Genomic DNA, 57671 nt, shown 5'->3' with positions numbered 1-57671 from the left:
TGCGGTTCCTTGTCGTCTGACGGTTGCGGTTCAGTGTTCCTACGGGGTTTGTCGATGTTTGTCGACTCGCGTTGGATTCGGGGAATGGATGCCGTATTTTTAGGAGTTGTCGGATTTTTCGTTTGTTGCAGTCCTTATAGGGTGCTTGGGCTAGATCCAAGTACAACCAATAGGGACGACGATGATAAGAAACAGAATTAAAGAGAGTCCGGGCGGAGTGGCCGGCCGCCTGTTGGCCGCGCGCTTACACCGGGGGAGTGCCTGGCAAAGTCGTGTCCCTAAGCAACCTCAAATCGCCCGCGCCCGCCCCGGAAACGTCTCATCATAATCCCCGCTATCTTCCGCCTCCGCCGCGGTGCCGCGCTGCTCGCGATACATCATCGGCGGCAAACCGAATTGCTTGCGGAATTCACGGCCCAAATGCGAAGCATCCGAAAACCCGCAGCTCGACGCAATGTCGGCCACCGTCTTATCCGAACTCGTAAGCAACCACGCGGCGGTGCGCAAACGCACCTGCTTCGCGTAAGCCTGCGGCGCCTTCCCCGTCTGCGCTTTGAAAAGCCGCTCCAACTGACGCGGCGAAAGATCCAGCTTGCGCGCGAGTTCATCGAGCGATAAAGAACGACCCACGTGCTGTTCCATCAGCAGAATCGCGCGCTTCACCTTCGGATGCGCGGCCGGCGCGAGTCCCGGTGGATGCGGCTGCGGCGCATTGCCTTTCTGCATGTCGTCGACAAGCAGAATACGCAACGCCTTCTGCACCGTGGCGGTTTCGAAATGGCGCAACAATATCGCAGCAGCCACATCGATCGACGCGCGTCCGCCTGAACACGTAATACGCCGGCGGTCGATCACGAACAGCCTGTCGGCGACCAGCGCCTCCTCGTTGACCGACGGAAAGCGTTCGATGAAATCCCAGTAGTGAAACCAGCTCACGCAGATACGGTGGCCGTCCAGCACGCCCGCGCGCATCAGCGAGAACACCCCCGTGCACATGCCGACGAGCGTCGCATCGGCAGCGGCGGCGCGGCGGATGAAGGCAAGCGTCGCGTCATTCGCGGCGGGCCCGGAATGCAGCAGGCCGCCTACCACCACCACGTAATCGAACGGTTCGGCGGTGTCGAACGTTTCCCACGGCGTGATCTGAATGCCGCAGCTCGCTCGCACCGGAGCGAGGGTTTCCCCTATCACGCTCCACGAACAGCGCACCGGCTTGCTGAAGTCGCCTTCGTCCGCGGACAGGCGCAGCAGGTCGACGAAACCCGAGAACGCCGTCAGCGTGAAATTCGGCAACAGGATGATGCCGAAGCGGATGCGCTGCTTCGAAGTGCCGTCTATCGATTGAAGGGGAAGCGGTTCAGCGGAATTCATGCACGCAGCCAGCAAGGGAAAGGGTTGGATCAAGCATAGCACCGGGAATGACGGGCGCCGCGCGCGTGCCGGGCGGCGCCGTGCCGCCAGCATCGCCAGCCGCAAGCCCGGCGCCTGTCGCAAATGCGTCAGAAGTCTTCGTAAATGCGCCGCGGCGCTTTGCCGGCGGCCCGCTTGACGCCACTATCCCACGGTCATGCCGTTTTTATTCTATCGATTCAAATTGACGTGCGGTGCAATAGGGGCAAATCCACCCACGGCATCGCAACGCACAAGGCACGCCATGAACGTCAGCGTCTTCGATCTGTTCAAGATCGGCATCGGTCCTTCCAGCTCGCACACGGTCGGGCCGATGATCGCTGCATGCCGCTTCGCCTCGCATATCGAAGACGCCAATCTGCTCGGCTTCGTGCGCAGCGTGAAGGTCGATCTGTTCGGCTCGCTCGGCGCAACCGGCAAAGGGCACGGCACGGACAAGGCGGTGCTGCTGGGACTCGAAGGCAATCTGCCCGATTCTATCGACCCGGACCTGATCGAGCCACGCCTGCAGACCATCCGCGCGACCAGACAACTGGTTCTGCTCGGCAAGCATGCCGTGAAATTCGACGAACGCGAGCATCTCGGCTTCTTCCGCAAGCTGATGCCGGGCGCGCCGGGTTCGGCCATCGTGCATCCGAACGGCATGCGCTTTCAGGCCTTCGACGAAAACGGTCAACTGCTGGTGGAGAAGGAGTATTACTCGATCGGCGGCGGCTTCGTGGTGAATCGCGAAGGCGATCGCGTGAACGGCGTGCGCGCCGGCGCCCAGGTGCCGTATCCGTTCCGTACCGGCGACGATCTGATGCGCGTCTGCCGCGAAACGGGCCTGTCGATCGCGCAGATCACGCTGCGCAACGAGTGCGCGGCGCGTCCCGAGCAGGAAGTACGCGAAGGGCTGCTGGCCATCTGGCGCGCCATGTCCGCTTGCGTCGAACGCGGCTGCAAGGTGCGCGGCGAATTGCCCGGCCCGATGCACGTGAAGCGCCGGGCCGCCGATCTGTGCGCGCAACTGCGCTCGCGGTCGGAAGAGTCGTTGCGCGATCCGCTCTCCATGCTCGACTGGGTCAACCTGTACGCAATGGCCGTCAACGAAGAAAACGCGGCGGGCGGGCGCGTCGTCACGGCGCCGACCAACGGCGCGGCCGGCGTGATTCCCGCCGTGCTGCACTACTACGTGAAGTTCATGCACGCGTCGAACGACGAAGGCATCGTCAACTTCCTGCTGACGGCCGCGGCGATCGGCATCATCTACAAGGAAACGGCGTCGATCTCCGGCGCCGAAGTGGGCTGCCAGGGCGAAGTGGGCGTGGCGTGCTCGATGGCCGCCGCGGCGCTCGCCGCCGTGATGGGCGGCACGCCGACGCAAGTGGAAAACGCTGCCGAAATCGGCATGGAACACAACCTCGGCATGACCTGTGACCCGGTCGGCGGGCTCGTGCAGATTCCGTGCATCGAACGCAACGCAATGGGCGCGATCAAGGCGCTGAACGCCGCGCGCATGGCGATGAAGGGCGACGGCCAGCATTACGTATCGCTCGACAATGTGATCAAGACGATGCGCGAAACCGGCGCCGACATGAAGACGAAATACAAGGAGACGTCGCGCGGCGGGTTGGCCGTGAACGTCATCGAGTGTTGAACAGTAACGAAGCATTAAGCACGAGTATCCACAAGGACCGACGATGAGCCGCTATTCGATATTCAGCCTGTTGCGCAACGGGATGTCGTATCACGAGAACTGGGAGCGACAGTGGAAGAGCCCCGAGCCCAAACGTGAATACGACGTCGTGATCGTCGGCGGCGGCGGGCATGGTCTCGCCACCGCGTATTACCTGGCGAAAGAGCACGGCGTGCGCAATGTCGCCGTGCTGGAGAAGGGCTGGATCGGCGGCGGCAATACGGCGCGCAATACGACCATCGTGCGCTCGAATTACCTGTGGGACGAGTCGGCCGCGCTTTACGAGAAAGCCATGCAGTTGTGGGAAGGGTTGTCGCAAGACTTGAACTACAACGTCATGTTCAGCCAGCGCGGCGTGATGAATCTCGCGCATACGTTGCAGGACGTGCGCGACACCGAGCGCCGCGTGAATGCGAACCGGCTGAACGGCGTGGACGCCGAATTCCTCACGCCCGCGCAGATCAAGGAAATCGAGCCGACCATCAATCTGAACAGCCGCTACCCGGTGCTCGGCGCGTCGATCCAGCGCCGCGGCGGCGTGGCGCGTCACGATGCGGTGGCCTGGGGTTTCGCGCGCGGCGCGGATCAGGCCGGTGTCGATATCGTGCAGAACTGCCAGGTCACGGGTATTCGCCGCAACGGCAGCCAGGTGGTCGGCGTGGACACCACGAAGGGTTTCATCAAGGCGAAGAAAGTCGCGGTGGTGGCGGCGGGCAATACGTCGACACTCGCCGACATGGCCGGCGTGCGGCTGCCGCTGGAGAGCCACCCGTTGCAGGCGCTGGTGTCGGAGCCGATCAAGCCGGTGGTCAATACGGTGGTGATGTCGAATGCGGTGCATGCGTATATCAGCCAGTCCGACAAGGGCGATCTGGTGATCGGCGCGGGCGTGGACCAGTACACGGGTTTTGGTCAGCGCGGCAGTTTCCAGATTATCGAAGGCACGCTCGAAGCGATCGTCGAAATGTTCCCGGTGTTCTCGCGGGTGCGGATGAACCGGCAGTGGGGCGGCATTGTGGATGTGTCGCCGGACGCCTGCCCGATCATCAGCAAGACCGATGTGAAGGGCCTGTATTTCAATTGCGGCTGGGGCACGGGCGGCTTCAAGGCAACGCCGGGTTCGGGATGGGCCTACGCACACACCATCGCGAAGGACGAGCCGCATCCGCTGAACGCGCCGTTCTCGCTGGACCGTTTCTATACCGGCCACCTGATCGACGAGCACGGCGCCGCCGCCGTCGCCCATTAACGCCACGCACTGGAGAACCCAATGCTGTTGATCGAATGCCCCTGGTGCGGGCCACGCGCCGAAACCGAATTTTCCTGCGGCGGCGAAGCGGACATTGCCCGTCCGCTCGACACCGACAAACTCAGCGACAAGGAATGGGGTGACTACCTGTTCATGCGCAAAAACCCGCGCGGCGTGCATCGCGAGCAATGGCTGCACACGCAAGGCTGCCGCCGCTGGTTCAAAGCGCAGCGCGACACCGTGAGCTACGAGATCCAGGGCTACGAGACGTTCGAGCGACCGCTGCTCGCGATGGACAGCAACGAGCCTAACGAACAAAACAAGGCACAAAACAAGGCACCGAACCAGGCACCGAACCAGGCACCGAACCAGGCACAAGAGGGCAAGGCACCATGAGCCAGAAAGACCGACTCCCCAACGGCGGGCGCATCAATCGCGCGATGCCACTGACCTTCACGTTCAACGGCCGCCAGTACCAGGGTTATCAGGGCGACACGCTGGCCTCCGCGCTGCTCGCGAACGGCGAGCATTTCGTGGCGCGTAGCTGGAAGTATCACCGGCCGCGCGGCATCGTCACGGCGGGTGTGGAAGAGCCGAATGCCGTGGTGCAACTCGAAACCGGCGCATACACGGTGCCGAATGCGCGCGCCACCGAAGTCGAGCTGTACCAGGGACTCGTCGCCACCAGTGTGAACGCGAAGCCGAGCATCGAGAAAGACCGCATGGCGGTCAACCAGAAGATCGCGCGCTTCATTCCGGCGGGCTTCTATTACAAGACCTTCATGTGGCCGCGCAAATTCTGGCCGAAGTACGAAGAAGTGATCCGCGACGCGGCCGGTCTCGGCAAGGCGCCGGAACACACCGACGCGGACCGCTACGACAAGTGCTTTGCGCATTGCGACGTACTGGTGGTGGGCGGCGGCCCGACCGGCCTCGCGGCCGCGCACGCAGCCGCGTTGTCCGGCGCGCGCGTGACGCTGGTCGACGATCAGCCGGAACTCGGCGGCTCGCTGCTGTCGTGCCGCGCGGAGATCGACGGCAAGCCCGCGCTGAACTGGGTGCACAAGATCGAAGACGAACTGCGGCAAATGCCCGACGTGAAAATCCTGTGCCGCAGCACGGCGTTCGGCTATCAGGACCACAACCTCGTGACGGTCACGCAGCGGCTCACCGAGCATCTGCCGGTATCGCAGCGCAAGGGCACGCGCGAACTGATGTGGAAGATCCGCGCGAAACGGGTGATTCTCGCGACCGGCGCGCATGAACGGCCCATCGTGTTCGGCAACAACGATCTGCCGGGCGTGATGCTGGCGTCGGCCGTGTCGACCTATCTGCATCGCTATGCGGTGCTGCCGGGCCGCAACGCGGTGGTCTTCACGAACAACGACGACGGCTACCAGTGCGCGCTCGATCTGAAAGCGGCCGGCGCCCAGGTGACGGTGGTCGATCCGCGCGCGGGCGAATCGAAGGGCACGCTGCCGGCGCTCGCAAGGCGCTATGGCGTCAAGGTGATGAGCGGCACGGTGATCACTGCGGCACACGGCAAACTGCGCGTGGCTTCGGTCGAACTGGCGTCGTATCCGAACGGACAGGTCGGTGCGAAGCAAGGCGAGTTGTCGTGCGACCTGCTCGCCATGTCCGGCGGCTGGAGCCCGGTGCTGCATCTGTTCGCGCAATCGGGCGGCAAGGCGCACTGGCATGACGGGAAGGCCTGCTTCGTGCCGGGCAAGGCGATGCAGGCGGAAACGAGCATCGGTGCCTGTGCCGGCGACTTCACGCTCGGCCAGGGCATCCGCTTCGCGGTGGATGCGGGCGTCGAGGCGGCGCGCGCGGCGGGCTTCATCGTTGCACGCCCGAATCCGGTGCAGGTGGCCGAGATCACGGAAGCGAAGATGCAGCCGCTGTGGCTGGTCGGCGGACGCGAACTGGCTACGCGTGGGCCGAAGCAGTTCATCGACTTCCAGAACGACGTCTCCGCTGCGGATATTTTCCTTGCGGCGCGTGAAGGCTTCGAATCGGTCGAACACGTCAAACGCTATACGGCGATGGGTTTCGGCACCGACCAGGGCAAGCTCGGCAATATCAACGGCATGGCGATTCTCGCGCAGGCGCTCGGCAAGACGATTCCCGAGACCGGCACGACCACGTTCCGGCCGAACTACACGCCGGTCACCTTCGGCACGTTTGCCGGCCGCGAGCTGGGCGAGTTTCTCGATCCGGTGCGCAAGACGGCGGTGCACGAGTGGCACGTGGAAAACGGCGCTGCCTTCGAGGACGTGGGCAACTGGAAGCGTCCGTGGTACTACCCGAAAGCCGGCGAGGATCTGCCCGCGGCAGTGGCGCGCGAGTCGCTCGCGGTACGCACGAGCGTTGGCATTCTCGACGCCTCGACGCTCGGCAAGATCGACATTCAGGGCCCCGATTCGGCGAAGCTGCTGAACTGGGTCTATACGAATCCGTGGAGCAAGCTGGAAGTCGGCAAGTGCCGCTATGGCCTGATGCTCGACGAAAACGGCATGGTCTTCGACGACGGCGTGACCGTGCGCCTCGCCGACCAGCACTACATGATGACGACCACCACCGGCGGCGCGGCACGCGTGCTCACGTGGCTCGAACGCTGGCTGCAGACGGAGTGGCCGGACATGCGCGTGCGGCTCGCGTCGGTCACGGACCATTGGGCCACCTTCGCCGTGGTCGGTCCGAACAGCCGCAAGGTGCTGCAGAAGGTCTGCCAGGACATCGACTTCGCCAACGCGGCGTTCCCGTTCATGAGCTATCGCGAAGGCACCGTGGCGGGCGCCGCGTCGCGCGTGATGCGCATCAGCTTCTCGGGCGAACTCGCTTATGAAGTGAACGTGCCGGCCAACGTCGGACGCGCGGTATGGGAAGCGCTGATGGCCGCGGGCGCGGAATTCGACATCACGCCGTATGGCACCGAAACGATGCACGTGCTGCGTGCGGAGAAGGGCTACATCATCGTCGGCCAGGATACGGACGGTTCGATGACGCCGTACGACCTCGGCATGGGCGGGCTCGTCGCCAAGTCGAAGGACTTTCTCGGCAAGCGTTCGCTGACCCGTTCGGACACGGCGAAGGCCGGGCGCAAGCAACTGGTCGGCTTGCTTTCGGACGACCCGTCGTTCGTGATACCCGAAGGGTCGCAGATCGTCGCCGGACCGTTCCAGGGCGACACGGCGCCGATGCTCGGCCACGTCACGTCGAGCTACTACAGTCCGATCCTGAAGCGCTCGATCGCGATGGCGGTCGTGAAGGGCGGTCTCGACAAGATCGGCGAGACGGTCACGATTCCGCTTGCGAGCGGCAAACAGATTGCAGCGAAGGTTACCAGTTCGGTGTTCTACGACAGCGAAGGAGCACGTCAACATGTGGAATGAAACAAGAGGGACGGCGTCGGTCGTGGATCGCGCGGTCGGCAAACAGACTGGCGTGTGGCAGGAGTCGCCGCTGGTGGGCGCGGACGCGCTGCTGAAAAAACATCAGGCGACGGCATCCGCGGCGTTCAGGCTGGGCGAGCGGCCGTTTCTGGAACTGGTGAACGTGCGCGGCGATACACGTGATGCCGCATTCGTGCGCGCAGTAGAGAGCGTGATCGGCTGCCGTCCGCCTGAGAAGGCGAACACGGTGGCGCGCGGCAACGGCTACGACGTGCTGTGGCTCGGCCCGGACGAGTGGCTGGCGCGCTCGGCCGTCGCACACGACGCGACGCGTACCGCTCCGTTGCAGGCGAAACTCGGCGCCGCGTTCGCGGGTGTGTTCGCGTCGGCGGTGGATATCGGCAGCGGCTATACGGTGCTCGAAATCAGCGGCACGCGCACGCGCGAAGTGCTGTCGCGCGGTTGCCCGCTCGATCTGCATCCCAAACTGTTCGGCGAAGGGCTGTGTGCGCAGAGCCACTATTTCAAGGCATCGATCACGTTGCTGCCAACCGGCGCGAACAGTTTCGACATTGTCGTGCGCCGCAGCTTTGCGGACTACTTCGTAAAGATCATGCTCGACGCGGCCGAGCCGCTGATGTCGTAAGGCGCGGCGAGCGGCGGTTGCCAAACCGGACCGCTCGCGCCTTTCGCGCTGAATGACCGACATGACGTCGACACGTCTAGCCACCGCGCGTCTCACCGAGCGCGCGTGCCACGAGGGCGATGCCCATGCCGCGCTGGCGTTGCTCGACCAGAGCATCGTGCTGCGGCACCGGCGCATCGCGCTGATCCGTTATCTGCTCGCGCAACAACTCGGTGCGCCGCTGCAGGCGCGTCACCATGAATACGTCGAAAAAATCGCCGCACGGCTGAGTGCGGATACGCTCGCGCGCATTGCCGGCGCCGCGCGCGCACGTCTGCGAACGTAACTCACGAAACGCGCGTGTGCGGAACGACGCCCCCGTTCCATCCCGATGACGTATTTCTTCTATGTGGCCGATTTATGTCGGCGTCTACTGAAAACTCGCCGGAGTACCCACGCGGCAGCCGCCGCACCAACCAGGGGATGACATGTCTACTGCTTATCAGCCTCGCGCGAGCGCAGCCGCCCGACTCGAACGACTGCCGTTCTCCGGTTACCACCGGACCATTTTCATCATCATCGCGATCGCGTTCTTTTTCGATTCCGTCGATCTCGGCACGATGACCTTCGTGCTCGGCTCGATCAGGACGGAATTCGGCTTATCCACCGCGACGGCGGGTCTGGTGGCCAGCGCGAGCTTCTTCGGCATGGTGATCGGCGCGGCGATTGCTGGATTGCTGGCGGATCGCTTCGGACGCCGGCCGGTGTTTCAGTGGAGCATGGTGTTGTGGGGGCTCGCGTCGTATTTGTGTTCGACGGCGCAGAGCGTCGAAGCGTTGATCTTTTATCGCGTGCTGCTCGGTTTCGGCATGGGCATGGAATTTCCGATTGCGCAGACATTGCTGTCGGAGTTCGTGCCGGCAGCGTCGCGCGGCCGTCTGATTGCGCTGATGGACGGATTCTGGCCGCTCGGTTTCATTGCTTCGGGCGTGGTGTCGTACTTCGTGCTGCCGACGTTCGGCTGGCGCACGGAGTTCGCGCTGCTCGCGATTCCCGCGGTGTTCGTGCTGATCGTGCGCCGCGTGGTGCCGGAGTCCCCACGTTGGCTCGAACATCGCGGACGTTTCGGCGAAGCCGACAAGATTCTCGCGGAAGTTGAAGTGAAAGTGATGAAAGCGGCCGGGCTGAGTCAGTTGCGCGCGCCAGCGATGCTCGCCGAGCCGCCGGCCGCTCAGGGCACGGGCGCGTTCCGCGAGATCTGGAGCATAGCGTACCGGCGTCGGACGATCATGGTGTGGACCCTGTGGTTCTTCGCGCTGCTCGGTTTCTATGGGCTCACGTCGTGGCTCGGCGCGTTGATGCAGCAGGCCGGCTTCGCCGTGACGAAGTCGGTGCTGTACACGGTGCTGATTTCGCTCGGCGGTATTCCGGGGTTTATCTGTGCGGCCTGGCTGGTCGAACGCTGGGGACGTAAGCCGACTTGCATTGCGTCGCTTGCGGGCAGTGCGGTGATGGCTTACGTGTATGGACAAACCGCGCTGCACGCGCAGACGCCGACCTTGCTGATCTGCGCCGGGCTCGCGATGCAGTTCTTCCTGTTTGCGATGTGGGCGGTGTTGTACACCTACACGCCGGAGTTGTACGGGACTGGCGCGCGGGCGACGGGTTCGGGTTTCGCGTCGGCGATTGGCCGCGTGGGTTCGTTGATCGGACCTTATGTGGTGGGCGTGGTGCTACCGGTGTTCGGTCAGGGCGGTGTGTTCTCGCTCGGCGCGATGTGTTTTGTGATCGCTGCGGCGGCGGTGTGGATTCTTGGTATCGAGACGCGTGGGTTGGCGCTGGAGACGCTGGTGTCGGAGGCGGTTGAGACCGATGCGCGTGGGGTGTTGAGTCCGGTGCGGGATTGAAGGTTCACGGCTTGTGGATAGCGCGCACCATCACGCCGTTCCACGCGAACGCGACGCGGTTGTCGGCCATGCGGAAAACGGCCGTACAGTTCGCGCTGTCGAGCAACGTGGTGCGGGCGGGCAAGCCGACATCCGGTGGATAGACGTTGTAAAGCTCTTTCAGCTTGATGGCGCTGTCCACCTCGCTGACCACGAAGCCGTCATGCGGCGTGCAGGCCTGGTGATTGAATTCGATACGTGTCGGTGAGATGGCCAGAACCTTGCCGAGGATCTGTTTTGCCCCAGGAATGCCCGTTGAGATGGGGGCGTACGACACGACATCAGTCACCACCCATTTGCCGGCGAATCCAGCCGCCGATGGTACTGGCGCGGAGGCAGCCTGCTGCGCGTTAGCGAGTCCGGTCGCGAAGATGAATGCAACGGTCGCGCTCAACCGACGGATGCTCATTGGTCGGGTTGCCGGAAAGGAGCGGACTCGCGCATGCGGCGATTTACAGTCCTCGGCCGCGCTGCGCGGGTCCGGCTGGACTGCGACTCGATCTGAGCGGGGTGATCAATACGTTATTCATCGTCCGGGAAACGAGGGTCTTCATGAGTTGTACGCGAACGGCACATCTGAACTGCGGGCTCATGCCCCATCCTATTCAACGCGCGGCGTCGGCAAGCGCCGTCAGAATCTTATAAGCCACGCTCACCCGATCATCATTCGGAAAGTTCTTGTTGGCGAGCATGACGATGCCCAATTGCTTCTCCGGGACGAACGCCACATACGCGCCGAACCCATTGGTCGAACCGGTCTTGTTGATCCAGACATCCTGCCGAGGCGCGAGCGGTGGCTTGATCTCGACTGCGGGCGTTGCCTTTAAAGCCATCGTGGACGAATTGCCCGCCAGCAACGTCTTCAACGCTACCGGATACGCGTATTGCTCCCAGATCAGATCCTGGGTCAACACGCCTGCCTTGAAGTAACCGGTGTGCGTCTGCGTGATCGCGCGCTGCAACTTCGCGTCGAGCGGGAGCAGATTCATGTTGGCCTGCATGAAGCGCGTCATATCTGCGGCGGTGGACTTGACGCCGTAGGCTTCGTCGGATAGCACGCCGGGCGCCATTCGGATCGGCGCGCCATCCTTTTTATAGCCTTGCGCGTAATCCGGCATCCGCGCTTCTGGGACGTCGATGTAGCTGTTCTTTAATCCCAGCGCGGGAAACATGCGCTGTTCCATCAGCGGCGTGAAATCCTGGCCCATGCTTTTCGCCGTGATCAGACCGAGCGTGCCGATGCCGGGATTGGCATAAGTCCGGCACGTGCCCGGCGCGCAACTGGGCCGCCATGCCTTGAAATACTGCATGAGTTCGTCGTTGTCGTGGATCTCGTCGGGCACTTGTAACGGAAGCCCGCCCGGCGTGTGCGTGCCCAGATTGATCAGCTTCACGTTGCCGAACTGGCTGCCCTGAAGCACAGGCAGATACTTGCCTGTCGTATCCGACAGCGAGAGATTGCCGCTGACTTGCGCATACGAAGCCAGCGTTGCCGTGAAAGTCTTGCTGATCGAGCCGAGCTCGAAAAGCGTGTCGCCGGTCACGGGCTTGCCGGTTTCCGTCGACGCCACGCCGTAGTTGTACACATAAGCCTTGCCCCCCGCGACGATGCCGACCGCCATGCCGTGAATACCGTCTTTCGCCATGAGCGGGCGGATCGCCGCATCGACCGTGCGTTGGATGCTGTCTTGCGTGACGTCGGCTGCGCGGCTCATCGAAGCGGTGGCGCACAATGCAAAGACGACGGTCGCCGTAAGGCTGAGGGCTTTGAACTTCATTGCTCGCGGTTCCTTGATTGTGTGTCTACGAATGAGCCCGCACTATCCGGCTTTTGCGCAGCGCTGACAATCGAGGATAAGTTGCGCGAGGGTAAAGAAAATCTTGTGCACAAGGACCAGCGTCACACCGTCGCGCTCTCCCGTTTGCGCGATGCCATGCCATTCGCCACGAAATAGGGCGTATCCACCCGCGCCAGCGCCTCGCGTCCGCGAATGCGGTCGGCTATCTTCTCCGCCAGCATGATGGTCGGCGCGTTCAGATTGCCGGTGGTGATGCGCGGCATGATCGAAGCATCCACCACACGCAGTCCTTGCATGCCGTGCACGCGGCCTTCGTTGTCGACCACGGCCATGTCGTCGTAGCCCATCTTGCAGGAACAGGACGGATGAAACGCTGTCTCCGCCCGCATGCGCACGAAGCTGTCGAGTTGTTCGTCGGTAGTCAGATCGGCGCCGGGATTCAGTTCGCGGCCGCGATAACGGTCGAGCGCCGGTTGCCGCATGATTTCGCGCGTGATGCGAATGCCGTCGCGGAACTCGCGCCAGTCGAGCGGATCAGCCATATAGTTGAACAGGATGCCCGGATGCGCGTTCGGATCGCGTGAGGTGAGCTTCACGCGGCCACGGCTCGGCGAGCGCATCGAACCGACGTGCGCCTGGAAGCCGTGCATCCTGATCGCGTTCGAACCGTTGTAATTGATCGCGACCGGCAGGAAGTGATACTGGATGTTCGGCCACAGATCCTCGTCGCGCGTGCGGATAAAGCCGCCTGCTTCAAACTGGTTGCTCGCGCCGATGCCGGTTCCGTTCAGCATCCATTCGAGTCCAATGGCCGGCTGATTCCACCACTGTAAAGCCGGATAAAGCGAAACCGGCTCCTTGCACTCGTACTGGATATACATCTCCAGATGGTCTTGCAGGTTCTCGCCCACACCCGGCAGATCGTGAACGAGCGGAACGTCCAGTTCGCGCAGCCACGTGGAACGGCCCACGCCCGAGCGCTGCAGCAATTGCGGCGAAGCAATCGCGCCGCTGCACACCATCACCTCGCGGCGTGCCTGCGCATTCAGCGCATTGCCATGATGCAGATACGCAACGCCGACCGCGCGCTTGCCGGAGAACAGCACGCGATCCGTCACGGCATGCGTGACGATGGTCAGATTGGGCCGCGCCTTCGCGCGATCCAGATAGCCGCGCGCCGTGCTGGCGCGCCGGCCGTTCGCCGTGACCGTGCGATCCATCGGGCCGAAGCCTTCCTGCTGATAGCCGTTCAGATCGTCGGTGCGCGGAAAGCCCGCCTGCGCACCGGCTTCGACCATCGCGGCAAAGAGCGGGTTGTTGCCGGGCTTGCTCGTGGTGACGTGCACCGGACCGTCGCCGCCGTGGTACGCGTTCGCGCCCACGTCGCGCGTCTCGGCCTTGCGGAAATACGGCAGGCAATCCAGATAGGTCCAGTTTTCCAGGCCCGCGTGCGCGGCCCAGCCGTCGTAATCGAGCGCATTGCCGCGGATATAGCACATGCCGTTGATCAGCGACGAGCCACCGAGCCCCTTGCCGCGCCCGCACTCCATGCGCCGGTTGTTCATATGCGGCTCGGGGTCCGTTTCGTACGCCCAGTTGTAGCGGCGTCCTTGCAGCGGATAGGCGAGCGCGGCCGGCATCTGCGTGCGGAAGTCGAAACGGTAGTCGGGGCCGCCCGCTTCGAGCAGCAGCACGGTCACGTCCGCGTCTTCGGTGAGGCGCGAGGCGAGCACATTGCCCGCCGAACCTGCGCCCACGATGATGTAGTCGTATTCGTTCGCAGCCATCGCCCTGCCTCCTTAGAACACCGGTTGATACGGGCCGAGTTCGACCTGCACGGACTTGATGCGGGTGTAATGCTCGAGCGTGGTGAGGCCGTTTTCACGGCCCACGCCCGATTGCTTGTAGCCGCCCACCGGCATTTCCGCGGGCGACTCGCCCCACGTGTTGATCCAGCAGATGCCCGCTTCCAGACGATGAATCACACGATGCGCGCGCGCCAGGTTCTCGGTCACGACGCCCGCGGCGAGCCCATAAGCGGTGCGGTTCGCGCGCGCGATGGTTTCGTCTTCGTCGTCGAACACGAGAATGCTCATGAGCGGGCCGAAGATCTCCTCGCGCACGATGCGCATGTCGTCATGGCAGCCGGTGAATACGGTCGGCTCGACGTACTGGCCGTTGCCGAAGTGACCTTCGGTGAGGCGCTTGCCGCCCGCTATGAGTCGCGCGCCTTCCTGCTTGCCGCTTTCGATGTATCCCAGCACTTTCTGCAATTGCGCGGCACTCACCAGTGGACCGAAGTTGGTATCGGCATGGGTAGGCGCGCCCACGCGAATGCGCTTGACGCGTTCCAGCACCAGCGTCTCGAAGCGTTCCAGCACGCTACGTTGCACGAACACGCGCGTGCCGTTGGTGCAAACCTGGCCGGAACTGAAGAAGTTGGCGCTCATCGCAATGTCGGCGGCGCGTTCGAGGTTGGCGTCGTCGAATACGAGGAGGGGGGACTTGCCGCCGAGCTCCATCGTCACTTCTTTCAGCGACGAGGCGCCCGCCAGCGACATCACCTTCTTGCCCGTTTCCACGCCGCCGGTAAACGAAATTTTCTCGATGTCCGGATGCGCGGCCAGCATCGCGCCGACACGTCCGTCGCCTTGCACGACATTGAACACGCCTGCGGGAACGCCGGCTTCGGTATAGATTTCGGCGAGCTTCAACGCCGACAACGGTGTGATTTCGCTCGGCTTGAAGATCATCGCGTTGCCGGCCGCGAGCGCGGGAGCCGACTTCCAGCAGGCGATCTGGATCGGATAGTTCCATGCGCCGATGCCCGCGCACACGCCAAGCGGCTCACGCCGCGTATAAACGAACGACGTGGGCCGCAATGGAATCTGTTGCCCTTCAATGGCAGTGGCGAGTCCCGCGTAATACTCGATCACGTCCGCGCCGGTGACGATATCCACCGCGAGCGTTTCCGCAATCGGCTTGCCGGTGTCGCGAGTTTCGAGCGCGGCGAGTTCGTCGTTGCGCTCGCGCAGAATCTCGACCGCGCGGCGCAGAACGCGCGAACGCTGCATGGCCGTGAGCGCGGCCCATTCGTATTGGCCTTCCCGCGCAGATTGCACTGCGCGATCGACGTCCGCCGCCGAAGCCTGCTGCACGCTCCCGAGCGTCTCGCCGGTGGCGGGGTCGAGCGTATCGAAGGTTTCGCCGCTGGTTGCGTCGACGTACGCGCCGCCGATGTAGAGGCGTTGTGTTGCGAATACCGCCATGATCTGCTCCTTTCTGAAGATGCCGGCGTTCTGCCTGTGTCGTGCCTGATCGTGCCTGGGGCCTTACTCGCGCGATGCGAGGACCAGATCGATATAGTCGTTGGCCGTGCGCAGCGCCGCTTTGGCGTTGAACGGTTCGCCCGACAGCGCACCGCGCAACCACAGTCCGTCGATCAGCGCCGCGAGGCCGCTTGCCGCGCGGCGCGCTGCCGCACGCGGCATGGCTTTGGAAAAATCCGCGCACAGGTTCGAATACAGCCGGCGCGTGTTGACATGTTGCAGCCGCCGCAATTGCGGCTTGTGCATGCTCTCGGACCAGAACGCGAGCCAGGTTTTCATGGCCGGGCCGCTGATCTGCCCGGCGTCGAAATTCGCGGCGACCACCGCGCGCAATTTCGAACGCGGGTCCGCTCTGGCCGCCCGGCGCCGGCGCGAGGTGGCCTGCCACAGATCGCGCAGCATGTGACGCATGGTGGCTTCGAGCAAACCGTCCTTGTCGCCGAAATAGTGGCTGACGATGCCGGTGGAAATGCTCGCGCGCTGCGCGACCGAAGCCAGCGTGGTCCCCGCGAGACCGGTCTGGTCGATCGTGAGAAGCGTGGCGTCGATCAGTTGCGCGCGGCGGATTTCGCGCATTCCGAGTTTTGGCATGGTGCTGGCGCGGTTGCTGGCATGAGAGTCGGGCGGCCTGCGCAAGACGAAAACAATCCGCCCGGGTGGATTCGAGTGGCCATAGTAGGTTTTTTATATTGAACGGTCAATCAATAAAAACCGGATTGCCGCGCCTCGAACACACGTTGCACCTCACGTGTCGGTTCCGGCCAAACTCATGTCGCGTTCGGACCATGCGCTTCATTCAGCGGGCGCTACGCTCGTTGAACGGCGTGCTGCAGGCAACTCGGCGAGTTGGGCGCGCCGCTCACAAGACATGGAGACAGACAAATGAGCAGCAATCGCGGCGTCGTGTATCTAGGGCAGGGCAAGGTGGAAGTGCAGTCGATCGACTATCCGAAGATGGTCGATCCGCGTGGCCGTTCGATCGGTCATGGCGTGATCCTGAAAGTGGTGAGCACCAATATTTGCGGCTCCGATCAGCACATGGTGCGTGGCCGCACGACCGCCGAGGTCGGGCTCGTGCTCGGCCATGAAATTACCGGCGAGGTGATCGAGATAGGTCGCGACGTCGAAACGCTGAAGATCGGCGATCTCGTCTCGGTGCCGTTCAACGTGGCCTGCGGGCGCTGCCCGACCTGCAAGGCGCAGCATACCGGCGTGTGCCTGAACGTGAATCCGTCGCGTGCCGGCGGCGCTTATGGCTACGTGGACATGGGCGGCTGGATCGGCGGTCAGGCTGAGTACGTGATGGTGCCGTACGCCGACTTCAATCTGCTGAAGTTCCCCGACCGCGCGCAGGCGCTGTCGAAAATCCGCGATCTCACGTGCCTCTCGGACATTCTGCCGACCGGCTATCACGGCGCGGTAATGGCCGGCGTGAAGCCGGGCGCGACCGTATATATCGCGGGCGCGGGGCCAGTGGGCATGGCGGCCGCCGCGTCGGCGCGCCTGCTGGGCGCGGCTTGCACGATCGTCGGCGATATGAACGAGGAGCGTCTCGCGCACGCGCGCAAGATGGGTTTCCAGACCGTGGATCTGTCGAAGGACGCTACGCTCGGCGAGCAGATCGAACAGATTCTCGGCAAGCCGGAAGTGGATTGCGCGGTGGACTGTGTCGGCTTCGAAGCACATGGCCACGGCAGCAGCGGTTCGCACGAGGAGGCGCCGGCCACCGTGCTCAATTCGCTGATGGAGATCACGCGTGCCGCGGGCGCGATCGGCATTCCGGGCCTTTACGTGACGGACGACCCCGGCGCCGCCGATGCCGCCGCGCGCAAAGGCAGCCTGAGCATCCGTTTCGGTCTGGGTTGGGCCAAGTCGCACTCGTTCCATACCGGACAGACGCCGGTGATGAAGTACAACCAGAACCTGATGCAGGCAATCTTGTGGGACCGCTTGCCGATCGCGGATATCGTCAACGTGACGGTGGTGTCGCTCGATCAGGCGCCTGATGGTTACCGCCAGTTCGATGGCGGTGCGCCGAAGAAGTTCGTGATCGACCCGCACGGGCTGCTGAAAGCGGCTTGATGGCGATATGAGACGTACGCGGGACTGCATGCGCGGTCTCGCACCGCGCTGTCATGCGGAATATGGATAGCCGGAAACGGTAAGGTGTGGTCCGGCAAAAAGCGTTGAGCAGGTTGCGTTCAGTGCGTTTCTGCAACTGGACAGCAAAGGCGAGCGGGGATGTCGGTCAACCGGCAATCAAGCCGCCAGCACCGGCACCGCAGCCAGCGACGGCGCCTGCTTGCGTCGTTCGCGCGTCGGCGCCGTGCCGAATGCGTCGCGATAGCTCTTGGAGAAGTGGCAGGCCGACTGGAAGCCGCACGCCATCGTGATGTGCATGATCGACATGTCGGTTTGCAACAGCAGTTCGCGCGCGCGCCGCAACCGCAGCGTCAGATAGTAATGCGTGGGCGTCATACCCAGATGTTCGCGGAACAGGCGCTGCAATTGCCGTTGCGACATGCCGGCGAGCCGCGCGAGTTCTTCGCGTGAGAGCGGCTCCTCGATGTTGTTCTCCATCAGCGCGATCACTTCGAAGAGCGACTTGTTGGCCGAGCCGAGCCGCGCCACGAGCGGCATTTTCTGTTGCGCGCTGGTGTCGCGCACATGTTCGACGATGAACTGCTCGGCAATCTGCGTGACGCGTGCGGTGCCGACGCGCGGTGTGATCAGGTTCAGCATCATGTCGAGCGGCGCCACGCCGCCGGTGCACGTAACACGATCGCGATCGATCACGAACAGTTCTTTCAGAAAGCGCGTGTCGGGAAACTCTTCCTTGAGCGCCGACATGTTCTCCCAGTGAATCGCGCACGCATAACCGGCCAGCAAACCGGCGCGCGCCAGTGCATAGGTGCCGGTGCACAGGCTGCCGAGCACGCTGCCCATGCGGGCGAAGCGGCGCAGTGCGGAAAGGTGCGCGGGGGTGGTCGCGCGCTGCACGTCGATGCCGCCGACCACGAACACGATATCCGGCCGACCGACGCATTCCACCGGCCCCGTATCCACCGACAAGCCGTTGCTGGCCATGACCGGCCCGCCCTCGGGACTCACGATCGACCAGCGGTAAAGCGTCTGGCCCGTCAGATAGTTCGCCATGCGCAGGACTTCGATCGCGTTGGTGAACGCAATCATGGTGAAGTTGGGAACCGGCATGAATGCGAAATGCGACAGCGACGCCGTGCGATCGGTGGACATGGGAGGAATGATTCCTTCGAATCTGTAATTTCGCGTCGCCGTGGGGAGCAGCGACTTCTCTAATTCTGAGGACTATGGCAACTACCGTGCCATCAGGCTAAACCCCTGGTTGGGTGTTGTTCCAGTCGGATAGCTAAACAAACAGCACCAGAACGGAGCTACCGGCATTTGTCCACGCACCTGAACTGCGCACGACGTTCAGGTGCAGTGCAACATGCGAGCCGGCGCAGCACGCTGGTTCTGCAATCCGTGGTGAGCCGCGAGCGTCGACTTGTGGAAAAAGGACGCTCATGGCGGAAAAGGCAAAGAACGCGTCTGAATTCATAAATTGACGCGCGGGTCGAGCGTCAAGAATAGACGCAATGCAGACCGGCGGCAGCGGGGGCGAAGCGAGGCCCAGGCGCGGCTTCCGGCCTTCCGTCAACGACTCCACGGACCTTCCATGTCGAACCCGAATCCTTTCTTCGAAGAATCGCTGGCCACGCGCGATGCGGCGGTGCGCGGCGCTATTTTGAAAGAGCTCGAGCGCCAGCAGTCGCAAGTCGAACTGATCGCGTCGGAAAACATCGTGTCGCGCGCGGTGCTCGAAGCGCAGGGCTCGGTGTTGACCAACAAGTATGCGGAAGGTTATCCGGGCAAGCGTTACTACGGCGGTTGCGAATACGCGGACGTGATCGAAACGCTGGCGCTCGATCGCATCAAGCAGCTCTTCAACGCGAAGTTCGCCAACGTGCAGCCGCATTCCGGCGCGCAGGCGAATGGCGCCGTGATGCTCGCGCTGGTCAAGCCGGGCGACACGGTGCTCGGCATGTCGCTCGACGCGGGCGGCCACCTCACGCACGGCGCGAAGCCGGCCATGTCGGGCAAATGGTTCAACGCGGTGCAATACGGCGTCAATCGCGACACGATGCTGATCGACTACGAGGAGATCGAGGAACTCGCGCAACAGCATAAGCCCGCGCTGCTGATCGCCGGCTTTTCGGCTTATCCGCGTGCGCTGGATTTCCCAAGGCTGCGGGCGATTGCCGACAGCGTCGGCGCCAAACTGATGGTGGATATGGCGCATATTGCTGGCGTGATCGCGGCGGGGCGCCATCAGAATCCGGTCGAGCATGCGCATGTGGTTACGTCGACCACGCACAAGACATTGCGCGGCCCGCGCGGCGGCTTTGTGCTGACGAATGACGAAGACATCGCGAAGAAGATCAATTCGGCGGTATTTCCCGGCTTGCAGGGCGGCCCGCTGATGCATGTGATCGCCGGCAAGGCGGTCGCGTTCGGCGAGGCGCTGCAACCCGGTTTCAAGACTTATATCGACAGCGTGCTCGCCAATGCGCAAGCGCTCGGCGAGGTGCTGAAGGCCGGCGGCGTGGATCTGGTGACAGGTGGCACGGACAACCATCTGCTGCTGGTCGATCTGCGGCCCAAGAGCCTCAAGGGCAATCAGGTCGAGCAGGCGCTGGAACGCGCGGGCATTACCTGCAACAAGAATGGCATTCCGTTCGACACCGAAAAGCCCACGATCACCTCCGGCATTCGCCTCGGCACACCTGCGGGCACGACGCGCGGCTTCGGCGTGAGCGAATTCCGCGAAGTCGGCCGGCTGATCGTCGAGGTGCTCGATGCATTGCGCGACCACCCGGAAGGCCACGCCGCCACAGAACAACGCGTGCGCCGCGAGATTTTCGCGCTGTGCGAACGCTTTCCCATCTACTAAGCACGCCTGGAGCAAACGATGAGCACTTTGCACGACAACAGCATCATCATCGACGGTCTGAACATTTCGAAGTTCGAGCGCTCGGTGTTCGAGGACATGCGCAAGGGCGGCGTCACCGCCGTGAACTGCACGGTCTCGGTCTGGGAGAGTTTCCAGAAGACCGTCGACAACATTGCCGAGATGAAGCAGCAGATCCGCGAGTACGGCGAGATCCTCACGCTGGTGCGCACCACGGACGATATCTTGCGCGCGAAGAAAGAGAACAAGACGGGCATTATTTTCGGCTTCCAGAATGCGCATGCTTTCGAAGACAACCTCGGCTATATCGAGGCGTTCAAGGATCTCGGCGTGAACGTGGTGCAGCTTTGCTACAACACGCAGAACCTGGTGGGCACCGGCTGCTATGAACGCGACGGCGGCCTGTCGGGCTATGGCCGCGAAGTGATCCAGGAGATGAACCGTGTCGGCATCATGGTCGATCTCTCGCACGTGGGCGGCAAGACTTCTTCCGAAGCGATTGCGGCTTCGAACAAGCCCGTGTGCTACTCGCATTGCTGCCCGTCGGGCCTCAAGGAGCACCCGCGCAACAAGAGCGACGAGCAACTGAAGGAGATCGCGGACGCGGGCGGATTCGTTGGTGTGACGATGTTCGCGCCGTTCCTCAAGCGCGGTCCCGACGCGACCGTCGAAGACTATATCGAAGCGATCGAGTACGTGGTGAATCTGATCGGTGAAGACCAGGTCGGTATCGGCACGGACTTCACGCAAGGCTACAGCACGGAGTTCTTCGACTGGATCACGCATGACAAGGGCCGCTATCGCCAGTTGACGAACTTCGGCAAGGTCGTGAATCCGGAAGGCATCCGCACGATCGGCGAGTTTCCGAATCTGACGGCCGCGATGGAACGTGCCGGCTGGAGCGAGACGCGCATCAAGAAGATCATGGGCGAAAACTGGGTACGGGTGTTCGGCGAAGTCTGGAAGGTTTGACGTCTTCCTGAAACGAAAAAACCATCCCACAGATAAAAACGGAGCCTCCACATGCAACCCCAACTGCCTATCGACGTCGATGCGAACACCGGCGTCTGGATCACCGACGCGCTGCCGATGCTGTACGTGCCGCGTCACTTCTTCACGAACAACCACACCGCCGTGGAAGAAGCACTCGGCCTCGATACATATGCCGAGATTCTTTACAAGGCCGGCTACAAGTCCGCGTATTTCTGGTGCGACAAGGAAGCGAAGCAGCACGGTATTGCCGGCATGGCCGTATTCGAGCACTACCTGAAGCGTCTGTCGCAACGCGGCTGGGGCATCTTCACGATCACCGAAGCCGATCCGTCGAGCTCGCACGCGCGCATCGAGCTGCATCACTCGTCGTTCGTGCTGGCGCAACCGGGCAAGGTGGGCAAGCTTTGCTACATGTTCGCCGGCTGGTTCGCGGGCGCGATGGACTGGGTCAACGATACCGTGCCGGACGCTTCGCGCAAGGGACCGCCGTCCCATTCGAGAGAAGCGCAATGCGCGGCTGAAGGCCACGACCACTGCGTATTCGAAGTGTCACCGCTCGCGTCGTAAGCGTACCTGTCAACGGCTTCCATCACGGCGCACGGCACAGCGCAACAAGCAATCCATTCCGAGGTCGATCGCGATGCGTTACCCGAACCTTTTCAAGCCTCTCACGCTGAACAAGCTGACCTTGCGTAACCGCATTGTCAGCACCGCGCACGCGGAGGTCTATGCGGAACCGGGCGGGCTGCCCGGCGACCGCTATATCCGTTACTACGAAGAGAAGGCCAAGGGTGGCGTAGGCCTCGCCGTGTGCGGCGGTTCGAGCCCGGTGTCGATCGACAGCCCGCAAGGCTGGTGGAAGTCGGTGAACCTCGCGACCGATAAGATCATCGATCCGCTCGCACGCCTTGCCGAAGCAATGCACACGCATGGCGCGAAGATCATGATTCAGGCCACGCATATGGGACGCCGCTCGGCGTTTCATGGCGAGCATTGGCCACATCTGATGTCGCCTTCCGGCGTGCGGGAGCCCGTGCATCGCGGCAATGCGAAGATCATCGAGGTCGAGGAAATTCGCCGCATCATCAGCGACTTCGCGGCCGCGGCAAAGCGGGTGAAAGATGCGGGCATGGACGGTGTCGAAATCTCGGCGGCGCACCAGCATCTGATCGACCAGTTCTGGAGCCCGCGCACCAACTTCCGCACCGACGAATGGGGCGGCTCGCTGGAAAACCGTCTGCGTTTCGGCACGGAAGTATTGAAGGCCGTGCGTGAAGCGGTGGGCGCGGACTTCTGCGTCGGCTTGCGCATGTGCGGCGACGAGTTCCATGAAGACGGGCTCGATCACGAACAACTGAAAGAGATCGCTCAGGCCATGAGCGAAACCGGCCTGATCGATTACCTTGGTGTGATCGGTTCGGGTGCGGACACACATAACACGCTGGCCAACTGCATGCCGCCGATGGCGCTGCCGCCCGAGCCGTTCGTGCATCTCGCGGCCGGTATCAAGTCGGTGGTGAAGTTGCCGGTCATGCACGCGCAAAGCATTCGCGACGCGGGCCAGGCCGAGCGTCTGCTTGCCAGCGGCATGGTCGATCTGGTCGGCATGACGCGCGCGCAGATTGCCGATCCGCATATGGTCATCAAGATCCGCGACGGCCGCGAGGACGAAATCAAGCAGTGCGTAGGCGCGAATTACTGCATCGACCGCCAGTACAACGGGCTCGACGTGCTGTGCGTGCAGAACGCCGCGACCTCGCGCGAAGCGACCATGCCGCATGTGATCGCCAGAACGCGCGGGCCGAAGCGCAAGGTGGTCGTGGTCGGCGCAGGCCCGGCGGGGCTAGAAGCGGCGCGTGTGGCGAAGTCGCGCGGTCACGACGTGGTGCTGTTCGAGAAGAACGACTACGTGGGCGGCCAGATCATGCTGGCCGCGAAAGCGCCGCAGCGTGAACAGATGGCGGGCATCGTGCGCTGGTTCGACATGGAGACGAAGCGCCTCGGCGTGGAGCGGCGCCTTGGTGTCGCCGCCGACGAGAAAACCATCATGGCCGAGAAGCCGGACATCGTCGTGCTCGCCACGGGCGGATCGTCGTTCACGTCGCAAGTCGCGGCATGGGGTGTCGAGGAAGGCCTCGCCGTGAGTTCGTGGGACGTCCTGTCGGGCAAGGTCGAGCCGGGCAAGAACGTGCTGGTGTACGACGGCGTCAGCACGCATGCCGGCGCGGGCGTGGCCGATTTCATGTCGAGCCGCGGCTCGAATGTCGAGATCGTGACGCCGGATGTGAAAGTGGCCGACGACGTAGGCGGCACCACGTTCCCGATTTTCTACCGCCGGCTCTATGCGCAAGGCGCGATCCATACGCCGAACTACTGGCTCGACAAGGTCTACGAAGAAGACGGCAAGAAAATCGCCGTGCTCCGCAACGAGTACACCGAAGAGCAGGAAGAGCGCGCGGTCGATCAGGTGGTGATCGAAAACGGCAGCACGCCGAACGACGAGTTGTACTGGAAGCTCAAGCCGGAGTCGGTCAATCGCGGTCAGGTCGACGTGCATAAGCTGTTCGCGTCCGAGCCGCAGCCGTCTTTGAGCGAAGAACTCGGCAATGGCCGCTTCCTGCTGTTTCGCGTCGGCGACTGCATTTCCATGCACAACATTCACGGCGCGATCTACGACGCGCTGCGCCTTTGCAAGGATTTCTGACGATGAGCCCCGTGTTTGTCATCACCGTCCTGCTGTGGTTGTCGGTGGCGGGTCTGGCGTTCGCGCTCGTCAAGCGCGCGGCATACTGGCGCGAAGGCCGCGCCACGGCGGCGGGCGCCTACGGCTGGACCAATCTGCTGGCGATTCCCAAGCGTTACTTCGTCGATCTGCATCATGTGGTGGCGCGCGATCCGTACATCGCCAAAACGCACGTGGCGACCGCGGGCGGTGCGATTCTCGCGATGGCGCTGGTGTTCGTCAACTACGGTCTGGCGATCTACTCGCCGTGGCTCGACAAGCTGATCTTTCTCGCCGCACTCGTGATGCTGGTCGGCGCGGTGTTCGTCTGGCGCCGCCGCCACGGCGCGAAAGCCGTGCCGGCGCGGCTCTCGCGCGGGCCGTGGGATCATCTGCCGCTATTGCTCGGGTCGTTCGCGCTCGGTCTCGTGCTCTTCGTCGCGCTGCCGGCTTCCGCGATGTCCGGTGCGCTCGCCGTCATCGTTGCGCTGCTGATCGCGGCGGGCGCGTTTGCGATGACATTCGGCGCGGCGCGCGGCGGTCCGATGAAGCATGCGCTGGCGGGTTTGCTGCACCTCGCATTTCATCCGCGCCAGGAGCGCTTTGCCGAACGCCACGACAACGACGTAGTACCGCCTACCGCATTGAAAGCGCCGTTGCTCGACGCGAAGGAATACGGCGTCGGCAAGCCGGTCGAATTCCGCTGGAACCAGTTGCTCAGTTTCGATGCATGCGTGCAGTGCGGCAAGTGTGAAGCGGCCTGTCCCGCGTTCGCAGCCGGCCAGCCGCTCAATCCGAAGAAGCTGATTCAGGATCTGGTCACCGGCATGGTGGGCGGCACCGACGCCGAATATGCGGGCAGTCCCACACCGGGCATTCCGGTCGGCAAGCATGGCGGTGCGCCGCGTAAGCCGTTGATTTCCAACCTGATCGAAGCGGACACGTTGTGGTCCTGCACGACCTGCCGCGCCTGCGTGCAGGAGTGTCCGATGCTGATCGAGCATGTGGACGCGATTGTCGATATGCGTCGCAACCAGACGCTGGTTGAGGGCAGCGTGCCGGGCAAGGGGCCGATCACGCTCGCGAATCTGCGCGAGACGGGCAGCTCGAACGGTTACGACATCGGCGCGCGGTACGACTGGGCGGTGGATCTGCAAGTACAGGTCGCGCAGCCGGGGCGTCCCGTGGACGTGTTGCTGATCGCCGGCGAAGGCGCGTTCGACATGCGCTATCAGCGCACACTGCGCGCGCTTGTGAAGGTGCTGAATCGCGCGGGTATCGACTATGCGGTGTTGGGCGGCGTGGAAACCGATACCGGCGACACGGCGCGGCGTCTCGGCGACGAAGCAACTTTCCAGCAGCTCGCGCACAAACTGATCGGCACGCTTTCGCAGTACTCGTTCCGCAAGATCGTCACTGCGGACCCGCACGTGCTGCATAGCCTGCGCAACGAATATCGCGCGCTGGGCGGTTTCTACGAGGTGCAGCATCACACGGCGCTGATCGAGCAACTGGTCGCAAGCGGCAAGCTGACGCCGCGCGCGGTGGCGGCCTTCGCGGATCGCAAGATCACGTATCACGACCCGTGCTATCTGGGCCGCTATAACGGTGAGACGGAGGCACCGCGCCGCTTGCTGAAGACGATAGGCATCAAGGTCGTGGAGATGGAGCGCAACGGTATGCGCGGACGCTGCTGCGGCGGTGGCGGCGGTGCGCCCTTGACCGATATTCCGGGCAAGCGGCGAATCCCCGATATTCGTATCGACGACGCGAAAACAATCGGCGCGGAGATCGTCGCGGTGGGCTGCCCGAATTGCACCGCGATGCTCGAAGGCGTGGTCGGGCCGCGTCCGGAAGTCCTGGACGTTGCCGAACTGGTTGCAGCGGCGCTGGAGTAACGCGATGAACACTCTCAAACGAATCGATCCGCGCCGTCCGTTCACGATCACGGCGGAAGGACTCAGGCGTATCACACTCGGCGTGACGGGTGTGGCGGCTGCACCAGAATTTGCCACGCACGGCGGCGCGTCGCATCGTGAGCAGGCCAAACCGCGCCGCACCACGGCAACGCCTCAGCGCGTGATGCTGGTCGCCGCGCATGCGGACCGCGGCGCGCTGGACGATCACGCACGCCAAACGTTGGCCGGCGCCGCCCTGATTGCGGACGCAACGACCGAAGTAGTGCTGTTGGTATTCGGCGAATTCAGCGGCGACGCTGCCGCGCTCGGCGCCGACAAACTGATCGAATTGCCGATGTTCGGCCGCCGCACCTTCGCCCCAACCGACGAGTTGCACGCGCTGGCCGCGTGCGTTGCGGCCTACGCGCCGGTGCATGTTTTCCTGCCCGATAACGCAACCGGCGACGGCGATCTTGGCCGCCGTTACGCAGCCGCCGCCAATGCAAGCGTCGCGACGCACGTTGTCGAGATCGACGCCGCGCATGTGGCGGCCTATGTTCAGGCGAATACAGCGTTCGCCGTGCGTGCGTTGCCTGAGGTCGTTCTGCTCGCACCCAACGCGGTCGATCCGAAGCTGCCGTTCGTCGGGGCGGGCGAACGGGTCATGTGGCGCTTCGACGGCGCAGCGGTTTCGGCGGGCGGCGCGGTGCGCGATCTCGGCATCGAGGAAATCGACGCCGCGCAACTGGCGCTAGAAGAAGCCGATTTCATCGTCTCGGCGGGCAATGGCGTGAGCGACGTGCCGGCGTTCGAGTGTCTGGCGGCCACCTTGGGCGCCGCAATCGGCGCGAGCCGCGTGGCCGTGGACGACGGCAAGTTCACCCGCGACAAACAGATCGGCGCGACCGGCAAGACCGTCGAAGCGAGCGTTTATATCGCTTTCGGCATTTCCGGCGCGGTGCAGCATCTGCAAGGGATCAAGGATTGCCGCCATGTGATCGCGGTGAACCTCGATGCCAGCGCGCCGATCGCCAGGCGCGCGAATCTGACGGTAATCGCGGACGCACAGGAAACCATCGCGGCGCTCAACGAAGCGGCGGCCGCAGCGCGCACGGCACGCGGAACCGGTGCGGCGCTGCTGAATTCAACGGCTGTGGCAGAAGGAGCGCTCGCATGAAGATCGCCGTACTCGTTTCCGTCGGCCGTCATCCGGTGAGCGGCATCGCGCGCTACAGTCGCAACGATGCCGCCGCGCTGACAATGGCGCTAGCGCTCGCCAGAACGCACAACGCGACGCTCGATGTATTGCATGCGGGCAATCCGTCCAATCCTGCGCTGAAGGAGTACCTGGCGCTCGGCGCGCGCTCGGTCGAAGTGCTTGAGATAGCCGCAACGTCTGAATTGCAGGCCGACGCAGCCGCTCCGCTGGCGGCCCGCCTGCGCGGCTACGACCTCGTTCTGACCGGCACGCGCGCTGAAGGCGCATTCGACACCGGCATGCTGCCGTATCGCGTCGCCAACGCACTGGAGCTTCCGCTCGTCGTCGCCGCTGTAGACATCAAGTTGCGCGACGGCTGCGCGGAAGTCCGTCAGTTCATGCCGAAGGGTTTGCGCCGCCGCGTGGAAGTGCAACTGCCCGCGCTGATCGCCGTGCATCCGCTGGCCAATGCCGCTCCCAGATACGCCTACGCGCGGTTGCGTGAAGGCACGATCCGCCCGGTCGCCACGCGCGCCGCCGCCAACCCCGGCGACCTCGCCTGGACTGTCCGCCCGGCAACCGCGAAACCGGTGCGTCTTGCCGCCGCCGAGAAGCGTTCCGGCCACGCCCGCATGCTGTCGGCCACGACGACCGAGAGCCGCGGCGGCAGCGTCGTAATTGAAGGGAGTTCCGTCGAAAAAGCACAAGTGATTCTCGCGTATTTGCGCGAGCATCAACTCGTGGATTACTGATTTCCGGTTCGGGCGAGCATGCGACCAGGAGGGCCTGGCGCGGCGCCAGACGTGACATGCAACGGAGCACACAATGAAAGTTTCGGCAGACGTTCGCGCAATGATCGAACGCCGTAAGAAAAATTACTCGCTGGAAGCGCCTTTCTATACGAGCGAGGAGATTTTCGCGCTCGACATGGAGGCGATCTTCCGGCAACACTGGATTCAGGTTGCGGTGGAACCGGACGTGCCGGAACCGGGTGACTACATCACCGTGGATATCGGCAACGATTCGATCCTGATCGTGCGCGACGACGACATGCAGGTGAGAGCGTTTCACAACGTGTGCCGGCATCGCGGCGCGCGCCTGTGCAATACCGACAAAGGCTCGCTCGGCAATATCGTCTGTCCGTATCACAGCTGGACGTATAACCTGAACGGCGATCTGATGTTCGCCGAACACATGGGCGAACAGTTCGACCGCTGCAAACATAGCCTGAAGGCCGTGCATGTCGAGAATCTCGCGGGCCTTATTTTCATTTGCCTCGCGGACAATCCGCCTGCCGACTTCGCCGTGGTGCGCGCGGCAATGGAGCCGTACATGCTGCCGCACGATCTGGCTAGCTGCAAGATCGCCGCCTCGATCGACATTATCGAAGAGGGCAACTGGAAGCTCACGATGGAAAACAATCGCGAATGCTATCACTGCGTCGCGAACCATCCCGAACTGACCATTTCGCTGTACGAATACGGCTTTGGCTATCAGCGCACGCCGGCCAACGAAGAAGGCATGGCCGCCTTCGAAGAGACGGTGGCTCGCCGCACCGCGCAATGGGAAGCCATGCAGTTGCCGTCCGCGGAAATCGAACGGCTTGCCGATCTGGTCACGGGTTTTCGCACGCAACGCCTGCCGCTCGATCGCGACGGCGAATCGCAGACGCTCGACGCGAAAGTGGCCTCGAAGAAACTGCTCGGCGGTTTCGCGCGGGCCGATCTCGGCGGACTCTCGTTCTGGACGCAACCCAACTCGTGGCACCACTTCATGAGCGACCACATTGTCAGCTTCTCGGTGATTCCGCTCTCCGCAGGCAAGACGCTGGTGCGCACCAAGTGGCTCGTTCACAAGGACGCGCGTGAAGGCATCGACTACGACGTGGACAACCTCACGGCCGTGTGGCGCGCAACGAACGACCAGGATCGCGCGCTCGTCGAATACTCGCAACGCGGCGCGACGAGCAGCGCGTACGAGCCGGGTCCGTATTCGCCGTTCACGGAAGGCCTTGTCGAGAAGTTCTGCGGGTGGTACATCGGCCGCATGGCGGATTACAGCAATGCGCCCCAAACCCACGACGCCGGCGATACCGCGCCGGCTTTGCACGGCGAGAAAGTCGTGTCCTTCATGCGCTAAGCGCGGCGCCGCAACAGGAGTCGGAGAAAACAATGATGCGCGATCAGGCGACGCTTCAGCTCAGCCCCGAGCCGGCTCCAGACCACGCTGCCAGCCGCGTCACGCAGCCGCGTTTCTGGGAGACGTTGCCGGCGCGCTGGAACAGCGATACCGACGACACGCTGGTGTGCTGCCAGGTTCGCCAGGAAACGCACGACGTAAAGAGTTTTTTCTTTCGCGCACCGTCCGGACGAGCATTCGTGTTCGAGCCGGGGCAGTTCATCACGCTGGAACTGGAGATAGACGGCGAGTCGATCAATCGCTGCTATACGATTTCTTCGCCGCCCACGCGTCCGCATACGATCTCGATTACGGTCAAGCGCGTGCCGGGCGGCAAGGTTTCGAACTGGCTGCACGACAATTTGCACGCGGGCGCCGAGGTTCGTGTGCTTGGACCGGCGGGCGAGTTCACCTGCGCGCGCCACCCGGCGCGCAAGTTTCTATTCCTGTCGGCGGGCTCGGGTATCACGCCGCTGATGTCGATGAGCCGCGCGCATCATGAACTCGGTGAAGATAGTGACATCGTATTCGTGCATAGCGCCCGCACACCGGACGACATCATCTTCGCACGCGAGCTCGATCTGATCGCGTCGAATCAGGCGCATTTCCGCACTGCGTTTGTTTGCGAACGGCTCGGTGCGCGCACGAACTGGCCTGGTGTGACCGGTTTTCTGACGTTGCCGCTGCTCAAGCTCATTGCGCCGGACTTTCTGGAGCGCGAGATTTTCACCTGCGGGCCCGCGCCGTACATGCAGGCGGTGCGCAAATTGCTGGACGAGGGTGGTTTCGATCGCAGCCACTATCACGAGGAAAGTTTTTCGTTCGAGACGGTCAGCGAAGTGGCCGCGCAATTGACTACCGCGCATGTCGCGGACGCATTGCAGAGCGCGAGCGCACAGGTGACTGCCGAGAGCTTTATCGAGGCGCGCGAAGAAGCGCCGGGCTTCACGCCCGCATCCGCACCGGCGCCCGCTGCCGGCGAAACGGAAACCCGCTTCAAGGTGAGTTTCGCGAAAAGCAATCGCGAGATCGAATGCGGCTCCGGCCAGAACGTGCTCGAGGCGGCGAAGAAAGCGGGCGTACGGCTACCCGCGTCGTGTACCCAGGGTATGTGCGGCACCTGCAAGGTCAAGCTGGTGTCGGGTGAAGTCGCGATGAAACACGCCGGCGGCATTCGCCAGCGTGAGATCGATCAGGGCATGGTGCTGCTATGCTGCAGCAAGCCGTTGACCGATCTGGTCGTGGATAAGTAAGACGAGACGCACGGCCTCCAGTGGCCGAAGTCGCCTGCGGACAACTGGATGTCGGAAAACAACGCTACCCGGCAATTCTGGCTGGCGATTCTAAATGCTCATTAGGTTGTTTTGACGGCAAACGGGAGAACGGCGATGAGACTGATCAGAAAGATATTCGTGTTGAGCGCTTTGAGCGCGGCGCTGGCGGCAAGCAGCGTGAGCGTGTCGGCTGATACCAAGCCGACCATCAAGATCGGTTACGTGGAAGGCTGGGACGATAGCGTCGCGACCTCGAATGTGGCCGCGCGCGTGATCGAAAAACGCCTTGGCTACCAGGTGCAACTCGTGCCGGTCGCGGCCGGCGTGATGTGGCAGGGCGTGGCGCGCGGCGACCTCGACGCGACGCTGTCCGCGTGGCTGCCGGTCACGCACGGCGCGTACTGGAACAACTTCAAGGACAAGGTGGTCGACCTCGGTCCGAACTTCAACGATGCAAAGATCGGCCTGATCGTGCCGGATAACGCCGACGTGAAGGGCGTGGGCGATCTGGAGGCGAAGAAGGCCGAGTTCGGCGGCCGTATTGTCGGTATCGACGCTGGTGCCGGCGTGATGCAGAAAACCAGCGAGGCAATCAAGGCTTATGGACTCGACTACACGCTGATGCCGAGCTCGGGCAGCGCGATGACCGCTGAACTGGCGCGTTCGGAAGCGGCGAGCAAGCCGATTATCGTAACCGGCTGGAAGCCGCACTGGATGTTCGCGAAGTACAAGCTCAAATTCCTCGACGATCCGAAGAAGGTGTTCGGCGATGCAGAGCATGTGGATAGCGTCGTGAACCCCGAACTCGAGAAGAAGGCGCCGCCGGTCGTCGCGTTCCTCAAGAAATTCCAATGGAAGCCGGGCGAAATCGACAGCGTGATGCTGGCGACGCAAAACGGTGAGAAGCCGACTGCCGCCGCTGATGCGTGGATCAGCGCGCATGGTGATCGCGTGGATAGCTGGGTGAAGTGATTCTGTTGTTACTGTGAATGGGTTGCCGCTTCGATAAAGCGGCAACGCTCCGAAGAAAACGCCGCTAAAAAGCGGCGTTTTCGTTTATTGCAGCACAACGGTCCGATCGCCATTGATGAACACCCGCCGCTCGATAAACGCTTTGACCGCGCGCGCGAGGGTGATGCATTCGACGTCGCGCCCGGTGGCAAGCAGACGCTCCGGGCTATACGAATGATCGACACGCTCTACCACCTGCTCGATGATCGGACCTTCGTCGAGATCGTCGGTCACGAAGTGCGCGGTCGCGCCGATCAGTTTGACGCCGCGCGCGTGCGCCTGGTGGTACGGTTTCGCGCCCTTGAAGCCGGGTAGAAACGAATGGTGGATATTGATCGCGCTAGCCGCGAGTGCACGGCTCGTTTCACCCGACAGAATCTGCATATAGCGCGCGAGAATCATCAACTCCGCACCCGACGTCTCGAACAGATCGAGCAGGCGCGCTTCCTGTTGCGGCTTCGTATCGGCCGTGATCGGCAGATGGTGGAAGGGCAGGCCGTGCTGCTGCGCCAGCGGTTCGAGATCGCGATGATTCGAGCCGATACCGACGATATCCATTTTCAGCTCGCCCATGCGCCAGCGGAACAAGAGATCGGCCAGACAGTGCTCGAGTTTCGACACCATGATCAGAACCTTCGGCCGCGTGTCGACGTCATGCATCGCCCACGTCATGCGGAAACGCTCGGCAATCGGCTCGAATTCGCGCTTGAGGGCCGCGGCGTGCAGCGTCTCGTTACTGTTGACGCCGTGGAACACGCAACGCACGAAGAAGCGCTCACTGAGGTCGTCGTCGAAAACAGTCAGCTCGTCGATATAGCAATGATGCCGGTCGAGAAAGCCGACGACGGCGGCAACCTGGCCCGCCGCGCTCGGACACGCGACGGTGAGAACCAGTTGATCGGGACGGGAATCGGCGGACATGCACTCTCCACTTGGACGATAGGGCGATGCCGCAGGGCGCGGCATGCATCATCGCAGTAGAGCAAATCAGGCGAGTGCGCGGATAGAAGCTAAACGCCGTCGCGCTGGAACGGGAACGCCAGATGCGCCGAGCGGTGCTCATTCGGCGTCGAGCCCGCATTCATCGAGCAACCATTGACGAAAGGCGCTGACCGCGGGTGTTGCCGCCCGCTGTGTGACGAGCATATAGCCGCGTTCCGTGACGACCGGCGGATCGAACAGTTCGACGAGCTGCCCCGTGGCAAGCAGTTCGTCGACGAGCGGCGCCCAGCCGAGCGCGACGCCCTGGCCCATGATCGCCGCATGGGCGACGAGCGTAAAGCTGTTGAACGTGATGCCGCGATGCGCGGCGGGAGCGTCCAGTGCGTGCGCGGCGAACCAGTCGGCCCACGAGAGCCAGCGCGCCGGCTGGGTTGGTTCGAGATGCAGCAGCGGCAGGTGCAACAGGTCGGACGGTGTGCGCAATGACGGATGCGCAGCGATAAAAGCGGGGCTGCACACCGGCGTGACGCGTTCGGGAAACAGCTTGACCGCGCCGCGCGCGCTCCAGTCCGCGTGTTCGTCGCCGAATGCAATGGCGATGTCCGTTTGATCGTGCGACGGATCGAATACGTTTTGCGACGTGATGATCTTCACGTCGACGTCCGGCATCAGCGCCTTGAACTGCGACAGGCGCGGCATCAGCCAATAGGTCGCAAAGCCGAAATCCGTGGAGAGCGTGAGGGTTTGCGGCGTGCGTCGCGCGCGGATTTCGGTGGTGGCGAGGCGAATCGTGTCGAGCGCATGGCGGACCGCTTCGAACAGACGCAGGCCGTCTTCCGTGAGCGTGACGCCGCGATGGCCGCGCTCGAAAAGCGGAGTGCCCAGCGCTTCTTCAAGCTGCACGACGCGCTGACTGACAGCAGGCTGCGTCGAGCCCAATTCGCGCGCGGCTGCTGTGAAGCTGGCCAGACGCGCCGCGGATTCGAACATGGTCAGCGCCTGCATCGGCGGCAAGCGATCCTGCCTCGACATAACACCCCCTTATAGGCACATAACGAATTGCCGTCTTCACAGTGGCGAATTGAACGGCAATAGTGGTGCGCATGACGGGCCCGGCATGCCGGTCGCCCGTTCGCCGCTGCAACTCATAACACCATCTGCACCGACACTTGCGATTCTATTCGAGGCACGCACTCATGCTTGAGACCAAAAAGAATATTCTTATTCTGATGGCAGACCAGATGACGCCGTCCGCACTAGCCGCATACGGACACCGTCTGACGAAAACCCCCAATCTCGATCGCCTCGCAAAGCAAGGCGTGGTATTCGAATCGGCCTATTGCGCGAGCCCGCTGTGTGCGCCTTCGCGGTTTTCTTTTCTGTCGGGCAAGTTGCCTTCGGCAATCGGTGCCTATGACAATGCAGCGGAGTTTCCGTCGCAAACGCTGACTTTCGCACATTATCTTCGCGCCGAAGGGTATCGCACCATTCTCTCGGGCAAGATGCATTTCTGCGGTGCCGATCAGTTGCATGGTTTCGAAGAGCGGCTCACCACGGACATCTATCCGGCCGACTTCGGCTGGACACCTGACTGGGAGCATTTCGAAATGCGCCCCACGTGGTATCACAACATGAGTTCCGTGATCGACGCCGGCCCGTGCGTGCGCACCAACCAACTCGACTTCGACGACGAAGTCACGTTCACGACTCGCCAGAAACTCTTCGATATCGCACGCGAACGTCATGCCGGCAAAGATGCGCGGCCGTTCTGCCTGGTCGCCTCGCTGACGCATCCGCACGATCCCTACGCGATTCCGCAAAAGTACTGGGACATGTATTGCGACGAAGAAATCGACATGCCCGCCTTTCGCGATTCGTTCGAAGACGCCGACCCGCACTCGAAGCGCCTGCGCCGTGTCTGCGAAACCGACCGCACACCGCCCACCGACCAGCAGATCCGCAATGCGCGCCGCGCCTATTACGGCGCGATCTCTTACGTCGACGATCAGTTCGGCGCGATCCTCGAAACGCTGGAACAATCGGGACTCGCGAAAGACACGGTGATCGTGGTGACTTCCGATCACGGCGAGATGCTGGGCGAGCGTGGGCTCTGGTACAAGATGACCTTCTTCGAAGGCGGTTGCCGCGTTCCGCTGATCGTGCACGCACCGCAGCAATTCGACGCGCATCGCGTAGAGGCGAGCGTCTCGCATCTCGATCTGCTGCCCACACTGGTCGAGCTGGCGCGCGGCGAACAACCAGCCGCGTGGCCCGATTCGCTCGATGGACAAAGCCTCGTTCCGCATCTGCTGGGCAGGCAAGGCGGCCATGACGAAGCGATCGGCGAATATCTGGCCGAGGGAGCCGTTGCACCGATCGTGATGTTGCGGCGCGGCCGCTTCAAGTTCATTCACACGCCCGTCGATCCGGATCAACTCTACGACGTCGCCGCAGACCCGCTGGAGCGCGAGAACCTTGCCACGCGCAGCGAATACGCGTCACGGGTCGCGGCTTTTCGTGAGGAGATCGCGCAACGCTGGGATCTCGCCGCGCTGCACAACGAAGTGCTGCAAAGTCAGCGGCGCCGTCTTTTTCATTTCGCCTCCACGACGCAGGGCGTGGTCGCGTCATGGGACTGGCAGCCGCACGTGGATGCGAGCCAGCGTTATATGCGCAATCACATCGATCTGGATTCGCTCGAAGCGATGGCGCGCTTTCCCGCCGTCGTGCGTTGACCATCGCACTGCTAACCATGCAACCCACCTCACGAACAGGAAGCCGACATAATGAAAAAGCTCTTCAAACAGGCGGTAATTGGCGCTGTGCTGCTTTGCGCGTCGGGCACTTTCGCATACGCCGCCGAGCCGCAGTCGTGTGCGCAGGTCAACATGGCGGGGCCGGGATGGACCGACATCGACGCCACCAATGCGATGACCGGCGTACTGTTGAAAGCGCTCGGCTATAAGCAGAACGTGGCGAACCTGTCGGTGCCGATCACCTACCAGGGCTTGAAGAAAGGTCAGATCGACGTGTTTCTCGGCAACTGGATGCCGGCGCAGGCACCAGTCGTCAAGCCGTTCGAGGAAGAAAAGTCGATCGAGGTCGTGCATCCGAATCTGACCAACGCCAAGTTCACACTGGCTGTGCCCGACTATGTGGCCGCCGCCGGCATTCATTCTTTCGCGGATCTGGCAAAGAACGCGGACAAATTCGACAGCAAGATCTATGGCATCGAGCCTGGCGCGCCGGCCAATCAGAACATCAAGAAGATGGTCGACGACAAGGCGTTCGGCCTCGGCAACTGGAAGCTCGTCGAGTCGAGCGAGACCGGCATGCTCACGCAGGTAGAGCGCGCCGTGCGCGAGAAGAAGTGGATAGTCTTTCTCGCGTGGGAACCGCATCTGATGAACACGAAGTTCAAGCTCACCTATCTCGACGGCGGCGACAAGTACTTCGGGCCCAATTACGGCGGTGCCACGGTCAATACGGTGGCGCGCAGCGGCTATGCCGAGCAGTGTCCGAATGTCGGGCGGCTCTTCAGGCAACTTACCTTCAATGTCGATCTGGAAAACGGCGTGATCACCGAAGTACTCGAAAAGAAGTCCACCGTGGATGCAGCCGCGACGCAAGCGCTCAAGCGTCACCCCGAATTGCTGAAGTCGTGGCTCGACGGCGTGAACACGGCCGGCGGCGCCAATGGCTTGCAAGCCGTGCAGACCGCACTCGGCGTGAAATAACAGCGTATTCCTAACAATGAGGTCGCCGGGCGACAGATTTATGTCGCATCCGGTCGAATCCCTGTGAATCTGGACTCGTATTCTTGATCCGGCGATGTAGGGCGACTGGTCATTGCATGCATCGCGAATAGCTTCAATCCGTTTTACTCGGCCTCAGCCGGTTTCGAACTGCCCGTCATGCGAGAAGCGCCGCGCGTTGGTCAACAGCGCGCAGCAGGGATCGCTTTATCCAACGAAATACGCAGGCAAAGAGCAGGGGAGAATTAGATGAAGAAGAGCAATGCCGTCAGCCTTTCGGGACTCGCTATCGCGGCAAGCGCCGTATTCGCGCCGACAGCGGCCCATGCGCAAAGCAGCGTCACACTGTACGGCATTCTGGATGCCGGTATCACCTACGTGAACAATGCCGGTGGTGCCCACCAGTTCAAATTCGACGACGGTATTTCATACGGCAACCGGATCGGCTTCAAGGGCGTGGAAGATCTCGGCGGCGGCTTGCAGGCCGTGTTCGTACTCGAGTCGGGTTTTCACGTGGGTAACGGGCAATATGCATTCGGCGGCGCCGAGTTCGGCCGCCAGGCTTATGTCGGCCTGAAGAACAACTGGGGTACGCTCTCGCTAGGTAACCAGCTCGATATGACCGAAGAATTTGTCTACCTGTATAACATCTCGGCATGGGCGAGCGGCTACGCGATCCATCAGGGCGACTTCGACCGGATGAATGGCGACCGGCTGCCGAATTCGGTCAAGTTTCTCTCCAACGACTATGCCGGCTTTTCGTTCGGCGGCATGTATTCGTTCGGCAATACGGCCGGCGACTTTCATAACAAGAGCGCCTGGAGCGTGGGCGCACGTTACGAGCACAGCGCGTTCAACATGGGCGCCGCCTATACGCAGTTGAACAATCCGTACGGCATCTACGCATTCGACCCGTACGCGATGATCGGCACGCGCACGTTCCTCGGCAAACCGACCGTTTCTGTCGATCCGGCAACCGGCGCGGTGACGGATCTGTATAGCTCGTCGTCGTTCCCGGTCGACGAGCAAGGGGCGTTTGCAGTGGGCGCGGCCTACACGATCGGCAAAGTCATGTTGAGCGGTGACTTCACCTACACGACGATCAAGGGCCTCGGCGAGACCTCGCATATGCAAGTCTATGAAGCGGGCGCTTCTTATACCTTCACTCCGGCGTTGATGCTGTACGGCGGTTATCAGCACACGCGATTCGAAGGGAACCACTGGAATCAGGGTTCGCTCGGGCTGCATTACCTGCTGTCCAAGCGCACGGACGTCTATATTTCCGGCGACTATCTGCGAGCTTCAGATGGCGTGAACGCGGTGATCGGCTATAGCTTCACACCGTCCACCTCGAACACGCAGACCGATGTGCGGATCGGCATGCGGCATTCGTTCTGACGGGTATTTCTAACGCGCAACAACAGGGCGGTGTTCCATGTGACGGGGACCGCCCGCGCCATCACGATGTGCGTTCGAGCTGCTTCCTGAACGTCTCGATCAGCGCACGCACCTTTGCCGGCGGACGGCGTATCGGGAGGACGTATCGACATGGACGCATTGAAACGCGTCCTGCCTTTCGCCGACTACGACTGTTATCTGTGCGGACCCGGACAGTTCATGCGTGACCTGTACGAAGGGTTGCGCGGACTGAATGTGGCGGATGAGCGTATCCGTTTCGAGGCCTTCGGTCCGGCGAGTGTGAAGCGCACGACTGTCGTCGAAGTGCAGATCGAACCCGGTGCGGCGCTAATTTGCATGGCGCATCCGGTTGCCGGGGATCCCGGCGCGGGTGCGGGCGTAACGCTGGATCTCCGGGGGAGGCGAACGATAGCGTGGCCGACGTCGCGCGCGGCGTCAGTGAGCCGACTCGCGGACCTCGGCGCCCGAAGCGCTCGACAGGCAGCGCAACGCGCGATCGCCATCGCTACGGGCCGCCGCCTCGACCGGGAAGGTTTCCTTGCTGAATGCAACCACCTTGAATCCGGATCCCGCCGCGCGCGGCGTGGTGATACCCCAATGCCAGCCGCCATCCTGCTCGAATACATGCAGAACAGCCGTGTTCGGCACGTGTAAAGCCTCATAAGTCGTCATGGCACATTCCTCCGTCACAGCACGACCGTGAGTGCAAATTGCAGACTCCTGATTCGAGTTTAGTCGCATTTTGCTGCACCGCAATATTTAGTTTGTTGTAGAAACGTTGAATTAGTCTGCGGAGCCCTAGCCGGCGGGGATGGGCGCGCACCAAACCCGTGGGAAAAGCACAAACGGCACGGGCCGGCTCCGCTGTAAAGCGAATGCCGGCCCGTGTTGCCTGCGTTAACCGCCTGGTGTCTGGCGGGAGAGGAGGGTTGTCAGAAATCGAGTCCCGGGCCTCCTGCGCCAGGGCCGCCCGGCTGACCCGCGGCCGGTGTATCTTTCGGTGCCTCGTGGACGGTGGCGTCGGTGGTCAGCAGCAAGCCGGCTACCGAAGACGCGTTCTGCAGCGCGGCGCGCGTGACCTTGGTCGGATCGAGTACGCCCGACTCGACCAGATCGCCATATTCGCCGGTCTGAGCGTTGTAGCCGAAATTACCCGTGCCTTGCGCCACCTTCGCGACCACCACGCTCGCTTCCTCGCCGGCATTCGTGACAATCTGGCGCAACGGTTCTTCGAGCGCCCGCAGCACGATCTTGATGCCGGCGTCCTGATCGGCATTCGCGCCCTTGAGCCCGCTGATCGCCTGCTTCACGCGAATCAGCGCGACACCGCCGCCAGGCACGATGCCTTCTTCTACCGCGGCGCGCGTTGCGTGCAGTGCATCGTCGACACGGTCTTTCTTTTCCTTGACTTCGATTTCGGTTGCGCCGCCCACCTTGATCACCGCCACGCCGCCTGCGAGCTTCGCGACGCGTTCCTGCAGCTTTTCGCGGTCGTAGTCGGAGGTCGCTTCCTCGATCTGCGTGCGGATCTGCTTCACGCGCGCTTCGATGTTTTTACTGTCGCCCGCGCCGTCGATCACGGTGGTGTTTTCCTTGCCGACTTCGATGCGCTTGGCCTGACCCAGTTCGGCGAGCGTCGCTTTTTCGAGCGACAGGCCGGTTTCCTCGGCGATCACCTGGCCGCCGGTCAGGATAGCGATGTCTTCGAGCAGCGCCTTGCGACGATCGCCGAAACCGGGCGCCTTCACCGCAACGGTCTTCAGAATGCCGCGAATGTTGTTCACGACCAGCGTGGCGAGCGCTTCGCCTTCCACGTCTTCCGCAATGATCAGAAGCGGACGACCGGCTTTCGCGACCTGTTCCAGGATCGGCAGCAGATCGCGAATGTTCGACACCTTCTTGTCGTGCAGCAGCACAAACGGGTTATCGAGTACGGCGACCTGTTTATCCTGATCGTTGATGAAATACGGCGACAGGTAGCCACGGTCGAACTGCAGACCTTCCACCACGTCGAGTTCGTCGTCGAGCGACTTGCCGTCTTCCACGGTAATGACGCCTTCCTTGCCGACGCGGTCGATCGCTTCCGCGATACGCTGGCCGATCGACTCTTCGCCGTTGGCCGAAATCGTCGCGACCTGGGCGATTTCCTTGCTGGTGGTGGTCGGCTTGCTGATCTTCTTCAGCTCGTCGATCGCGGCGATCACCGCCTTGTCGATGCCGCGCTTCAGATCCAGCGGGTTGAGGCCCGCCGCTACGTATTTCTGACCTTCGCGCACGATGGCCTGAGCGAGCACGGTCGCCGTCGTGGTGCCGTCGCCCGCGGCGTCGCTGGTGCGCGAAGCGACTTCCTTGACGAGTTGCGCGCCGATGTTCTGCACGCGGTCCGACAGTTCGATTTCCTTGGCCACCGAAACACCGTCCTTGGTCACGACGGGCGAGCCGAAGCTGCGTTCCAGCACCACGTTGCGGCCTTTCGGACCCAGCGTGACCTTCACCGCATTGGCCAGAATGTTGACGCCTTCGACCAGCCGCGAGCGGGCGACATCGCTGAAAATAATTTCTTTTGCTGCCATGATTTGACGCTCCGTTCGTTATTGAGTGACGACTGCGACCACATCTTCTTCGCGCAGCACGAGCAGTTCGTTGCCGTCGACTTTGACCGACTGCCCGGCGTATTTGCCGAACAGCACGCGTTCACCGACTTTCAGATCGGGCTCGATGCGTTTGCCGTCGCTATCGCGCTTGCCCGGACCAATGGCGATCACTTCGCCCTGGTCGGGCTTTTCCGCGGCGCTTTCGGGAATGACGATGCCTGAAGCGGTTTTGGTCTCCTGGTCGAGACGCTTGACGATCAGGCGGTCATGCAAGGGACGTAGGCTCATGATTCGATTTCCACGGTTAATTTCTGGCACTCGTCGTTGGTGAGTGCTGACCGGGATCGAGTATAGAAATGAGTCGCGCGTTGCTCCAATAACGGATTCATCGATCCTTATCCGCAATTCGCATTTCACAATCGCGAATATTCATAGCTCGATTCGCTGGTTTTGCGCGGGGAGCCACGTCCCTATACTGGTCCGTTGCATCGGCATGTCCTATTGGGGCGCCGGATCACTCTCCCAACTCAACAGTCGGATCGCACGCGATCCGTGGGCTTTTACAAGGAATCAAGGCATGCAGGTCTCACAGGACACCACGGCGCGCGCCAGGCTTGAAGCGGCACTCGCCGGGTTGCCGGCACTGGCTCAGGCGATCGGCGAAGACGCCGCGCAACGTGAATTGCGGCGCGAGTTGCCATTCGACCGCTTCGCGTTGTTTCGTGAATCCGGTCTCGGCGTACTCCGCTTTCCGGCCGAGTGGGGCGGTCTGGGCGGATCGCTGGAAGATCTCTTTCATGTAATCGCCACGCTGGCCGCGCATGAGTCGAATGTCGCGCATGCACTGCGGATTCATTTCGACCAGACCGAGCAATTGCTGCTGTCGCCGCGTTCCGCCTTCAACGACACGCAGATCGAGCGCATACGGGAAGGGGCGATCTTCGGCGGTGCGTCTACCGAGTTGGGCACGGCGCGGCCCGGCGAAATCGTCACGAAGCTGGTGCGCGACGGCGAGCATTTTCGCGTGACGGGCAGAAAGTATTACTCGACCGGCACCGCGTTTGCCGACTACGCGCGGATCAACGTGCAGGACGAAAACGACGAGAAGGTGTCGATTGTGATTCCCGTGTCGCGCGAAGGGTTGCAGGTACTCGACGACTGGGACGGCATGGGGCAACGCATGACGGCAAGCGGCAGCCTCGTGCTAGACAACGTGCAGGTCTTTTCTCACGAGGTCGCGACGCGCGGCTATACGACGCTCGCCGGCCGGCACGGTAGCGCATTGCGGCAGTTGCACCTGGTGTCGGTCGCGGCAGGCATTGTGCGGAACATTGTTGCTGACGCCCGGCGCTACGTGACGCAATACGGCCGGCCTGTGCTGCACAGCCCGGCACCGTCGGCACGCGAGGACGGTTTCGTGCAGCAGGTGGTGGGCGATCTCGCGGCGCACAGCCTTTCCATCGATGCACTGATCGCGGCAAACGCACGCACGCTCGACCGCTCGGCGAATGCGATCCACAGCGGCGCGGCGAACGCGGAAGAGCTGGTGCTGGAAGGGGCGCTAGCCACCGCCAAGACGCAACTCGTGGTCAGCAAGCTGGCGCTGTATGCGGGCGAGCGTCTGTTCGAGATTGGCGGTGCATCGGCCACCGGCCGCGCGCACAATTTCGACCGCCATTGGCGCAATCTGCGCACGATCTTCAGTCATAACCCTTTGCTGCACAAGGCGCGCGTGATCGGCGATTACGAGCTGAACGGCGTGACCACGCATCTGACCGAAGGACGTGTGTTCTAACGCACGGCCATCCATTCACACCTTTTCGAGCATTGCACATCATGAGCCGAGATCTGCTGTTACTGCTGGAACCGGGCTTCACCGATCCGAACCATCCGGGCGAGCGCTTTATCTGCCCGGACGGAGCGCCCATTGAAGGTTTGCTGGCGGGCGATCCCGAGCGCAACGCCCGCCTCGACATTCGCCGGCTGCCGTTCCCGCGTCCTCGCACCGCGGTGATCGAGGCACTGGACGCCGAGCACCAGGGTCTGCCAGTGCTGATTCTCGGCGACGAGCAACCGGCGCCTGCCGATGCCCAGACGCTCGGCAACAAGCGCTTCGTGACCGACACGCGCCGTATTCTCGATCTGCTCGCGCAGCGCCACGGTTTTCCTAAAGTGCATTGATGTAGTCGGCCCGGTGACGGTTCGGGGTCTTCTGCTTTGCTTCTGGACGTCAGAACATCGGAGCAGATACATGACCCCGGCCGAAACCGCCACCTGTCGACCATAGATACGGAATCCTTATTCTCACCCGCCACCCGGCGACGATATCCGGCGCGCCTTTCCTCCCCACCGTGCTTTGCATATACATAACGATTGGTTCTTTTACCGCCGCTGCGGCTTTATCGTAAGCGCTGCGGCAGCAGCATTGCCGACACCACGACATTTCATTTCGGCCGACAGGGGCCGAAGCATCGGCAAAGGATCTCGATTACATGGCACGGTTGAATCGACGCGAATTTCTTATTTCATCGGGCGCGGCGCTCGCGGCGGCCGGCATGCCGGCCCTGGCGCTTGCCCAGGGCGAGGCGGGCGCACCGAAACGGGGCGGCACGCTGAACATGCTGATCAATCCGGAACCGCCCGTACTCGTGTCGATCTTCCAGACCACCGGGCCCGCGCTCGTCGCGAGTTCCAAGGTGCTGGAAGGCTTGCTGGCTTATGACTTCGACCTGCGCCCGAAACCGCAATTGGCCACCGCGTGGACCGTCAGCCCCGACGGACTGAAGTACACCTTCACCTTGCGGCAAAACGTGAAATGGCACGACGGCCAGCCGTTCACGTCGGCCGACGTCGCTTTCTCGATCGATCTGCTCAAATCAGTGCATCCACGGGGCCGCAGTACTTTCGCGAATGTAACGGGCGTCGCCACGCCCGACGCCCGCACCGCGGTGATCGAATTGTCGAAGCCGGCGCCGTATCTGTTGAAAGCACTCTCGGCCGGCGAATCGCCAATCGTGCCAAAGCACCTGTACGCGCAGGGCGATCCGCTGTCCAATCCCCACAACAACGCGCCGATTGGCACCGGGCCGTTCCGTTTCAAATCATGGACGCGTGGTGCCAATATCGTCTATGAGCGCAACCCGGCCTACTGGGACGCCGGCAAACCGTACATCGACAGCCTGGTTTTCAAAGTGATTCCCGATGCGGCCGCCCGTTCCGCCGCGTTCGAAACCGGCGCGCTCGATCTGGGCGGCGAGAATCCGGTGCCGCTCACGGATCTGCCGCGCCTCACGCAACTGCCGCAACTGGCGGTCGAAACGCGCGGCTACCGCTTTCTTGAGCCGCTCTCCGAGATCGACTTCAATCTCGATCATCCGATCCTCAAGGATCTGCGCGTGCGCCAGGCCATCGCGCATGCGGTCAACCCGCAGGTCGTGCAGCGCACCGTGGCCTATGGCTATGCCGATCTGTCGCCCACGCCGATTACGCCGGGCTCGCCCTATCACGACGCAAAACTCGTACCGTATGCGTTCGATACCGCCGAAGCGGAGAAACTGCTCGACGCCGCGGGCTATCCGCGCAAGGACGGCGGCGTGCGCTTCCGTCTGACGCACGACTTTCTGCCGTACGGCGACATGTACCGGCGCCAGGCCGACTATGTCAAATCGGCGCTGGGGCGCGTCGGCATCGACGTCACGGTGCGTTCGCAGGACCTGCCTGCATTCCTGAAGCGTGTGTATGCCGATCGCCAGTTCGATTTCACGAGCATCGGCGTCAATACGCTATTCGATCCGAGCGTGGGCGTTCAGCGTCTGTACTGGTCGAAGAATATCCGCCCCGGTGTGCCGTTTTCGAATGCGCCGCATTACAGCAATGCGGAAGTGGACCGGCTGCTGGAAAGCGCCGCGGTCGAAACCGACGAGAGCAAACGCGTGGTGCTGTACCAGCAGTTCCAGCAGATCGTTTACCGCGATCTGCCGATCCTCAACCTGGTCGCGCCGCGCATGGTCACGCTCGCGAACCGTCGTGTTCACAACCACACGGTGTCCGCGCAAGGCCTAGAAGGCAATCTCGCGGATGTTTATCTGAGTGCATGACAGGAGCGGCACGATGAGTCGAGGTTTGCGTTTCGGTGCGATTCTCCGGCGTACCGCATGGCAGGCGCTGCCGACGGTGATCGGCATTGTGATCCTGAACTTCTTCCTGCTGAAGCTGATGCCGGGCGACGCCGCCGACGTGCTTGCCGGCGAGTCCGGTTCGGCGACCGTGGAAACCATGCAGGTGCTGCGCGCGAAGTTCGGGCTCGATCAGCCGGTGCTGCATCAATTGTGGTCGTACCTCGCGCATCTGTCGCACTTCAGTCTCGGTTATTCGCCGCGCTACGACATGCCGGTGATGCAGCTGATCCTCTCGCGTTTGCCCAATACGCTGTTGCTGATGGGCGTGGCGTTGTCGTTCGCGATCGTGACGGGCGTGCTGCTCGGCGCGGTGATGGCGCATTGGGCCGGCAAGTGGCCGGACCGTGTGCTCTCGGTACTGGCCTTGCTGTTCTATTCGACGCCGGGTTTCTGGATCGGGCTGCTCGCAATCGTGCTGTTCTCGGTGCACCTCGGCTGGCTGCCGAGCGGCGGCAATCTGACGCTCGGCGTGCAACTGCACGGCTTCGCCTATTTCGCCGATGCCGCCCGGCACGTGCTGCTGCCGGCCGCCACGCTGGCGACGTTTTTCGTCGCGATCTACGCACGGCTGACGCGAGCCGCGATGCTGGAAGTGCAGCGTCAGGACTTCGTGCGCACCGCGCAGGCCAAGGGCTTGCACCCGTGGCGCGTCACGGTGCGCCATGTCTTGCGCAATGCGCTGATGCCGCTCACGACCATCGTCGGGATTCATTTCGGCACCTTGCTGGGCGGCGCCGCGGTGACCGAGACGGTGTTCAGCTGGCCCGGCCTCGGGCGGCTCGCGCTCGACGCCGTGATGGCGCGCGATTTCAGCGTGCTGCTCGGCGTGCTGCTGTTGTCGTCGCTGCTCGTGATCATCGCCAACGTGCTGGTCGATCTGCTGCAGGCATGGCTCGACCCCCGCGTCGCGTGACGGATCACGCTGACGCCACCCGTTTTTCCCAGAGGGATGACATGCCTTCCGATTCTTCCAATCTGATTTCCACGCCGCCCGAACCTGCGGTGTCGCCGTGGCGGCGCCAGTTGGCCGGTGCGCTGTTCGGCCTGCGCCGCAGCAATACGCCCGTTGTGGCTGACCGTGATGCAGCGGGGCGCGGAGTCTGGCGCGCACTGCTGCGCAATCCGTCGGCGCTCGCCGGCCTCGTGCTGCTCGCGGCATTCATCGCGCTGGCGCTGAGCGCGGGGCATCTGTTTCCCGGCGATCCGCTCGATATGGTGGCGGCGCCATTCGAATGGCCGGGCACGGACCCGCAATACCGGCTCGGCACCGATTCGCTCGGACGCGACGTGGCCGCCGGCATTGCGCATGGCACACGCGTATCGCTGCTGATCGGCGCGGTGTCGGCCGGGATCGGGCTCGTGATCGGCACGCTGGTCGGCGCCGCGGGCGGCTTCTTCGGCGGTCTGATCGATGACGTGCTGGTACGTATCACCGAATTGTTCCAGACCGTGCCGTCGTTCCTGCTGGTGATCGTGATCGTCGCGATCGGCCGGCCGAGCGTGACGATCATCGCATTCGCGATCGGGATCGCGTCATGGCCGACCGTCGCGCGGATCGTGCGTGCGGAATTCCGCTCGCTGCGCCAGTCGGACTTCGTGCTCGCCGCGCGCAGCCAGGGGTTCAGCAACGCGCGCATTATTTTCGGCGAAATTTTGCCGAACGCGTTGCCGCCGGTGATCGTGACCGCCTCGGTGATGGTGGCGAGCGCGATTCTGATCGAGTCGTCGCTATCGTTTCTCGGCATGGGCGATCCCAACGTGGTCAGCTGGGGAGGCATGATCGGCGCGGGCCGCGATTCGCTGCGCACCGCATGGTATCTGACCGCCGTTCCCGGCGCGGCAATCGTGCTCGCGGTACTTGCGCTGAACCTGCTCGGCGACGGCCTGAACGACGCACTCAATCCGCGCCTGCGCGAACGCGTTTGACAATGCCTTGGCCGATTACCGGGCCGACAGCGCGACCGACAACCTATCCGAGGATGCACCGTGGCAAACCTGCTTGAAGTACGCGACCTGCGCGTCAGTTTCGGCGCGCACCAGGCCGTGCGCGGCCTGAGTTTCGATATCGCGCAAGGAGAGACGCTGGCGCTGGTCGGCGAATCGGGTTGCGGCAAATCCGCGACGGCGCTTTCGTTGATGCGGCTCGTGCCGACGCCGGGACGCGTGACGGGCAGCCTGCGATTCGACGGCCGCGAGTTGCTCGATCTGCCGGCACGCGAAATCCGCGACATTCGCGGTCGCCAGATCTCGATGATCTTCCAGGAGCCGATGACGTCGCTCAATCCGGTGCTTTCGATCGGCGCGCAGATCGTCGAAACGTTGCGCCAACACGAAAGTCTCTCCAAAGCGGCGGCATGGAAGCGCGCGGTCGAATTGCTCGAACTGGTGCAGATTCCCGACCCGCAGCGGCGCGTATTCGATTTTCCGCACGAGCTTTCCGGCGGCCAGCGTCAACGGGTGATGATCGCAATGGCGGTGGCCTGCCGGCCGCGCCTGTTGATCGCGGACGAGCCGACCACGGCGCTCGACGTCACGATTCAGGCGCACATTCTCGACCTGCTCGATGGGTTGCGGCGCGAGTTGTCGATGTCGTTGCTGCTGATCACGCACGACCTCGGCATCGTCGCGAAGCATGCGGACCGCGTCGCGGTCATGCTGGCGGGTGAGAAGGTCGAGGAGGCGCCGGTCGCGCGGCTCTTCACGCAACCGCAACATCCGTACACGCGCGGCCTGCTCGGCGCCTCGCTGAATCTCGCAGACGATCTGCACTATCGCGGCTGGAAACTGCCGGAAATCCGCCACGGTATCGACGACGACGGCAAGCCGAGCTTCGCCGTGGTGCCGCGTTCGGTGCGCACCGGAAACTATGTGGCGGATGTGGACCCCGCCGCGCGTGGTGCGTCGGCCAGCGAAGCGCCGTTGCTCGAACTGCAGGACCTGCGGATCGACTACCCGCAACGGCATCGCAAAAGCACGCTGCATGCAGTGGACGGCGTCTCGTTGCAGATCGCTCGCGGCGAGACGGTCGGACTCGTCGGCGAATCGGGGTGTGGGAAATCGACACTCTCCAAGGCGATCCTGCGGCTCGTGCCGACCGCGAGCGGCGCCATCCGTTTGCGCGGCACCGATCTCGTGCCGCTCGGCGAGCGCGAGTTGCGGCCGTTGCGGCGCCATGTGCAGATGGTGTTTCAGGATCCTTATGCATCGCTCAATCCGCGCCGCACGGTCGCGGAGATTCTCGATACGGTGCTGGTGGTGAACGGTATTGGCAATGCGCAGCAGCGCCGCGCGCGGATCGCCGCCATGCTCGATCGCGTGGGTTTGCCGGGTTCGGCACTCGGCCGCTTTCCGCATGAGTTCTCGGGTGGCCAACGGCAACGTATCGGGATTGCGCGGGCATTGGTGCTCGAACCAGATCTGCTGATCTGCGATGAACCGGTATCCGCGCTCGACGTGTCGATTCAGGCACAGATTCTCAATCTGCTGGTCGACCTGAAACGCGACCTAGGGCTCGCGTATCTGTTCATCTCGCATGATCTCTCGGTGGTGCGTTATATCGCCGATCGCGTGCACGTGATGCAGGCGGGGCGCATTGTCGAAAGCGGGCACCATCGGGATATCTGGCGAGCGCCGCAGCATCCGTACACACGCACGTTACTCGAAGCGATTCCGGGCCGGACTTTCGACGCGCAGGCAGCATAGTCCGCGCGGCTGACAAGGGCGGCTAGCACCGCCCCTACCGTATTCAAACCTTCTCACTCGTTGCTGAAATACGCCGGCAAGCGAAAGCCGTCGTAAAAGCGATTGCTGCGAATCGCGCGCTGGAAGTCCGCTGACTGATACGCCTGCACGATGTCCTGAGTCGCGCGTGCATTGCGGTTGGAAGCCTTCACGACAACCTGGTTGATATACGGCGGCGTCATCTCTTCGAGCGCGAGCGCATCGGTCAGCTTGTGACCGCTGAAGATCGCGAAATTGCCCTGAATCGCGGCGTAATCGACATCTTCGAGGGCGCGCGGCGCCTGCGCCGATTCGAGCGGCACGATCTTGATGCCGGCCGGATTGGCGATCACGTCCCGCTCGGTGACGTCCACGGGATTGGGGTTCGGTTTGATCCTGATCCAGCCGATACGCTGCAATATCTTCAGCGCGCGTTCGAGATTGACCGGATCGTTCGGCACCGCGACGCGGGTGCCGGGTTTGACCTCCGCGAGCGAATGGTGCTTGCTCGAATAGAGTCCCATTGGCGGCGTGGGCACCTGCACCACGCCAACCAGATCGGTCCCGTTACGGTCGTTGTAGGACTTCAGATAGACCTCGTGCTGCATCACGTCGGCGATTATCTCGCCTCGGTACACGGCCTGGTTCGCTTCGAGGCCGGTGCTGAACTCGACGTACCTGACCGCGTAGCCTTTCTTGCGCAGTTGCGGTTCGACACCCGCCTTGAATTCGTCGGCGTAGGGGCCGGGCACGAACCCGACGCGCAACTCCTGTGAAGGGGCGCCGCTATCGGCGGCGTAAGCGGTTGGGGCGGTGAAGCCTGCAAGCGTGGCGGCCAGCAGTAGAGCGCTGGTGATGCGTCGACGCGTCGAAAACTTGATGCCGACGCTGCCGGATTGTCTGTATTCCATGTAGGCGGATTTCCTTGGGAGAGTGAATCGGAAGAAGTTCAGCGTTGCAGCCACACGTCGGCGAAACTGGCCGAGACGCCGTCCGGCGAGATCGTATGGTTATGCACCGCGCGCGAATAGACCGTCAGGTATTGCGGCGACACCAGATTGATGTCCGGCAGATCGCGTTCGAGAATGCGCTGAATCTGCGAAAAGAGCTGCTTGCGCTTTGCCTCGTCGGTTTCTTCGGCGACCTGCGAGAACAGTTGATCGATTTCCGGATTGCTGTAATGGGAGCCGGTGGTGAACGGAGTGGGGCGGGGCAATGCTCGCGTCAATGCAGTAGATCATGCAAGGTTTGGAATGCAAAACAATGAATTCTGCTTTTCAATTGAAGTACCCGATGCAGCACAGCCGTGCTGTTATAGCGGAGATACTGCGTATGCCGGCGCGAATCAGGATTGGGCCTTCCAGACGATGTCGCGCACATTGACCTTCTTCGGAATGAGGTCAAGGGCGAAAAGAGCGGACACCGCAGGCGAACTGCTCCGCGATCAACGGATTCGCAATGCTTATCTCGGCGGATCGCTTGCGGCGGAAACTGCGTCGTGAAAGGAACGCTATAGCGTCCCTTGCGGGAAATGCAGGCTTGAGCCGTCGGTTAAGGGACGATGAGTTCGCGTCAGAACGCGAGTCGCCCTTCCGCCGCGATCACGGACAGTGGATTGCGCTGGCTCTGTACTTCACGCGCCTGCAACGCTTCCGGCAGCGAGGCCTTGTCGCCCGCCCGGCCAAGCGCGATACCGGCCTCTATCGAGTAGGCGTCCGGCACGGCGAGCTCGCGGCGGATCGTTTCGCGTTCAATGCCGGCAAGCCCGTGCGCGTGCCATCCGGAGAGACTCGCCTGCAGGGCCAGATAGCCCCACGCGGCGCCGGTATCGAACGAATGGGTCGGCGCGGGCACTTCCGCCGCGCCGCCGGGCGGCGTGAACGTGCTCTTCGACAGCACGATCACAATGGCTGCGGCGTGTTTCGCCCAGCTCCGGTTGAATTCGTTGAGGAAGCCGAGAAACTGTTCCCAATGCGGCGTATCGCGTCGTGCATAGACGAATCGCCAGGGCTGCGAGTTATAGGAAGAGGGCGCCCAGCGGGCCGCTTCGAGCAGCGTCAGCAGTGTTGCTTCGGGGATCGGATCGGAACTGAATGCGCGCGGCGACCAGCGCTCCAGGAATTGCCGGTCAATGGCGTGTTCGGCGGTTCGTGAGTTCGATGTTGTCATGGGCTGCTCCTGAAAAGAAAGGTTCGACGTTCGAGCCTGCGGGGCACGCGGCCCGAGGCGATGCCGGATCACTTTATCCGCAGGTACTGCGCGACCGAACCGATTTATTTTCGCAACGTTATTCCGCCATCCCACACGCCCGGCGTGATTAGCGTTTGATCCATTCCACGAAAACCAATCCACAAAACCTTGTTTGCGCTTCTTTTTTCAGGCCGCTAGATTCGTTCGTATGGCAATGAATCGACGGAGGCCATATGGCCACGCTTTCAGCGACATTCTTCCGGGTCGGACTCCTGCATTCTGTGCGCGCCCTGAAAAAGCGCCTGTCAAGGCGCGCGCCGATTGCGTCTGATCAATCCGGCAGCGAGACGCCTGGTCCCGCTTATGGTGCCCAATCGCCCGAGCGGCTCGAACGCATTGCGGCTTACGCACGCTCCGGCTACTTCCATACGGAATACACCGCGGGCATGTTCGTTGTGCCGATCGAGATGCCGCCGGAATGACGGCGCGGCCGGTGGTGGCAAGCGGGAGCGGAAGCGTTGCGCACAGGCAGCCGTGATGCCTGGCGGTTTTGGGCGGAAGCGACCAAACCGGTGCTTCTTTAGAAATCACAATTAATTGGTTCGACTTCGGCCGCAAATCTTTCATAGTGTCTCCTGATGGCTATAGGCGGTTGATTTCGCCGTTGCCTTGAACCGGCGCGTAAGGATGCGCGCGATATCGAAGGAGACGTCATGACGCTTGAACTCGTAGAACGATCCACCCACGTGCTGCTCGAAGCCGCCCGCTCCCGCGCGGCTGAAGCCGGACTGTCCTACGCGGGCGGGGTCTCGCCGCAGGATGCATGGGAACTCGTTCAGGCAGGCGACGCGGTCCTCGTGGACGTGCGCACCGCCGAAGAACGCAAATTTGTTGGACTCGTGCCTGGCAGCCTGCATGTCGCGTGGGCAACCGGCACGAGCCTGACGCGCAATCCGCGCTTCGTGCGCGAACTGGAAGCGAAGACCGGCAAAGACGCCGTGGTGCTGCTGCTGTGCCGCAGCGGCAACCGCTCGGCGCTGGCCGCGGAAGCCGCTGCGAAAGCCGGCTTCACGCAGGTTTTCAACGTGCTGGAAGGTTTTGAAGGAGAGCTGGACGACGCGCAACGGCGCGGCGCCAGCAATGGTTGGCGCTTTCACGGGCTGCCGTGGATTCAGGACTGAAGCGCCCGATCGTCTGCGCTGCACTTTAGGGGAGTCACCGCTGTGGCTGTGTTCGATGTCGATGAAATCGTGGCGGCGCTTCAGACGGTCCGCCAGCAATGGCGCGAAGTGCAGAAGCGCTCGCTCGAACCGGGCGGGCGCGAATTGCCGGGGCGCGAGGCGCTCGCGGAGATTGTCGATACGCTCAAGGGCGTGCTCTTTCCGATGCGGCTTGGACCGCCCGATCTGCGTCAGGAAAGCGAAAACTTCTATGTCGGGCACGCGCTCGATGCCGCACTGCATGCGCTGTTGAGCCAGGCGCGGCTGGAACTGCATTACCGCAGCCGGCATCAGCCGCCGCCGGCCGCCACGATCGAGGCTCAGGCGGGCATTGCGGTGCGCGCGTTCGCAGCGCGCCTGCCGGCGATCCGCAGCTTGCTCGACAGCGACGTATTGGCGGCGTTTCACGGCGATCCCGCGGCCGGCAGCGTGGACGAAGTGCTGCTGTGTTATCCAGGCGTGCTGGCGATGATTCATCACCGGCTGGCACACGAGCTTTACGGACTGGGCTTGCCGCTGCTGGCCCGCATTGTCGCTGAGCTCGCGCATGCGCAAACCGGTATCGACATCCATCCGGGTGCGAAGATCGGTGCGGGATTCTTCATCGATCACGGCACGGGCGTGGTGATCGGCGAAACAGCGGTCATCGGCGAGCGCGTGCGTCTTTATCAGGCCGTCACGCTGGGCGCGAAGCGCTTTCCACGCGATGCACAGGGCCATCTGGAAAAGGGCCACGCGCGCCATCCGATCGTCGAGGACGACGTGGTGATCTACGCGGGCGCGACCATTCTCGGGCGCGTCACGCTTGGACAGGGTTCGGTGATCGGCGGCAATGTCTGGCTGACGCAGGACGTCGCGCCGGGCTCGCATGTCACGCAGGCCGTGTCGCGCAGCGAAGGCTCCGGCACTTCCGTGAGCGCCGGGCGCACGCCGCGCGATCAAACAGACCCTGTCGCTGTCCCAGTCGCGGCGGCGGGAGCGGCGCGATGAGCGGACTCGTCAGGGAGTTCGGCGCCGCGGTGCGGCGCCTTCGCGAAGCACGCGGGTGGTCTCAGGAGCAATTGGCCGAGTACGCCGGACTCAACCGCTCATATGTCGGCGAGGTCGAGCGCGGCTCGGCGATCGCGTCGATCGTCACGGTCGACAAACTGGCCCGCGCATTCCAGGTGCCGATCGAACACCTGCTTACCCCATCGTCCAATGCCTCGGGCATTGCCGTGCTCGCGCACGCTGCGTTCGTCGATCCGCCGTCGGTGAGCTAGATCAACGCTTGCCGTCTATAGCATGTTGAAGGGCCGGGGTGGCCTCTCGATAATCACTTTTACTCATAAGCTTTCCCGCTTTTCTTCTATCAACCCCGGAGCTTCAGATGACAGCAACAGTGGGCGGCCTGACGGCGCTCGGCGATAACGCAGCACGGCAACTAGCCAATGCCACCAAAACCGTTCCGCAACTTGCCACGATCACGCCGCGCTGGCTCACGCATCTGCTGCAATGGCTGCCGGTCGAGGCAGGCATCTATCGTCTGAACCAGGTGAAGAATCCGGAAGCCGTGGTGGCCGCCTGCACCGCGCGCGAAGACGAAAGCATCCTGCCGCGCACCTTCGTGCCCTACGAAGAGCAACCGCGCGAGTACTTCCTGAATGCCGTCAGCACGGTGCTCGACGTGCACACGCGAATCTCGGATCTGTACAGCAGCCCGCACGACCAGATCAAGGAACAGTTGCGCCTCACGATCGAGACGATCAAGGAATTGCAGGAAAGCCAGCTGATCAACAACCCGGACTACGGCCTGCTCGCCAACGTGGCGGAAGAGCAGCGCGTGTTTCCGCTGACCGGCGCGCCGACGCCCGACGACCTCGACGAACTCCTGACCAAGGTCTGGAAAGAGCCGGCGTTCTTCCTGACGCATCCGCTCGCGATCGCCGCCTTCGGCCGCGAATGCACGCGCCGCGGTGTGCCGCCGCCGACCGTCAGCCTGTTCGGCTCGCAGTTCATCACGTGGCGCGGCATTCCGCTGATTCCGTCGGACAAGGTGCCGGTTGCCGACGGCAAGACCAAGATTCTGCTGCTGCGCGTGGGCGACAAGCGCCAGGGCGTGGTCGGCCTGTTCCAGCCGGGCGTGGCCGGCGAGCAGGGCCCGGGGCTGTCGGTTCGCTTCATGGGCATCAACAATCACGCGATCGCGTCGTATCTGATCTCGCTCTATTGCTCGCTCGCCGTGCATTCGCCGGACGCGCTGGCAGTTCTCGATGACGTGGAGATCGGCAAGTACCATGACTACGCAGACACCTACAAGTAAGCCCGTGGAAAGCGTGCTGCCGCACGATGTGCCGACCGCTCCGCCTGGAGGCGTGCCTGCGGGATTGCCTGATCCCGCAACGCTGGCTTCGCTGGCGAATGCATTCTTCTCGGCGCTGCCGGGCAATGCGCCGCAGTCAGGCGCGACGCCCGGACTGGCCGGCACGCTGCCGTTCACGGCGCCGGTGACCAGCGAGATCAGCAATCCGGCGCCGGCGGGTTCGCCGCTCGCGGGCCCTGGCGGCACGGGCACCGGCGTGCCCGGCGCGGCGTTGCCGCAAGGGCATGTGCCCGGTGCCAACCTGCTGCCTTCGTCGCCGACGCATGTTCTCGCGCTGGGCAACCGCGCGCCTGCGCTCGCGCCGCATGCAACAGCGCAGAACGGCTTGCCCGATAGCGTCGTGACCATCGCGCCCGCACTCGATCCGCGCTTTGGCGGAGCCGCGTTGGGTGTGCCGGAGGCACACGGCGCGCAGCGTCCGTCCACCGGTGGTGCTGCGCCGCTTGCGCCCGCTTCGCCGGTATCATCGGCATCCGCATCGCCGTTCTATTTCCTGGGCGAATCGGGCCAGCCTCACTCCGCGACAACCGCGTCACCGGATATCGTCGTGCCGGTCTGGAGCGAGGTGAGTGCGCAATCGTTCGGTCTGCCGGGCGTCGATCAGCCTCTTGCCGAGCAACGTTTCCCCTATGACCGTCCCGTTGCCTCGCACGCGGCACCGCTGTCGAAGCCGGCGGAACACACGGGCAGCTCGCACTATTTCCTGAATCTGGGCGAGCCGTCACGTTCCCCGGGCCACGCGCACGGCGTGCCGCATGCCGGCCCGTCCGCGCATCCGCCGTTCGATGTGAATGCGATTCGCCGCGACTTCCCGATTCTGCAGGAGCGTGTCAACGGCCGTCAGCTGGTGTGGTTCGACAATGCCGCGACCACGCAAAAACCGCAGGCGGTGATCGACCGGCTGGCGTATTTCTACGCGCATGAAAACTCGAACATTCATCGGGCGGCTCATGCGCTGGCCGGCCGCGCCACTGATGCGTACGAAGCCGCGCGCAGCAAGGTGCAGCGTTTCATCGGCGCGGGCTCGCCGGAGGAAATCATCTTCGTGCGCGGCACCACCGAAGCGATCAACCTGATCGCGAAGACGTGGGGCGTGAAGCATGTCGGCGAGGGTGACGAGATCATCGTCTCGCACCTCGAACATCACGCCAACATCGTGCCGTGGCAGCAGCTTGCCGCGCAAACCGGCGCGAAGCTGCGGGTGATTCCGGTCGACGACAGCGGCCAGGTGCTGCTCGAAGAATACCGGAAGCTTCTGAATGACCGCACGAAGATCGTCTCCGTCACGCAGGTGTCGAACGCGCTCGGGACGGTGGTGCCAGTCAAGGAGATCGTCGAACTGGCGCATCGCGCGGGTGCGAAGGCGCTGGTCGACGGGGCGCAGTCGGTGTCGCACATGCGGGTGGACGTCCAGGCGCTCGACGCGGACTTCTTCGTGTTCTCGGGTCACAAGGTGTTCGGTCCGACCGGCATCGGCGTGGTCTACGGCAAGCGCGCGATTCTGGAGGACATGCCGCCGTGGCAGGGTGGCGGCAACATGATCGTGGACGTCACTTTCGAGCGCACGCTTTTCCAGCCGCCGCCGAGTCGTTTCGAAGCCGGTACCGGCAATATCGCCGATGCAGTGGGTCTTGGCGCGGCCATCGATTACGTCCAACGGATCGGCATCGAGAATATCGCGCGCTACGAGCACGATCTGCTCGCGTATGCGACGAGCGTGCTGCAACCGGTGCCCGGTGTGCGTCTGATCGGCACGGCGCGCGACAAGGCGAGCGTCCTGTCCTTCGTGCTGAAGGGCTACGAGACCGAGGAAGTCGGTCAGGCGCTCAACGAAGAGGGCATTGCCGTGCGCTCGGGGCATCACTGTGCGCAGCCGATCTTGCGGCGCTTTGGCCTCGAAGCGACCGTGAGGCCGTCGCTCGCGTTCTATAACACCTGCGATGAAGTCGACGCGCTGGTGTCCGTAGTGCGACGATTGTCTTCACGCCGCTGAAGACAGGCGGTGGCCGGTCACGGGGCCGCCGCCTTTTTACCTACGCCACGCGCTCCGCGCCACTTCACGGCCAACCTCGGCCTGCATTCGCTCCCGCCAAGAAACCAAAGATTGATTTCTTGGTTTGGCTTGCGCTGTCGTTTTTGTAAGCTCCCATGCCTACAACCGACAAACCGCCGCCATACCAGAATGGGCAACGGCGATGAGGAGAACCAGATGAAAACTTTCCGCCGTGCATGGTCCACGTTGGCTGCCGTTACTTTGGGCGCTCTGCTTGCGGCGAGCGTAACGGCTCATGCCGCCGATCCGGACAAACAGGAAATCCGTTTCGGTGCGACCGCGGGGCCGTATTCCGACCAGATCCGCTATGGCATCAAACCCGTGCTGGAAAAGCAGGGCTATAAAGTGACGATTGTCGAATTCACCGACTATGTGCAACCGAATCTTGCGCTGGCGGACGGCGTGCTCGACGCGAATGCCTTCCAGCATGAGGTCTATCTGCACAAATTCGCCGAAGACCGTAACCTAAAACTATCCGAGCTGGTCAAGGTGCCGACCGCGCCGATCGGCATTTATAGCCGCAAACACAAGAGCCTCGACGAAGTGAAGGACGGCGCAACCGTTTCCTTGCCCAACGACGCAACCAATCAGGCCCGCGCGATCATCCTGTTGCAGCAACTCGGCTGGGTGACGCTCAAGCCGGGCGTCGACCCGGTGAAATCGTCGGAGCGCGATATCGCCGGCAATCCGCACAAACTGAAACTGCTGCCGCTCGAAGCCGCACAATTGCCGCGCTCGCTGGACGATGTCGACTATGCGTTCGTCAACGGCAACTTCGCGCTGGCTGCGGGGCTTAAACTGACCGACGCGCTGCTGCTGGAAAAGATTCCGCCTTATTACCTGAACCTGGTGGCGGTGCGTACCGCGGATCTTCACAAGCCGTATGTGATCGATATTGCCAATGCGTATCGGTCGGCCGAGTTCAAGCGTGTGATCGACGAGCGTTTCCCCGGGTTCTCCAAACCGGCGGACTGGCATTGAATGCGGTGGTGCGCCTCAGTGATCCCGAGGCGCACGGGCACGGTATCGGCTCGACTAGCGAGCAGGCGAGTCGATTGCGAATCGGCCTGCTTGTCCGCGTTTCGTGAAGACAGGCAGGATCGTCGCGCTCTCTGACGGGTGGTTACCGCTAACCATCATAGGGCCGCTGCCGCCTCGCGTGTTTCGAGGTGGCGGCTCACCGGCCGTTGCAGCCCGAAATGCTCGCGCAGCGTGCGACCTTCGTAGTCGGTGCGGAAAATGCCGCGCTTTTGCAGAAGCGGCACCACGCCGTCCGCAAAGTCCTGCAAGCCGCCCGGCAGCACATCCGGCATGAGGTTGAAACCATCGGCCGCGCCGCCTTTGAACCAGTGTTCGATATCGTCCGCAATCTGCTCCGGCGTGCCGACGATCACCCGGTGTCCGCCACCGCCGGCGAGCGCCCGGATCAACTGCCGCGCCGTATATCCATTGGTGCGTGCTTGCGCCAGTGTGGCGTGGAAAAACGTGTGGTTGCCGTTGCCGCCGCCGGGCAATGAGAGATCTTCCGGCAGGCGCTCGTCGA

General features: G+C 62.8%; 51 protein-coding genes and 1 pseudogene (1 of these 52 only partly in view). 36 read left to right on the top strand and 16 right to left on the bottom strand.

Annotation, left to right across the window (positions count from 1 at the left end):
• Window positions 1-288: 288 nt before the first annotated feature.
• The gene (locus NE850_RS07995) at window positions 289-1371 is read right to left on the bottom strand and encodes a GlxA family transcriptional regulator (RefSeq protein ID WP_007177091.1); all 1083 of its coding nucleotides are present in this window, start codon (window positions 1369-1371) and stop codon (window positions 289-291) included.
• A 283-nt stretch (window positions 1372-1654) separates the two neighbouring features.
• Here NE850_RS07995 and NE850_RS07990 point away from each other — a divergent pair, with 283 nt between their 5' ends.
• The 7 genes from NE850_RS07990 to NE850_RS07960 all read left to right on the top strand — a co-directional run bounded on the left by NE850_RS07990 (window position 1655) and on the right by NE850_RS07960 (window position 10264).
• Window positions 1655-3049, top strand: coding sequence for an L-serine ammonia-lyase (locus tag NE850_RS07990; RefSeq protein WP_007177092.1), 1395 nt, complete (start codon window positions 1655-1657; stop codon window positions 3047-3049).
• Window positions 3050-3092: 43 nt separating this feature from the next.
• Entirely contained in the window at window positions 3093-4337 is a 1245-nt protein-coding gene (locus NE850_RS07985) for a sarcosine oxidase subunit beta family protein (RefSeq protein ID WP_165188304.1), read from the top strand.
• A gap of 21 nt (window positions 4338-4358) precedes the next feature.
• Entirely contained in the window at window positions 4359-4733 is a 375-nt protein-coding gene (locus NE850_RS07980; protein WP_165188306.1) for a sarcosine oxidase subunit delta, read from the top strand.
• Window positions 4730-7732, top strand: a complete 3003-nt coding sequence (locus NE850_RS07975; protein WP_165188308.1) for a sarcosine oxidase subunit alpha family protein — start codon at window positions 4730-4732, stop codon at window positions 7730-7732. Before NE850_RS07980 ends, NE850_RS07975 begins: the two co-directional genes overlap by 4 nt.
• Window positions 7722-8378, top strand: a complete 657-nt coding sequence (locus tag NE850_RS07970; protein ID WP_007177096.1) for a sarcosine oxidase subunit gamma — start codon at window positions 7722-7724, stop codon at window positions 8376-8378. Before NE850_RS07975 ends, NE850_RS07970 begins: the two co-directional genes overlap by 11 nt.
• 61 nt (window positions 8379-8439) lie before the next feature.
• Window positions 8440-8703, top strand: a complete 264-nt coding sequence (locus NE850_RS07965; protein ID WP_035516607.1) for a hypothetical protein — start codon at window positions 8440-8442, stop codon at window positions 8701-8703.
• A 142-nt stretch (window positions 8704-8845) separates the two neighbouring features.
• On the top strand, window positions 8846-10264 hold the full coding sequence (locus NE850_RS07960) for an MFS transporter (RefSeq protein WP_007177098.1): 1419 nt from the start codon (window positions 8846-8848) through the stop codon (window positions 10262-10264).
• Window positions 10265-10268: 4 nt separating this feature from the next.
• Here NE850_RS07960 and NE850_RS07955 read toward each other — a convergent pair whose 3' ends face one another.
• From NE850_RS07955 to betI, 5 genes are all read right to left on the bottom strand, one after another.
• A complete protein-coding gene (locus tag NE850_RS07955; RefSeq protein WP_007177099.1) occupies window positions 10269-10712 on the bottom strand; it encodes a hypothetical protein in 444 nt (147 codons plus the stop codon).
• A 196-nt stretch (window positions 10713-10908) separates the two neighbouring features.
• Window positions 10909-12081, bottom strand: a complete 1173-nt coding sequence (gene ampC, locus NE850_RS07950; RefSeq protein ID WP_007177100.1) for a class C beta-lactamase — start codon at window positions 12079-12081, stop codon at window positions 10909-10911.
• 122 nt (window positions 12082-12203) lie between these two features.
• Window positions 12204-13889, bottom strand: a complete 1686-nt coding sequence (gene betA / locus NE850_RS07945; protein ID WP_310698603.1) for a choline dehydrogenase — start codon at window positions 13887-13889, stop codon at window positions 12204-12206.
• Between the two features lie 12 nt (window positions 13890-13901).
• On the bottom strand, window positions 13902-15371 hold the full coding sequence (gene betB / locus NE850_RS07940) for a betaine-aldehyde dehydrogenase (protein ID WP_310698602.1): 1470 nt from the start codon (window positions 15369-15371) through the stop codon (window positions 13902-13904).
• Window positions 15372-15434: 63 nt separating this feature from the next.
• A complete protein-coding gene (betI, locus tag NE850_RS07935) occupies window positions 15435-16022 on the bottom strand; it encodes a transcriptional regulator BetI (protein ID WP_165188312.1) in 588 nt (195 codons plus the stop codon).
• Between the two features lie 291 nt (window positions 16023-16313).
• Between betI and fdhA the strand changes: the two genes are divergently transcribed.
• Window positions 16314-17513, top strand: a complete 1200-nt coding sequence (gene fdhA, locus NE850_RS07930) for a formaldehyde dehydrogenase, glutathione-independent (protein ID WP_007177104.1) — start codon at window positions 16314-16316, stop codon at window positions 17511-17513.
• Window positions 17514-17690: 177 nt separating this feature from the next.
• Here the strand turns inward: fdhA and NE850_RS07925 are convergent, their stop codons facing one another.
• Entirely contained in the window at window positions 17691-18686 is a 996-nt protein-coding gene (locus NE850_RS07925) for a GlxA family transcriptional regulator (protein ID WP_165188317.1), read from the bottom strand.
• 442 nt (window positions 18687-19128) lie between these two features.
• Between NE850_RS07925 and NE850_RS07920 the strand changes: the two genes are divergently transcribed.
• From NE850_RS07920 to NE850_RS07875, 10 genes are all read left to right on the top strand, one after another.
• Window positions 19129-20403 carry a serine hydroxymethyltransferase gene (locus NE850_RS07920; RefSeq protein ID WP_310698601.1) on the top strand — a complete coding sequence of 425 codons (1275 nt, stop codon included), beginning with the start codon at window positions 19129-19131 and terminating at the stop codon, window positions 20401-20403.
• A gap of 18 nt (window positions 20404-20421) precedes the next feature.
• On the top strand, window positions 20422-21393 hold the full coding sequence (locus NE850_RS07915) for a dipeptidase (RefSeq protein ID WP_007177107.1): 972 nt from the start codon (window positions 20422-20424) through the stop codon (window positions 21391-21393).
• Window positions 21394-21444: 51 nt separating this feature from the next.
• A complete protein-coding gene (locus NE850_RS07910; RefSeq protein ID WP_007177108.1) occupies window positions 21445-21981 on the top strand; it encodes a DUF5943 domain-containing protein in 537 nt (178 codons plus the stop codon).
• A gap of 73 nt (window positions 21982-22054) precedes the next feature.
• A complete protein-coding gene (locus NE850_RS07905; RefSeq protein WP_165188319.1) occupies window positions 22055-24118 on the top strand; it encodes an NADH:flavin oxidoreductase in 2064 nt (687 codons plus the stop codon).
• Between the two features lie 2 nt (window positions 24119-24120).
• The gene (locus NE850_RS07900; protein WP_007177110.1) at window positions 24121-26034 is read left to right on the top strand and encodes a (Fe-S)-binding protein; all 1914 of its coding nucleotides are present in this window, start codon (window positions 24121-24123) and stop codon (window positions 26032-26034) included.
• Between the two features lie 4 nt (window positions 26035-26038).
• The gene (locus tag NE850_RS07895) at window positions 26039-27211 is read left to right on the top strand and encodes an electron transfer flavoprotein subunit alpha/FixB family protein (RefSeq protein WP_007177111.1); all 1173 of its coding nucleotides are present in this window, start codon (window positions 26039-26041) and stop codon (window positions 27209-27211) included.
• The gene (locus NE850_RS07890) at window positions 27208-27984 is read left to right on the top strand and encodes a drug:proton antiporter (RefSeq protein ID WP_007177112.1); all 777 of its coding nucleotides are present in this window, start codon (window positions 27208-27210) and stop codon (window positions 27982-27984) included. Before NE850_RS07895 ends, NE850_RS07890 begins: the two co-directional genes overlap by 4 nt.
• Before the next feature lie 73 nt (window positions 27985-28057).
• Window positions 28058-29371, top strand: coding sequence for an aromatic ring-hydroxylating dioxygenase subunit alpha (locus tag NE850_RS07885; RefSeq protein WP_310698600.1), 1314 nt, complete (start codon window positions 28058-28060; stop codon window positions 29369-29371).
• 32 nt (window positions 29372-29403) lie between these two features.
• Window positions 29404-30663: a hybrid-cluster NAD(P)-dependent oxidoreductase gene (locus tag NE850_RS07880; RefSeq protein ID WP_035516610.1), complete on the top strand. Its 1260-nt coding sequence runs from the start codon at window positions 29404-29406 to the stop codon at window positions 30661-30663.
• Window positions 30664-30798: 135 nt separating this feature from the next.
• Window positions 30799-31656, top strand: coding sequence for a glycine betaine ABC transporter substrate-binding protein (locus tag NE850_RS07875; RefSeq protein WP_165188323.1), 858 nt, complete (start codon window positions 30799-30801; stop codon window positions 31654-31656).
• An 84-nt stretch (window positions 31657-31740) separates the two neighbouring features.
• On the opposite strand, the gene purU is transcribed toward NE850_RS07875, so the two are convergent.
• Window positions 31741-32616: a formyltetrahydrofolate deformylase gene (purU, locus tag NE850_RS07870; protein ID WP_007177116.1), complete on the bottom strand. Its 876-nt coding sequence runs from the start codon at window positions 32614-32616 to the stop codon at window positions 31741-31743.
• A gap of 138 nt (window positions 32617-32754) precedes the next feature.
• Window positions 32755-33669, bottom strand: a complete 915-nt coding sequence (locus NE850_RS07865; RefSeq protein ID WP_310698599.1) for a choline sulfate utilization transcriptional regulator — start codon at window positions 33667-33669, stop codon at window positions 32755-32757.
• Window positions 33670-33833: 164 nt separating this feature from the next.
• On the opposite strand from NE850_RS07865, the gene betC reads away from it, so the two are divergent.
• The 4 genes and pseudogenes from betC to NE850_RS39415 all read left to right on the top strand — a co-directional run.
• Window positions 33834-35372 (top strand): choline-sulfatase, encoded by a 1539-nt coding sequence (gene betC, locus NE850_RS07860; RefSeq protein WP_310698598.1) that lies wholly within the window; start codon window positions 33834-33836, stop codon window positions 35370-35372.
• 51 nt (window positions 35373-35423) lie between these two features.
• Window positions 35424-36374 (top strand): choline ABC transporter substrate-binding protein, encoded by a 951-nt coding sequence (locus NE850_RS07855; RefSeq protein ID WP_007177119.1) that lies wholly within the window; start codon window positions 35424-35426, stop codon window positions 36372-36374.
• Between the two features lie 267 nt (window positions 36375-36641).
• Window positions 36642-37790, top strand: coding sequence for a porin (locus NE850_RS07850; RefSeq protein WP_007177120.1), 1149 nt, complete (start codon window positions 36642-36644; stop codon window positions 37788-37790).
• A 135-nt stretch (window positions 37791-37925) separates the two neighbouring features.
• A pseudogene (locus NE850_RS39415) lies at window positions 37926-38141 on the top strand (pyridoxamine 5'-phosphate oxidase); the annotation flags it as partial.
• 105 nt (window positions 38142-38246) lie between these two features.
• Here the strand turns inward: NE850_RS39415 and NE850_RS07845 are convergent.
• The 3 genes from NE850_RS07845 to NE850_RS07835 form a co-directional block, all read right to left on the bottom strand.
• Window positions 38247-38483, bottom strand: coding sequence for a hypothetical protein (locus NE850_RS07845; protein WP_007177121.1), 237 nt, complete (start codon window positions 38481-38483; stop codon window positions 38247-38249).
• A gap of 260 nt (window positions 38484-38743) precedes the next feature.
• Entirely contained in the window at window positions 38744-40384 is a 1641-nt protein-coding gene (gene groL / locus NE850_RS07840) for a chaperonin GroEL (protein WP_310698597.1), read from the bottom strand.
• Between the two features lie 18 nt (window positions 40385-40402).
• On the bottom strand, window positions 40403-40693 hold the full coding sequence (locus NE850_RS07835; protein WP_007177123.1) for a co-chaperone GroES: 291 nt from the start codon (window positions 40691-40693) through the stop codon (window positions 40403-40405).
• Window positions 40694-40982: 289 nt separating this feature from the next.
• On the opposite strand from NE850_RS07835, the gene NE850_RS07830 reads away from it, so the two are divergent.
• The 6 genes from NE850_RS07830 to NE850_RS07805 all read left to right on the top strand — a co-directional run bounded on the left by NE850_RS07830 (window position 40983) and on the right by NE850_RS07805 (window position 48285).
• Window positions 40983-42200, top strand: coding sequence for an acyl-CoA dehydrogenase family protein (locus NE850_RS07830; RefSeq protein ID WP_007177124.1), 1218 nt, complete (start codon window positions 40983-40985; stop codon window positions 42198-42200).
• Between the two features lie 41 nt (window positions 42201-42241).
• Window positions 42242-42586 carry a DUF3088 domain-containing protein gene (locus tag NE850_RS07825; protein ID WP_007177125.1) on the top strand — a complete coding sequence of 115 codons (345 nt, stop codon included), beginning with the start codon at window positions 42242-42244 and terminating at the stop codon, window positions 42584-42586.
• 311 nt (window positions 42587-42897) lie between these two features.
• Window positions 42898-44502: an ABC transporter substrate-binding protein gene (locus NE850_RS07820; protein WP_310698596.1), complete on the top strand. Its 1605-nt coding sequence runs from the start codon at window positions 42898-42900 to the stop codon at window positions 44500-44502.
• 13 nt (window positions 44503-44515) lie between these two features.
• Entirely contained in the window at window positions 44516-45496 is a 981-nt protein-coding gene (locus NE850_RS07815) for an ABC transporter permease (protein ID WP_007177127.1), read from the top strand.
• Between the two features lie 41 nt (window positions 45497-45537).
• The gene (locus tag NE850_RS07810) at window positions 45538-46509 is read left to right on the top strand and encodes an ABC transporter permease (RefSeq protein WP_007177128.1); all 972 of its coding nucleotides are present in this window, start codon (window positions 45538-45540) and stop codon (window positions 46507-46509) included.
• 60 nt (window positions 46510-46569) lie between these two features.
• Window positions 46570-48285: an ABC transporter ATP-binding protein gene (locus NE850_RS07805; RefSeq protein ID WP_007177129.1), complete on the top strand. Its 1716-nt coding sequence runs from the start codon at window positions 46570-46572 to the stop codon at window positions 48283-48285.
• A 53-nt stretch (window positions 48286-48338) separates the two neighbouring features.
• Here the strand turns inward: NE850_RS07805 and NE850_RS07800 are convergent, their stop codons facing one another.
• Window positions 48339-49214: a MetQ/NlpA family ABC transporter substrate-binding protein gene (locus tag NE850_RS07800; RefSeq protein WP_007177130.1), complete on the bottom strand. Its 876-nt coding sequence runs from the start codon at window positions 49212-49214 to the stop codon at window positions 48339-48341.
• 38 nt (window positions 49215-49252) lie between these two features.
• Entirely contained in the window at window positions 49253-49519 is a 267-nt protein-coding gene (locus tag NE850_RS07795) for a hypothetical protein (RefSeq protein ID WP_035516612.1), read from the bottom strand.
• Window positions 49520-49556: 37 nt separating this feature from the next.
• Here NE850_RS07795 and NE850_RS07790 point away from each other — a divergent pair, with 37 nt between their 5' ends.
• On the top strand, window positions 49557-49805 hold the full coding sequence (locus NE850_RS07790) for a hypothetical protein (protein ID WP_035516613.1): 249 nt from the start codon (window positions 49557-49559) through the stop codon (window positions 49803-49805).
• A 70-nt stretch (window positions 49806-49875) separates the two neighbouring features.
• Here NE850_RS07790 and NE850_RS07785 read toward each other — a convergent pair whose 3' ends face one another.
• Complete coding sequence (locus NE850_RS07785; RefSeq protein ID WP_165188329.1) at window positions 49876-50472, bottom strand: nitroreductase family protein; 597 nt, start codon at window positions 50470-50472, stop codon at window positions 49876-49878.
• A 254-nt stretch (window positions 50473-50726) separates the two neighbouring features.
• On the opposite strand from NE850_RS07785, the gene NE850_RS07780 reads away from it, so the two are divergent.
• The 7 genes from NE850_RS07780 to NE850_RS07750 all read left to right on the top strand — a co-directional run bounded on the left by NE850_RS07780 (window position 50727) and on the right by NE850_RS07750 (window position 57109).
• The gene (locus tag NE850_RS07780) at window positions 50727-50975 is read left to right on the top strand and encodes a hypothetical protein (RefSeq protein ID WP_310698595.1); all 249 of its coding nucleotides are present in this window, start codon (window positions 50727-50729) and stop codon (window positions 50973-50975) included.
• Window positions 50976-51206: 231 nt separating this feature from the next.
• Entirely contained in the window at window positions 51207-51674 is a 468-nt protein-coding gene (locus NE850_RS07775) for a rhodanese-like domain-containing protein (protein ID WP_007177133.1), read from the top strand.
• 42 nt (window positions 51675-51716) lie between these two features.
• A complete protein-coding gene (gene epsC / locus NE850_RS07770) occupies window positions 51717-52703 on the top strand; it encodes a serine O-acetyltransferase EpsC (protein ID WP_007177134.1) in 987 nt (328 codons plus the stop codon).
• Complete coding sequence (locus NE850_RS07765; RefSeq protein ID WP_007177135.1) at window positions 52700-52975, top strand: helix-turn-helix domain-containing protein; 276 nt, start codon at window positions 52700-52702, stop codon at window positions 52973-52975. Before epsC ends, NE850_RS07765 begins: the two co-directional genes overlap by 4 nt.
• A 107-nt stretch (window positions 52976-53082) precedes the next feature.
• The gene (locus tag NE850_RS07760; protein ID WP_007177136.1) at window positions 53083-54015 is read left to right on the top strand and encodes a family 2A encapsulin nanocompartment shell protein; all 933 of its coding nucleotides are present in this window, start codon (window positions 53083-53085) and stop codon (window positions 54013-54015) included.
• Window positions 53990-56068, top strand: coding sequence for a family 2A encapsulin nanocompartment cargo protein cysteine desulfurase (locus NE850_RS07755; RefSeq protein WP_007177137.1), 2079 nt, complete (start codon window positions 53990-53992; stop codon window positions 56066-56068). Before NE850_RS07760 ends, NE850_RS07755 begins: the two co-directional genes overlap by 26 nt.
• A 216-nt stretch (window positions 56069-56284) precedes the next feature.
• Window positions 56285-57109, top strand: coding sequence for a MetQ/NlpA family ABC transporter substrate-binding protein (locus tag NE850_RS07750; RefSeq protein ID WP_007177138.1), 825 nt, complete (start codon window positions 56285-56287; stop codon window positions 57107-57109).
• A gap of 155 nt (window positions 57110-57264) precedes the next feature.
• Here the strand turns inward: NE850_RS07750 and NE850_RS07745 are convergent, their stop codons facing one another.
• Window positions 57265-57671, bottom strand: the end of a protein-coding gene (locus NE850_RS07745; RefSeq protein ID WP_007177139.1) for an LLM class flavin-dependent oxidoreductase. 949 nt of this gene lie beyond the right edge of the window; 407 of the gene's 1356 nt are visible here — the last part of the coding sequence; the start codon falls outside the window, past its right edge; it ends in the stop codon at window positions 57265-57267.

This window comes from Paraburkholderia sp. USG1 (assembly GCF_031570135.1).
GTDB classification, from domain to species: domain Bacteria; phylum Pseudomonadota; class Gammaproteobacteria; order Burkholderiales; family Burkholderiaceae; genus Paraburkholderia; species Paraburkholderia dioscoreae.
Note: the sequence above shows the minus strand (reverse complement) of the source record. Positions and strands in the feature narration are given on the sequence as shown.

Bases quoted from the DNA above. Each gene is read 5' to 3' on its own strand.
- NE850_RS07995 (WP_007177091.1), bottom strand. From the start codon at position 1,371: ATGAATTCCGCTGAACCGCTTCCCCTTCAATCGATAGACGGCACTTCG.
- NE850_RS07990 (WP_007177092.1), top strand. From the start codon at position 1,655: ATGAACGTCAGCGTCTTCGATCTGTTCAAGATCGGCATCGGTCCTTCC.
- NE850_RS07985 (WP_165188304.1), top strand. From the start codon at position 3,093: ATGAGCCGCTATTCGATATTCAGCCTGTTGCGCAACGGGATGTCGTAT.
- NE850_RS07980 (WP_165188306.1), top strand. From the start codon at position 4,359: ATGCTGTTGATCGAATGCCCCTGGTGCGGGCCACGCGCCGAAACCGAA.
- NE850_RS07975 (WP_165188308.1), top strand. From the start codon at position 4,730: ATGAGCCAGAAAGACCGACTCCCCAACGGCGGGCGCATCAATCGCGCG.
- NE850_RS07970 (WP_007177096.1), top strand. From the start codon at position 7,722: ATGTGGAATGAAACAAGAGGGACGGCGTCGGTCGTGGATCGCGCGGTC.
- NE850_RS07965 (WP_035516607.1), top strand. From the start codon at position 8,440: ATGACGTCGACACGTCTAGCCACCGCGCGTCTCACCGAGCGCGCGTGC.
- NE850_RS07960 (WP_007177098.1), top strand. From the start codon at position 8,846: ATGTCTACTGCTTATCAGCCTCGCGCGAGCGCAGCCGCCCGACTCGAA.
- NE850_RS07955 (WP_007177099.1), bottom strand. From the start codon at position 10,712: ATGAGCATCCGTCGGTTGAGCGCGACCGTTGCATTCATCTTCGCGACC.
- ampC (WP_007177100.1), bottom strand. From the start codon at position 12,081: ATGAAGTTCAAAGCCCTCAGCCTTACGGCGACCGTCGTCTTTGCATTG.
- betA (WP_310698603.1), bottom strand. From the start codon at position 13,889: ATGGCTGCGAACGAATACGACTACATCATCGTGGGCGCAGGTTCGGCG.
- betB (WP_310698602.1), bottom strand. From the start codon at position 15,371: ATGGCGGTATTCGCAACACAACGCCTCTACATCGGCGGCGCGTACGTC.
- betI (WP_165188312.1), bottom strand. From the start codon at position 16,022: ATGCCAAAACTCGGAATGCGCGAAATCCGCCGCGCGCAACTGATCGAC.
- fdhA (WP_007177104.1), top strand. From the start codon at position 16,314: ATGAGCAGCAATCGCGGCGTCGTGTATCTAGGGCAGGGCAAGGTGGAA.
- NE850_RS07925 (WP_165188317.1), bottom strand. From the start codon at position 18,686: ATGTCCACCGATCGCACGGCGTCGCTGTCGCATTTCGCATTCATGCCG.
- NE850_RS07920 (WP_310698601.1), top strand. From the start codon at position 19,129: ATGTCGAACCCGAATCCTTTCTTCGAAGAATCGCTGGCCACGCGCGAT.
- NE850_RS07915 (WP_007177107.1), top strand. From the start codon at position 20,422: ATGAGCACTTTGCACGACAACAGCATCATCATCGACGGTCTGAACATT.
- NE850_RS07910 (WP_007177108.1), top strand. From the start codon at position 21,445: ATGCAACCCCAACTGCCTATCGACGTCGATGCGAACACCGGCGTCTGG.
- NE850_RS07905 (WP_165188319.1), top strand. From the start codon at position 22,055: ATGCGTTACCCGAACCTTTTCAAGCCTCTCACGCTGAACAAGCTGACC.
- NE850_RS07900 (WP_007177110.1), top strand. From the start codon at position 24,121: ATGAGCCCCGTGTTTGTCATCACCGTCCTGCTGTGGTTGTCGGTGGCG.
- NE850_RS07895 (WP_007177111.1), top strand. From the start codon at position 26,039: ATGAACACTCTCAAACGAATCGATCCGCGCCGTCCGTTCACGATCACG.
- NE850_RS07890 (WP_007177112.1), top strand. From the start codon at position 27,208: ATGAAGATCGCCGTACTCGTTTCCGTCGGCCGTCATCCGGTGAGCGGC.
- NE850_RS07885 (WP_310698600.1), top strand. From the start codon at position 28,058: ATGAAAGTTTCGGCAGACGTTCGCGCAATGATCGAACGCCGTAAGAAA.
- NE850_RS07880 (WP_035516610.1), top strand. From the start codon at position 29,404: ATGATGCGCGATCAGGCGACGCTTCAGCTCAGCCCCGAGCCGGCTCCA.
- NE850_RS07875 (WP_165188323.1), top strand. From the start codon at position 30,799: ATGAGACTGATCAGAAAGATATTCGTGTTGAGCGCTTTGAGCGCGGCG.
- purU (WP_007177116.1), bottom strand. From the start codon at position 32,616: ATGTCCGCCGATTCCCGTCCCGATCAACTGGTTCTCACCGTCGCGTGT.
- NE850_RS07865 (WP_310698599.1), bottom strand. From the start codon at position 33,669: ATGTCGAGGCAGGATCGCTTGCCGCCGATGCAGGCGCTGACCATGTTC.
- betC (WP_310698598.1), top strand. From the start codon at position 33,834: ATGCTTGAGACCAAAAAGAATATTCTTATTCTGATGGCAGACCAGATG.
- NE850_RS07855 (WP_007177119.1), top strand. From the start codon at position 35,424: ATGAAAAAGCTCTTCAAACAGGCGGTAATTGGCGCTGTGCTGCTTTGC.
- NE850_RS07850 (WP_007177120.1), top strand. From the start codon at position 36,642: ATGAAGAAGAGCAATGCCGTCAGCCTTTCGGGACTCGCTATCGCGGCA.
- NE850_RS07845 (WP_007177121.1), bottom strand. From the start codon at position 38,483: ATGACGACTTATGAGGCTTTACACGTGCCGAACACGGCTGTTCTGCAT.
- groL (WP_310698597.1), bottom strand. From the start codon at position 40,384: ATGGCAGCAAAAGAAATTATTTTCAGCGATGTCGCCCGCTCGCGGCTG.
- NE850_RS07835 (WP_007177123.1), bottom strand. From the start codon at position 40,693: ATGAGCCTACGTCCCTTGCATGACCGCCTGATCGTCAAGCGTCTCGAC.
- NE850_RS07830 (WP_007177124.1), top strand. From the start codon at position 40,983: ATGCAGGTCTCACAGGACACCACGGCGCGCGCCAGGCTTGAAGCGGCA.
- NE850_RS07825 (WP_007177125.1), top strand. From the start codon at position 42,242: ATGAGCCGAGATCTGCTGTTACTGCTGGAACCGGGCTTCACCGATCCG.
- NE850_RS07820 (WP_310698596.1), top strand. From the start codon at position 42,898: ATGGCACGGTTGAATCGACGCGAATTTCTTATTTCATCGGGCGCGGCG.
- NE850_RS07815 (WP_007177127.1), top strand. From the start codon at position 44,516: ATGAGTCGAGGTTTGCGTTTCGGTGCGATTCTCCGGCGTACCGCATGG.
- NE850_RS07810 (WP_007177128.1), top strand. From the start codon at position 45,538: ATGCCTTCCGATTCTTCCAATCTGATTTCCACGCCGCCCGAACCTGCG.
- NE850_RS07800 (WP_007177130.1), bottom strand. From the start codon at position 49,214: ATGGAATACAGACAATCCGGCAGCGTCGGCATCAAGTTTTCGACGCGT.
- NE850_RS07790 (WP_035516613.1), top strand. From the start codon at position 49,557: ATGCAAAACAATGAATTCTGCTTTTCAATTGAAGTACCCGATGCAGCA.
- NE850_RS07785 (WP_165188329.1), bottom strand. From the start codon at position 50,472: ATGACAACATCGAACTCACGAACCGCCGAACACGCCATTGACCGGCAA.
- NE850_RS07780 (WP_310698595.1), top strand. From the start codon at position 50,727: ATGGCCACGCTTTCAGCGACATTCTTCCGGGTCGGACTCCTGCATTCT.
- NE850_RS07775 (WP_007177133.1), top strand. From the start codon at position 51,207: ATGACGCTTGAACTCGTAGAACGATCCACCCACGTGCTGCTCGAAGCC.
- NE850_RS07765 (WP_007177135.1), top strand. From the start codon at position 52,700: ATGAGCGGACTCGTCAGGGAGTTCGGCGCCGCGGTGCGGCGCCTTCGC.
- NE850_RS07760 (WP_007177136.1), top strand. From the start codon at position 53,083: ATGACAGCAACAGTGGGCGGCCTGACGGCGCTCGGCGATAACGCAGCA.
- NE850_RS07755 (WP_007177137.1), top strand. From the start codon at position 53,990: ATGACTACGCAGACACCTACAAGTAAGCCCGTGGAAAGCGTGCTGCCG.
- NE850_RS07750 (WP_007177138.1), top strand. From the start codon at position 56,285: ATGAAAACTTTCCGCCGTGCATGGTCCACGTTGGCTGCCGTTACTTTG.